The following is a 57671-nucleotide window of genomic DNA, read 5'->3' as shown; positions in this document are numbered from 1 at the left end:
CCACGACCCGGTCACCGCCACCCGGCCGCTCACCCGCCCCGACACCCGCTCCTGCACCGTCGAGGTGATGCACGACCAGCAGTTCCGCAACGGGTACGGCAACCCGCCCGACACCCCGTACACCACCACCCTCACCCCGCCCGCCGACTGCGCCGGGCCCTGGTCGGCGGTGGTCCTGGACCTCCACGGGCAGGTCGCCGGGCGGCAGTTCGACCGCATCTTCAGCGCCCGCGTCGGCGGCGTCCAGGTGCTGCTCTCCTCCACCCCCGAGCCGTCCAAGGACGGCATCGAATGGAAGCTCGAACGCGATCTCACCCGCTACGCCCCGCTGTTCGCCGCCGGCCCGCAGCCGTTCTCCCTCGACCTCGCCAACGTCACCGACGCCACCTACACCGGCGTCTTCACCATCAGCGCCAGTGTCACCTTCTACACCGCGAACGACCACTGGCCCGCCGCCCGCGCCGCCGACCGCCTGCTCACCACCGGGCCGTTCGCGCTCACCCAGGCCGCCCCCGCCGCCACCCGCGAGCTCACCTTCCCGCAGAACCTCGAACGCCTCACCGCCGAGGTCTACACCCGGGGCGGCGGCGCCTGCGAGGAGTTCGCCTACGCCTCCGCGCCCGACGCCTTCGTCAGCGCCAACCCCGGCCTCGGCTCCTGCGGCAAGGGCCCGTTCCGCGAACTGCGGCTCACCGTCGACGGGCGGACGGCCGGCGCGGTCTGGCCCTACCCCGTCATCTACACCGGCGGGTGGGATCCGCTGCTCTGGCGGCCCGTCCCCGGCGTCTTCGCCTTCGACCTGCCCGCCTACCGGCTCGACCTCACCCCCTACGTCGGACTGCTGCTCGACGGCCGCCCGCACACCGTCGGCATCGCGGTGAACGCCACCGAGGCGCAGAACAACGACACCTGGACCGGCCAGGTCAACCTCTTCGCCGACGTCGACCACGGCACCGCCCGCACCACCGGGCAGCTCACCGACCACCGGGTCGCCCCCGAGGCCGCCGTCGACACCCGGCTCACCGACCACGGCGGCGGCAGCGGCGACTGGACCGTCACCGCAGGCCGGCACGACCTCGCCCGCGGCTGGGTCCAGACCTCGCACGGCCGGATCACCACCGAGGTCCGCGACGACCTCGCCTTCCGCTCCACCCAGCAGCTGCGCGACAGCGGCAACGACGTGACCCTGCACAACCGCACCGACCTCACCCGCACCACCGCCACCTGGGGCGGCGGCCCGCACCGCACCACCACCGTGCGCGAGGGCGAACCGCTGGACGTCACCTACCGCGTCACCCACGACGCCGCCGGCAACACCGACCAGCGGACCGCCATGGACCTCGGCTACCACCGCGAGGCCACCACGGCCACCGGCGGCCACGTCACCGAGCGTTCGACCGTCGACCACACCCTGCGCCCCACCGCCCGCCGCCACGACGGCGACTCCACCGTCCGCACCGGCACCAGCACCGAGGACTACCGCAGCACCGGGCCCGACGGGCCGTACCACCGCACGCTCTCCTTCGTCGACGGCTGGCCGAAGCCGTAACACCGCCCCGAATCTCCCGACTTGCGAAATCCATCCGATTTCGGGCGGTTGACCCCTGGTGCACACGGCGTGGGAAGCGCATGATGGGAGGTGGACCTGCGAGGCAGCTGAAGGAGTTCGACCGCAGGAGGCAGTGGTGACAGATCGAGACGGATCAGGGTCTGCCACTGGCACTACCTCGGTCGACGATCGAACTGCCGGCCGGAGGACACGATGTCCGGAGGCCACCCCCGCCTCGTAGGTTCCCCGCGTCCACGGAGCGCCCCCTCGGCTCCGTGGACGCGTCCGTCGCGGCAGGGCCCGTCACTGCGGCGCCCGTGACCGCGGGGCCCATCGCCGCGGCACCCGTCACTGCGGCACCGGGTAGCCCGCCTCCCAGGCGTGAACGGCGATGCCGACCCGGCTCTCCCCGTCCGCCGCCGAGGCGGCCCGGCGGGAAGTTCACGTCACGGCCCCGGCGCGGTTCACCGACGCGCGGTGAGGCTGGCGGCCATGAACGCTTCCAGTGGACATCTCCCCGTCAGCCGGCGCGGGATCCTGGCCGGTGCCACCGGTCTCGGTCTCGGCGCCGTCTCCCTCTCCGGCATCGCGGCCACGCCCGCCGCCGCCTCTCCGCTGCTGCTGGAGCGGCCGGACCGCTCCGGCGCCCCGCGCGTCGCCGGGCTGCACCTCCAGTTCGGCTCGGACGCCTCGCGCGAGGTCGTGGTCTCCTGGCACACCACCGCCTCGGTCGGCAACCCCCGTGTCCGGTACGGCACTTCGCACGGCGGCTTGGGCCGCAGCGTGCAGGCCGACACCAGCACCTACCGGGACGCCAAGTCCGGCACCGAAGTCCAGATCCACCACGCCCGGCTGAGCGGCCTGCACCCCGACACGGACTACGTGTACGCCGCCGTCCACGACGGTGCCACCCCGGAGCTCGGCACCGTCCGCACCGCCCCGCGCGGCCGGGCCGCCTTCACCTTCACCAGCTTCGGCGACCAGGGCACCCCCACCCTCGGCAAGAAGACCGCGAACGGCTACGCCAACGACAACCTGGGCAGCCCCGCCGCCGGCGACACCACCGCCGGAGTCGAGCGGATCGCCCCGCTGTTCCACCTCGTCAACGGGGACCTCTGCTACGCCAACCTCGCCACCGACCGGGTCCGCACCTGGTCCGACTGGTTCGAGAACAACACCCGCTCGGCCCGCCACCGCCCCTGGATGCCCGCCGCCGGCAACCACGAGAACGAGCGCGGCAACGGCCCGACCGGCTACGGCGCCTACCAGGCCTACTTCGACCTCCCCCCGTCCGGCTCCGACGACGAACTGCACGGCCTCTGGTACGCGTTCACCGCCGGCGCGGTCCGCGTCATCAGCCTCAACAACGACGACGTCGCCTACCAGGACGCCGGCGACTCCTACGTCCACGGCTACTCCGGAGGCGCCCAGCAGCGCTGGCTGGAGCGGGAGTTGGCCGCCGCCAACGCGAACCCCGAGATCGACTGGATCGTGGTCTGCATGCACCAGGTCGTCATCTCCACCGCCGACAAGTTCAACGGCGCCGACCTCGGCATCCGCGAGACCTGGGTGCCGCTGTTCGACAAGTACGGCGTCGACCTGGTGGTCTGCGGCCACGAGCACCACTACGAGCGCTCGCACCCGATCCGCGGCCAGCAGCAGACCGACACCCGCACCCCCATCCCGGTCGCCACCGACACCGCCACCATCGACACCACCCGGGGCACCGTCCACCTGGTGATCGGCGGCGGCGGCACCTCCGCCCCCTCCAACCACCTCTTCTTCGAGCCCGCCAAGGCCCGCGTCATCACCGGCGTCGGAGCCGTCGACCCGGCCACCGGCAAGCGGCCCCCGCAGTACGTGATCGAGGACGCCCCCTGGTCCGCCTTCCGGGACGCCGAAAACCCGTACGGCTTCGCCGCCTTCGAGGTCGACCCGGGCGAGCGCGGCGGCCGGACCACCATCGACGTCACGTACTACTCCGTCAGCGGCCCGTACGGAGACCTCGTCCCCGTCGACCGCTTCACCCTCACCCGCCCGCGCGGCGCCCGCGGCGGCGGCCGGGGACGCTGACCCCGGGCGCCCGGGGCGGTGGCGCCGGCCCGGACCGGCGCCACCGCCCCGGCAGCGCGCTCACCCCCCGACAGGCGCGGTACCGTTCCTCCGCGCGCCCGAACGCACCGAGCGCACCGAACGCCTGAACCCCCGAACGCCCTGGAGGCCCGCCCGATGCCCGTCGACCGCCCCGCCGACGGCACCGGGAACGCCGACCGCCCCGACTACGGCCGACTCGCCGCCGTCGGCCCGTACTTCGCGCTCGACACCCCCGCCACGCCCGGCGCGGGGCCGCCCCCGGGCTTCCGGCCGCTGCCCGAGCTGTACGGCGCCGGGCCGGACGCGCCGCTGGCCCGGCGGATCCGGGTGGTGGCGCAGCGGCTCGGCACCGCCGAGCCCCGGGTCGCCGCGTCGATCCTGCATCTCGGACTGGCCGCCCGTTTCTGGTCGGTGGGCCTCGGGGCGGCCGTCCTGCTGGGTACGGTCCCGACACTGGAGCACGCCTGGGTACGGATCCCGGATCAGGGGCCGCTCGACCTCTGGGCACCGCCGGAGCCCCCGCTCCCCGCTCCGTTCCCCACTTCGCTCCCGCTCGCCGACCAGCTGTACGAGGCCGTCCTGGTGGGCCAGTTGGAGCCGCTGGCGGCGGCGGTGCGGTCCGCCGTCCCGCTCTCCGCCCGGCTGCTGTCGGGCAACGCCGCCTCCGCCCTGGCCGGTACGCTGCGGGTCCTGGACGCCCACGCACCGGTCCCCGCAAGGGCGTTGGTGGCGGAGCTGCTCGCGCGCCCGCCGCTGGCCGGTACCGGGACGCTGCGGACCGGCCCGCGCGGCGCCGCCTTCCGGCGGACCAGCTGCTGCCTGTACTACCGGGTGGGGCCGGGCGCCGGGGTCTGCGGCGACTGCTGCTTCACCCGGCCGCCCGCGCCAAGACGGGGCTGATACATCCAGGAGTGGAGGTCATGTCCGGACCACCTCCCGGTTCGCCGCCGCCGACGGCACCGCCGCCCGCCCCACCACCGGGCCTCCGGGCCTCCGGTCACCCGTCATCCGTCCCCCGTTCGTCCGCCAGCTGGAGGTGCCCCCGTACCAGGTGGTGCACGCAGGCGACGGTGTGCACCTCGGCGGCGGCCCGGGCCCCGGCCGCGTCGCCGGCCAGGACGGCGACCAGGATCTCCCGGTGCTGCTCGGCGAACCGTTCCTGGTCGGGGCCGTGCGGTGCGGGCAGCCAGAGCAGCGGCCCGAGTTCGGCCTGGAGCCGGACGGCGAGCCGGGTGAGGCGCACGGACTGGGCGGCGACGGCGAGTTCGATGTGGAAGCGGGCGTCGGCGCGGCGCTGTTCGGCGGGCCCGGCGGCGTCGCGCAGGTCGTGCACCAGCCGGGTGAGCCGGGGTGCGAGGTCGACGGGGGCGCGTTCGGCGGCGAGCCGGGCGGCGGTGCCGGAGACGGCCAGTTCCTCGTCGCCGAGGTCACGCAGGTCGACGGTGGCGAGGTCGCGCAACCGGGCGAGTTGGAGGCGTTCGGGGCCCTCGCCGGGCGTGCGGACGAAGCTGCCGCCGTTGCGGCCGCGCCGGGTCTCGATCAGGTCGGCCTCGCGGAGCAGGGCGAGCGCCTCGCGGACGGTGCCGTTGGCGACGCCGAGCTGGTCGGCGAGGTCGTTCTCGCTGGGCAGTTGATCCCCGTCGGCGACCAGGCCGAGAGCGATCGCCTCGGTGATCCGGCGGGCCACGGCATCGGCGCGGCCGAGGTCGGTCAGCGGCGCGAGGACGGCGCTGAGCAGCGGGGTCGCGCTCCCGATCGTCGCCACGCCGACCCTCTCCTCGATCACCGTCGGACTGGGTGCTTCCGGCAGGGTACCTCCCGGTCGGGCACGCACCCTTGCCGCTAGAAACCCGATCTCGTATGTTTTCCCGCGATCCCGGTCCGAGCACCACCCCCGGTAAGCCCTCACGCGTCACGCCACGTTCCCAGGAGCAGGAGCAGGTCATGACCGATGCCAGCGCACGTGCCACCTCCCCGACCGGCCCCCTCCCCCCTCAGGGCCCCGACCTCGGCGCCGATGCCGACGCCGCACGGCTGGCCGCCCTCGGCTACGCCTCCGAGTTCAAACGCGACATGAGCCTCTGGGCGAACTTCTCCCTCGGCTTCACCTACCTCTCCCCGGTCGTCGGCGTGTACACACTCTTCGCCTCCTCCCTCGCGACCGCCGGCCCGCCGATGGTGTGGAGCTTCCTGATCGCCGGGGTCGGCCAGTTGCTGGTGGCACTGGTGTTCAGCGAGGTGGTCGCCCAGTTCCCGGTGGCGGGCGGGGTGTACCCGTGGTCGCGCCGGCTCTGGGGCCGCACCTGGGGCTGGCTGACCGGCTGGGTGTACCTGCTGGCGCTGATGTCCACCATCGCGGCGGTCTCCTACGGCGCCGGCCCGTACGTGGCCGCGCTGCTGGGCGTCGAACCGAGCACCGCGACGACCGTCTGGTGCGCGCTCGGCCTGCTGCTGCTCGCCACCGTGATCAACCTGGGCGGCACCAAGGTGCTGTCGGCGGCGGCCGTGTTCGGCTTCGCCGCCGAGCTGCTGGGCGCCCTGGCGGTCGGCGCCTGGCTGCTGCTGACCCACCGCTACCACGGGCTCGGTGTGGTCTTCGACCGCTTCGGCGCGGGCGGCGGCGGCTCGTACACCGACGCCTTCCTGGCCGCCGGGCTGATCGCGGTCTTCCTCTTCTTCGGCTTCGAGGCGTGCGGCGACGTCGCCGAGGAGGTGCCGAACCCCGGTCGACAGATCCCCAAGTCGATGCGGCGCACCCTCTACGTCGGCGGCGCGGCGGCGATCGGCGTCAGCCTGGCGCTGGTGATGTCGATCCAGGACATCGGCGCGGTGGTCTCCGGCGACGACAAGGACCCGGTGGCCTCGGTGCTGCACGACGCGTTCGGCGCCACCGGCGCCCGGGTGGTGATCGGCGTGGTGCTGATCTCCTTCCTGTCCTGCGTGCTGAGCCTCCAGGCGGCGGCGAGCCGGCTGGCGTACTCCTTCGCCCGGGACCGGATGATCGCGGGCAGCCGGCTGCTCGCCACCGTCTCGGACCGCCTGCGGGTACCGCCGTACGCGCTGCTGCTCGCTGCGGCAGTGCCGGGCGTGATCATCGTCGGCGCCTCGGCGCTCTCCGAGGGCGCCCTGACGAAGATCATCTCCTTCTCCAGCATCGGCATCTACCTGGCCTTCCAGATGGTGGTGCTGGCCGCTCTGCGCGCCCGGCTGCGCGGCTGGCGCCCGAGCGGGGACTTCCGGCTCGGCCGCTGGGGCCTGGCGGTGAACATCGGCGCGCTGGTGTACGGGCTCGCCGCGATCGTCAACATCTGCTGGGGCCGCACCCCGGACGCCGCCTGGTACGACGACTACCTCGTGCTGCTCTCGGCCGTGGCGGTGCTCGCGGCCGGCGGGCTCTACCTGCTGCTGGCCCGCCCGCACCTGCGCGGCGACGCCCCGTCCGGCGACGCGACGGCCCCCGCCGGGGACGCCCGATGACCCTCACCCCTGGAGGAATCCCCGTCGCCGCCCTCGACCGCCTCCCGGACGACGGGCACCCCGAAGGCGCGTCATGAGCCCGGAGCCATGAGCCCGGAGTCACGGAACCCGGAGTCACAGAGCTTGAGTCACGGAACCGGAGCCGCGAAACCGGCCCGCGTCCGGCTTGTCCAGAGCCGGGCGCGGGCCGCCGGTCCCCACCCGGTGCCGATGCCCTCAGCGGCGGGTGAAGCACTCGCGTGCGGTGCGGTCAGACCGCGACCGCCTCCGCCATCTCCCCCTCGGCCTCCACCGGGCTCTCCACCGCCCGGCGCCCGCGCCCCTCGTAGAGCGCGGCGGCCACCAGCGCGGCCCCGCCCAGCAGCAGCCAGACCACCAGGGTCACGACGTGCCCGCCGAGGCCCGCGCCGCCGTCGAAGTACAGGATGCTGCGCGCGCCCTCCAGGAAGCCGGCGCCGGTCCAGAAGCCGTGCAGCGCGCCGAAGAAGCCGTTCTGCAGCTCGGGCCGGAAGACGCCGCCGGAGCTGGTGAAGTTCAGCATCACGAACAGCACCATCATGGCCAGGGTGGTCCACCTCTTCAGGAAGCTGTGCAGGCCGATGCCGATCAGGACGACGCCCGCCGAGTAGAGCCACCCGAGCGCCCACACCGCGGCCAGGTCGTGGTCGACCACGTGGAAGACCGGTCCGGCGGTGACGATCCCGATCACGCTCACCACCAGCGACACCGCCACGCCGACCAGCGCCCGGATCCGCATGCTCAGCCCGGCGCCGGCCGCGCCGATCACGGCGACGCTGGCGTAGGAGCCGATGCTCAGCGCGACCAGCAGGAAGAACAGGCCCTGGCCGGTCGGGTCGCCCTCGGCCGGGGTGGTGAGGTCGGTGACGTGCAACGGCACGCCCTGCCGGTCGGTGACGTTGGTGAACACCGCCGTGGCGGCCACCGCCGAGGTGTCCGAGTTCCCCTTGGCGACGAGCAGTTCGGGGCTCCTGGCATCCGGGAGGAAGGCCCCCACCAGGTCGCGGTCGCGCAGCTGCTGCTCGGCGATCGCCCGGTCGGGCAGGGTGCGGACGTCGACCGCCGCCCCGGCCTTGGCCTGGATCGCCTGCGCCAGGCCCTGCGCCTGCGGGGTGGTGCCGACCACGGCGACCTTCAGGTGGTGCGGCTCGGGCTGGTGGAAGGCGCCCTGGTAGGCGAGCGCCATGCCGAGGCACATCAGCAGCGGGGTGATCAGGTGGAGGGCGAGGTGCTTGAGCGAGTGCCCCAGGGCGGGCGCTGCGGCAGGGGTCTGGGGTGTGCTCATGGCGTTCGTACCGTCCTCCGGTGGCGTCTAGTCAAGACAGGTGGCAAATGCAACCATGAGAGGTGCTGAATGCACCCACATCGGGTGGTAAATGCAACTATCTTGGATGTAGCTTACAACTATCTGACGCCGATCGAAAGCCGGCCGCCCCAGCAGGGGACACGGCCGAGCGCTCAGGACAGCTCGAACACGCCGTACGAGAAGCCGTCCGCCCGCAGTTCCCCGTCCGCCACCCGCACGCCCCGCACCTCCAGCGGGCGCACCCCGTCGTGCTCCAGCCGCACCGTCCCCGGCTCCCGGCGCGGGTTCACCGCCACCAGGTACCGTCCGGCCCGGGTGTACACCAGCGGGTACCCGGCGTGCCGGACCTCCACCCCGCCGGAAGCGCCCAGCCCCGGATGCGCCCGGCGCAGCGCGATCAACCGCCGGACGGTGTGCAGCAGCGAGGTCGGGTCGGCCCGCTGGGAGAGCACGTCCGGGCGCCGCGGGTCCGGGTCGACGGGCAGGTAGAGGCGCTCGGGCGGCGCGCTGGAGAAACCCGCCGTCGGCCCGGGCTCCCACTGCATCGGGGTCCGCGAGCCGGCCCGGTTGTACCGCGGGCCGAGCACGCTGCCCTCGACGTCGGGCAGTCCGGGCAGGTAGCGCATGCCGATCTCGTCGCCGTAGTAGACGGCCGGCAGGGTGGGCCAGGTGAGCAGGAACGCGAAGGCGGCGGCCAGTTGCCCGTCGGTGCGCGGGCCGGTGGCCAGCCGGGAGAAGTCGTGGTTGGCGGTGGGCAGGGCGATGTGGCCGACGCCCCCGGTCGCTTCGGCGGCGGCGCGCCAGGCGTCCAGGAACACCTGCGGGGTGCCGCGCCCCTCGGCCTCGAAGTAGCACGGGCCCTGCTGCCAGAACTCCTCGACCGTGCCGGCGCCGTTGTTCCACAGCGAGCGCAACGCCAGGCCGTGGTCGGCACCGCCGAACTGCAGGAAGAAGTCCGCGTGGAAGCCCGCCGCGACGGCGGCCGCCGGATCGCCCCACTCGGCGAACAGCGCGGCCCGCGGGTGGGCGCGGTCCAGCCAGTCCCGCAACCCGGTCCACAGCTTGGCGGTCTCCACCAGGCCCGGGTCGTCCTTGACCAGCGAGGAGGCCATGTCGACCCGGAAGCCGGCCAGGCCGAGGCCGAGCCAGTGCGCCATGATGTCGCGCAGGGCCGCCCGGTTGGCGCGCGGGCCCTCGGCGTCCACCGGCTGGCGCCACGGCTCCTCGGAACTCGGGCGCGCGTAGCCGAAGTTGAGCGCGGGCTGGCAGTCGAAGAAGTTCGGCCGGTACCAGCCGGGTCGGCTACCGGGCGAGGCGACGAAGCCGTCCACCCGCTGGTCGGACCAGATGTACCGGTGGTCGGACGGGTCCTCGGCGGCGGCCAGGAACCAGGGGTGGCGGTCGGAGGTGTGGCCGGCGACCAGGTCGAGCAGGATCCGGATGCCCTTGCGGCGGGCGGCCTCGACCAGCGTGACCAGGTCCTCGGTGGCGCCGTAGCGCGGGGCCGGGGCGAGGTAGTCGGCGACGTCGTAACCGGCGTCGCGGAACGGGGAGGCGAAGCAGGGGTTGAGCCAGACGGTGTCGACGCCGAGCCAGGCGAGGTGGTCGAGGTGCGCGGCGATGCCGGCGAAGTCGCCGATGCCGTCGCCGTCGGAGTCCGCGAAGCTCTGCGGGTAGATCTGGTACAGGACGGCGTCGGCCAGCCAGTCGGGGCCGGGGCGGGGCGGGGTCATGGGGTGGGTCCTCCTGCCGGATCCGGGGGCCGGGGCCAGGGCTGGGGCCGGGGCCGGGGCTGGGGAGCACGATTCTCGCCCATCCCCGGCCGTGCCGACAGCCCGCCGACGGCCGTCCCGACAACTCGCCGGCCGACCGCCCCGGCACCCCGCCGCCCGTCGGCCCCTCAGGCCCGCGCCACCGCGCACGCCGCGGTGAACGCCCGGGCCCGCCGGGTGATCTCCGCCCAGTCCCCCGCCGCGACCGCGTCCGGCGGCACCACGTCCGTGCCCGCGCAGACCGCGAGCGCGCCGTGCGCCAGGAAGTCGGCGGCGTTGCCCGCGTTCACCCCGCCGGAGGCCACCAGCGGGACGTCCGGGTACGGGCCGCGCAGGTCCTTGAAGTAGCCGGGGCCGAACGCCCGGGCCGGGAAGATCTTCACGGCGGCGGCCCCGAGGTCCACCGCCCGGGCCACCTCGGTCGGGGTGAGCGCCCCGAGCACCACCGGTACCCCGGCGGCCCGGGCGGCCTGCGCGACCTCGGGCCGGCAGCCGGGGGTGACCAGGAAGGACGCCCCGCTCGCGACCCCGCGCTCGGCCTGCTCGGCGGTCAGCACGGTGCCCACGCCGACCCGCCAGCCCGCGTCCGCGGCACGCCGCAGGTGCGTCGTCACCTCCGGTGTGGTGTAGGTGAATTCGGTCCAGTTGATGCCGCCGTCGGCGAGCGCGGCGCACAGCGCGGCCGCGTCCGGGATGCGGGGCGCGCGGACCACGGCGATCACCGGGTCGTCCCGCAGGTCGGCGAGGGGGTTCACGGAGGGGGGATTCACAGGGATCTGGTTCCTCGGTCGGTGCGGCGCAGGGCGCGCCCGGGCCGGGCGCCCGTGGTGCGGCCCTGCCGGACGACGGCGGTGCCGTTGACGTACACGTGCTGGACGCCCTCGGCGGGCAGCCGGGGGTCCTCGAAGGTGGCGGCGTCCCGGACCTTCTCGGGGTCGAGGAGCACCAGGTCGGCGTGGTGGCCGGGGGCGATCAGGCCGCGCCGGTGCAGCCCGAGCCGGGCGGCGGGCCGACCGGTCATCCGGGCGATCGCCTCCTCCAGTGTCAGCACGCCCAACTCCCGGCTGTAGTGGGCGAGGTAGCGGGGGAAGGTGCCCCAGGCACGCGGGTGCGGCCGGGCGCCGACCAGCAGTCCGTCGCTGCCGACGGTGTGCGCCGGGTGGCGCATGATCGCCCGGACGTTCTCCTCGTGCCCGACGTGCTGGAGGATCGTGGTGGCCAGTTCGTCGCGGCGCAGCAGGTCGAGGAAGACCTCCGTGCCGCTGCGGCCCCGCTCGGCGGCGAGTTCGGCGACGGTCCGGCCGACCGCCCGCGCCAGCTCGGCCGTCCGGACGCCGGAGATCTGGATCGTCGCCCAGTCGGTGACGACGCCATGGCAGCCGTCGCTGCCCTTCTCCTCCACCTCGTACCGGATCCGCTCGCGGGCGGCCGGGTCGGCGAGCCGGGTGAGTGTCGCCGCCGGACCGCCCTCGGTGGCCCAACTGGGCAACAGGGCGGCCAGGGTGGTGGATCCCGGCAGGTAGGGGTAGCTGTCCAGGGTGAGGTCGACGCCGTCGGCGAGCGCCTGGTCGACCAGTTCCAGCAGTTCGCCGGCCCGGCCCCGGTTGACGCCGAAGTTCATCGTGGCGTGGGTCAGGTGCAGCGCGCAGCCGGTCCGCCGGGCGATCTCCACCATTTCCGCGTAGCCCTCCAACGCACCCTCACCATAAGAGCGTTGGTGCGGGGCGTGGAAGCCGCCGTAGGCCGCTACCACGGTGCACAGCTCGACCAGCTCGGAGGTGTCCGCGTACATCCCGGGGGTGTAGCTGAGGCCGCTGGACATGCCGACCGCGCCGTCCAGCAGGCCCTGCGCCAACTCCTGGCGCATCCGGTCGAGTTCGGCCGGGGTGGGCGGCCGGTTGGCCCAGCCCATGGCGAGCATCCGCAGCGAGCCGTGCGGGACGAGGTAGCAGGCGTTGACGGCGACGCCGGTGCGGTCGATCCGGTCCAGGTAGCCCGCGACGCCGCGCCAGTCCCAGTCGAAGTCCTCCGGATCGCCGTTCCAGCCGGCCAGTTGGCGACGCAGCGCGGGCAGGGTGGTGTCGTCCACCGGGGCGTAGGACAGGCCGTCCTGGCCGAGGACCTCGCAGGTGACGCCCTGGGTGACCTTGGCCGGGTGCTCGGGTTCGAGCAGCAGGGCGAGGTCGGAGTGGGCGTGCATGTCGATGAAGCCGGGGGCGAGGACCAGCCCGTCGGCGTCCACCACCGTCGGCGCGTCGAGGCCGTGGCCGATCCCGGTGATCAGCCCGTCGGCGATCCGCACGTCCGCCCGGTAGCGGTCCGCGCCGGTGCCGTCGACGACGGTGGCGCCCCGGAAGACGGTGTCGGGCGCTCTGCCGCCCGCCATCAGAAGAACGTCCTGACCAGCCCGGTGACCTTCGGCTCGGCCGCGTCGGCGGAGTCCAGCACCGGGATCGCGGTCCACTTGTCGAAGGCCGTGCACGGGTGGGAGACGCCGAGCCGCAGCACCGCGCCAATCGGGGCGAGGTCGCCCGCGTCGCGCAGGAAGGCGTGCTGGTCGTTGAGTGCGGTGATCCGGGCCGCGGTGCCGGTCAACTCTGCGCCGCCGCGCACGCGTTGCGGCTCGGGCAGGCCCTCGTCGAAGGGCAGGTCGCGCTTGCCGGCGTCCAGCAGGGCCAGTTGCGGCTCGGGCCGGGACACCACCCGGGCCCAGCCGTGCAGCGCGCTGCGGAACGGCGTGTCGCCGGCGCCCCGGACCAGTGGCGAGATGCCCCGGTAGAAGCCGTCGTCGTGGGCGATGTACGCGCCCGAGCGCAGGACCACGAGGGCGTCCGGCAGGCCTGCCAGTTCCTCGACGACCAGGTCGAAGTAGGCGCTGCCGCCGGCCGTCACGATCGGCCGGGCGTCGTCCGGGTAGGCGCGGGCGAGCCGGCCGTGCAGGTCGGCGAGCGCCTTGAGGTAGTCACGGACGGTGGCCAGCCCGTCGGCGGTGGCGTCGTGGGCGAGCGCACCCTCGTAGCCGCCGACGCCCGCGAGGCGCAGGGTGGGGGCGCGCAGCACGGCGGCGGCGATCTCGACGGCCGCGTCCACGCCGCGGGCGCCGGTGCGCCCGCCGGGGCCGCCGAGTTCGACCAGGACCTCGACGGGCCGCTGGGCCCCGGCGGCGCGCAGCGCCTCGTCCATCAGCCGGACGCTCTCGGTGGAGTCCACCCAGGAGACGAAGGCGAACGCCGGGTCGGCGGCCAGTTCGGCGGCGAGCCAGGCCAGTCCGGCCGGGTCGAGCAGGGTGTTGGCGAGCAGGATCCGCTCGACTCCGAAGGCCCGGGCGACGCGCACCTGCGGCAGGTTGGCGAGGGTGATGCCGTGGCTGCCGGTGGCGAGCTGCGCCTGCCACAGGGCGGGCGCCATGGTGGTCTTGCCGTGCGGCACGAGCGCGACCCCGGCCTTGGCGCACCAGTCGGCCATGGTGCGGAGGTTGTGGTCGAGCGCGGCACCGTCCAGGGTGAGCAGCGGGGTGCCGAGCCCGGTGAGGGTGGGTCCGGTGGCCAGCCAGTCGCGGACGGAGTGCCCCCAAGCCTCCGGCGGGGCGGCCTTGAACCGCCAGTCGAGCGTCTCGTCGGCGAGGGCCGCCACCGCGCCGTCGTCGATGCCCGGCCCGGTGCCGATGCTTGCGAAGGTCTGCTCCACCGTCTTCCTCCATCTGCCGTGTTGCAACATGTGCAATGAGGGTTGCACATGTTGGCATGACGGTTCTAGCATCGGCGCCGGATCACGGTCAACGGAACGGCCGCCGCAGACGGAGGAGCCCAGCAGATGCCGCGACAGGACACCCCGGGCCCGGCCCGCCCCGGTCCTTCCCCGACGGCCGTGTGCGTGGGCGAGTCCATGGCGGTGCTGCTGCCGGACCGGCCGGGCCCGCTGGAGGCGGTGGAGAACTTCCGGTTGTCGGTCGGCGGCGCGGAGTCCAACGTGGCCGGCGCGCTGGCCGCGCTCGGCGTCCCGACCGCCTGGATCAGCCGGGTCGGCGACGACGGCTTCGGCCGCCGGCTGCTCGCCGAGGTCGCCGCCCGCGGCGTGGACGTCTCGGCGGTCGCCGTCGACCCGCACCGCCCCACCGGCCTGTACCTCAAGGAGGTCGGCGGCGCCACCGGCCACCACCACGACCTCGGCCCCGGCCGCAGCCGGCTGCACTACCACCGGCGCGGCTCCGCGGCCGCCGCGCTCTCCCCCGCCCTGCTGGCCGACCCGGCGGCCGTCCGGCTGCTGTCCGGCGCCCGCCTGCTGCACCTGTCCGGCATCACCGCCGCGCTCTCCGACGACTGCCTGGCGCTGCTGCGCGCCCTGCTCGCCGACCGCCGCCCGGAGCGGACCGTCAGCTTCGACCTCAACTGGCGCCCCGCGCTCTGGCACGACCGCGACCCGGCCGTCCTGCCGCCGCTGCTGGACGCCGCCGACCTGCTGCTGATCGGCGCCGACGAGGCCGAGGCCGCGTTCGGCACCGGGGAACCGGCCGCGCTGCGCCGCCGCTTCGCCTCCCCCGCCACCGTGGTGGTCAAGGACGCCGCCCGGCTGGTCACCGCCCTGGAGCGGGACGGCACGGCGGTGAGCGAACCGGCCCTGGCCGTCGAGGTGGTCGAGGCCACCGGCGCGGGCGACGCCTTCGCCGCCGGCTACCTGGCCGGCACCGTCCGCGGCCTGGACCAGCGCCGCCGGCTGCGACTCGGCCACCTGAGCGCCGCCTGCGCGCTGACCGCCCACGGCGACCAGGCCGAACTGCCGCCCGCCGCCGTGGTGGCCGCGCTGCTCGACGCCTCGCCCGCCGACTGGGCCGCCACCCGGGTCTCGGTGGAGGGCATCACCGGCCCGGCCGTCCCCGCGGACCGGTCCCGCGACACCCGGCGGGCCCGGGCACAATGAGCACGAACCCGAGCCCGAACGACCCCGGCGGAGCACGATGAGCCAGACCGTCACCCGCGCCCTGCGCCTGCTCGCCGAACTCGGCGAGGGCGAGCGCTCCCTCGACCAGCTGGCCGAGGTGCTCGGCGTCCACAAGACGACCGTGCTCCGACTGCTCCAGAGCCTGGAGGAGGAACGGTTCGTCTACCGTGACGCCGCCTACCGCTACCACCTGGGCGCCGGCCTGTTCGCCCTCTCCGGCCTCGCCCTGGAACAGCGCGGCGTCCGCCGGATCGCCGCCCCGCACCTGGCCGAGCTGAACGCCACCACCGGCCAGACCGTGCATCTGGCCGCGTACGAGGGCGGCGAGGTCGTCTACATCGACAAGTTCGACTCCCGGCACCCGGTCAGGATGTACTCCCGGATCGGCCTGCGCGCCGCCCTGCACAGCGCCGCCGTCTCCAAGGTGCTGCTGGCCGACCTGCCGCTGCCCGAACGCCGCCGGGTGGCCGCCGGGATCGACTTCACCCCGCACACCCCCCGCACCCTCAGCACGCCCGAGGCGCTGCTCGCCGAGCTGGAGAAGGTCGCCGTCCAGGGCTGGGCGCAGGACCACGCCGAGCACGAGGCGTTCATCAACTGCGTGGCCGCACCGATCCGGGACGCCAGCGGCCGGGTCGTCGCCGCCGCGTCCATCTCGGTGCCGGACGTCGTCCTGCCCTACGAGCAGGTGCTGGACCTCCTCCCGCAGCTGCTCGCCACCACCCGCGCCATCTCGGCCGACTGCGGCCGCCCGGACCACAACTGATCAACCGTCAGACCGTAAGGAACCCCATGAACGAGCAGCACCCGACCAGCGGCAAGACCGAGGTCCGCACCGACGGCGCCCCCGCCCCCGCCTGGATGTTCTCCCAGGGCGTCCGCAAGGGCCCGATCCTCCAGGTCTCCGGCCAGGGCCCGCAGGACCCGGCGACCGGCGAGTACCTGTACCACGGCGACGTGAAGGCGCAGACCCGGCGCACGCTGGAGAACGTCAAGGCGATCGTCGAGGCCGGCGGGGCCACCATCGAGGACGTGGTGATGTTCCGGGTCTACCTCACCAAGCGGGCGGACTTCCCGCTGATGAACGAGGTGTACGCCGAGTTCATCGACGAGAACATCAAGCCCGGCGGCGTGAAGCCCTGCCGCACCACGATCTTCGTCGAGCTGCCGCAGGAGCCGATGCTGGTCGAGATCGACGCCCAGGCCGTCGTCGCCTGAGACACCGTCGAGCGGCCTGACCACCGCAAGGGCCCGGACGCGCACCAGGCGTCCGGGCCCTCCGCCGCCCCCTCGCTCACCGCCCCGCGGGCACGCCCTGCTCGGCCGGGGCGCCCGAGCGCGCCACGACCCGCCCCTCGCCCGCCGCGCCGCGCCGGTCCAGCGCCGCCGCGAACACCGTCACACCGAGGGCGACCGCGGTGAGCAGCCCGCCCACCCAGTTCGGCGCGTCGTAGCCGAGGCCGCCGGAGATGACCAGCCCGCCGAGCCAGGCGGCCAGCGCGTTGCCCAGGTTGAACGCGGCGATGTTGGCGGCCGAGGCCAGCGTCGGCGCGCCCGCCGCCTGGTCCATGACCCGCTTCTGCAGCGGCGCGACGGTCGCGAAGCCGAACAGCCCGATCAGCGGGATGAGGACGATCGCGGCCGGCTTGCTGTGCGCGGCGAAGGTGAAGGCGAACAGCAGCACCGCGAGCACCGCGAGGATCACGGTGAGGCTGCGCATCAGCGCGCGGTCGGCGAACCAGCCGCCCAGCAGGTTGCCGACGAACAGGCCGACGCCGAACAGGAAGAGCAGCCAGGTGACGCTGCTCGGGGCGAAGCCGGCCAGTTCGGTCATCATCGGCGTGATGTAGGTGAACATCGCGAAGATGCCGCCCCAGCCGAGCACGGTCATGGCGAGCGCGAGCCAGAGCCGCAGGGTCCGGAAGGCGGCCAGTTCGGGGCCGAGCCGGGCGGCGCCCGCCCTCGGCTGGACGGGCACCAGCGCCGCGATCCCGGCGAGGCCGAGCAGGCCGAGCCCGGCGACGACGTAGAACGTGGAGCGCCAGCCGAAGTGCTGGCCGAGCAGGGTGCCCATCGGGACGCCCAGCACGTTGGCGGCGGTGAGGCCGGTGAACATCAGGGCGATGGCGCCGGCCCGCTTGTGCGGGGCGACCAGGTCGGCGGCGACGACCGAGCCGATGCCGAAGAACGCGCCGTGCGCGAAGGCGCTGACGATCCGCCCGATCATCAGCAGCCCGAAGGCGGGGGCGACGGCCGCGATCAGGTTGCCCACCACGAACAGGCCCATCAGCGTCAGCAGCATGCCCTTGCGGGGGGCCCGGGTGCCGAGGATGGTGAGCAGCGGGCCGCCGACCACGACGCCGAGCGCGTAGCCGGAGATCAGCAGACCGGCAGTGGGGATGGAGACCGAGAAGTCGCCGGCGACCTCGGGCAGCAGGCCCATGATCACGAACTCGGTGGTGCCGATACCGAAGGCGCTGATCGCCAGCGCCAGGAGCGCGAGGGGCATGAGGGACCGCTTTCCAGAGAGAACCGTTGCGCATGCAACTACCAGCGTCGACAATACGAGACACCCGCAGGTACTTGCAAGCGCCATCTATCCCTGACGACAGCGATCCCGGCCACGCCACTTGCCACACCCCCGAGCGGAGATTAGGTTAGGCTCACCTAACTAACTGGAGGTCCGTCATGAGCCTGCCCGCCGGCGACGCCGAGGTGCCCGAACCCACCACCGCCGAGCGCGTCCAGAGCCTGCTCAGCGCGACCTCCTCGCTCACCGTCCGCGCCTGCGGCGAACACCACGACCTCGACACCCCGGTCTCCGTCCACGGCTCCCGGCTGCGCCTGCGCGCCCCGCTGGGCGACCCGCTCGCCACCGCCGCCGCCCGCGCCACCGACGGACTCGCCGTCGTCCTGGACGTCACCGACATCTCCCCCGTCGCCGTCCGCGACCGGATCCGCGCCCGCCTCACCCTGGCCGGCCGACTACACCTGGCCCACCTCGCCGACGACGGCCTCAGCGTCCACCTGCGCGTGGACGTCGCCCACGCCGTCCTCGCCACCCCGTACGGCACCGGCGCGCTCACCGCCGGCGACCTCGCCCTCGCCGCGCCCGACCCGCTGGCCCGCTACGAGGCCGCCATGCTCACCCACCTCGCCGACGACCACGCCGACGCCCTCGCCGTCCTCACCCGGCTGCTCGACCCGGACCTGCTCGCCCAGCACCCGGAGGTCCGCCCGCTCGCCCTGGACCGCCACGGCCTGGTCCTGCGCCTGGACCACCCGCACGGCCACCGCGACGTCCGCCTGGTCTTCCCCGAACCGGCCGCCGACACCGAGGACTTCGGGCAGCGGATGCACGAGCTGCTGACCGCCGCCCAGCACGGGCTGCCCGCCCACCGGCTCTGAACCGGCCCACCAGCCCACATATCTGACACATCGTCAATTCGCCTTGGGGGCACCCACCAAGGCCCGGAAACGACAGCGGCCGGCCCGGCTCGCGAGAGAAGTCTCGCGAGCCGGGCCGGCCTGGGCGTGTCCCGCGCCCATGTCCACTGCTGCGGCGATCACCCGGTCGAGCGGTCACCCGACATGACCATCCCGGGCGGTCGATTCGCCCCGTAGCAGCGGTGGTTCCTCATCCGGCACATCCGGCAGATCCGGTACATCCGGTACATCCGGTACGGGTCAGAGCGCGACGCCGTGGGCCCGCAGGTAGGCGACCGGGTTGATGTCCGAGCCGTACTCCGAGCCGTTGCGGATCTCGAAGTGCAGGTGCGGGCCGGTCACGTTGCCGGTCGCGCCGGAGAGGCCGATCTGCTGTCCGGCCTTGACGGCCTGACCGATCTTCACACCGATCGAGGAGAGGTGCGCGTACTCGGCGTAGTGGCCGTCGGCGAGCTTGATCTCGACCTCGTTGCCGTAGGCGCCGCCGTTGCCGGCCTTCACCACGACGCCGTTGCCGACGGCGCGCAGCGGGGTGCCGGTGGAGGCGACGAAGTCCTGGCCGGTGTGGTGGCCGGAGGCCCACATCGAGCCGGCCACGCCGTAGGCGGTGCCCAGCTTCGGGCTGGCCAGCGGGGCGACGAAGGCGGAGGCGGCGGCGACCGGGACGGTGCTGACCGTGGCGGACGGCGCGGCGGTCTGCAGCTGGGTCTGGAGCTGGGCGGACGGCTTGGCCGCCTCGGTCCGGACCTCCAGCTGGGCCTGCGGCTTGGCGGCGGTGGTGGCCGGCGCGGCGTCCTGGGCGGACGGCTGGGCGGGCTTCGCCGGGGCAGCGGGCTTGGCCGGGGCGGCCTGGCCGGCGATCACGAGCCGCTGACCGGGGAAGATCAGGTCCGGGTTGCCGCCGACGACCTCGCGGTTGTGGTCGTACAGCGCCTGCCAGCCGCCGTCGACGTGCTGGGCGTCGGCGATCCGGGACAGGGTGTCACCGCTGACGACGCGGTAGCTCTCCTGCGACGAGGCCTGGGCCTGGTCGGCGGGAGCGGCGGCCGGGGCGGCGGTGACCGCGGCGGCCGGCGCGGGGTGGGCCTGGGCGCTCATCGCGGTGACGAGCGGCAGGGCGAAGGAGACACCGGTGACGGCGGTGGCGATCCCGATGCGGGCGGCGCGGGGCAGGGCGATACGACGAGCCTGTGCAGGCATGGAATTTTCCTCTCCGACGCCTGCGAGGTGAGCTGTCGGGTTCGGGCTGGAGTTGCCCGGCCGCACATGCGGCTTCACCCCTAGCCGGCCCTGGATCCGGGTACGCGAAAGCGTGCCGTTTCCGGTCCGGCGACTTACCTGTGGGTCCCCCGCTCCTGCCGTACAGAGTTCGGTGCGAGCCACCGGGCAGCGGCAGGATTCGGCGTTCCACCCGGTGGATCCGTCCGGACTGGCCGGGCGGTCGCTGAACTAAAACCCATCCGTTCGGGTGAAGCAATGTCGATCACTTGAACCGCCGACAACCCCCCGAGCTGCGGTGACCCTCCGAATGATCGGCCGCACCGTACGTGCACAATCCATTCACCCGGCGCCACTGATCCACGACGCTGCGCCGATTCCGCCACCGCTGCGCACCCGCCCGCTCACGCACCGCGCACCCACCGACACGCCACCCGGTGACCCTTGTCACGTACGCCCCACGGGCGCAGGATCGGCCCGTGGCCACCTCCGAAGCAGGAACACTGCGCCTGGGCACCTCGCGGGGACGCTGGGTCCTCCTCGCGACGGTGCTCGGCTCCAGCATGGCGATGCTCGACGGCACCGTGGTGAACGTCGCGCTGCCCCGCATCGGCACCGATCTCGGCGCCTCCCTCGCGTCCCTGCAGTGGACGCTCAACGCCTACCTGCTCACCCTGGCCGGACTGATCCTGCTCGGCGGCGCGCTCGGCGACCGGTACGGCCGGCGCCGGGTCTTCCTGATCGGCGTGCTCTGGTTCGCCGCCGCCTCCGCGGCCTGCGCCGCCGCCCCCACCATCCACGTGCTGATCGCCGCCCGCGCCGTCCAGGGCATCGGCGGGGCGCTGCTCACCCCCGGTTCGCTCGCCATGCTGCAAGCCGTCTTCCACCCGGACGACCGCTCGGCGGCGGTCGGCCTGTGGTCGGGCCTCGGCGGGGTGTCGGCCGCGGTCGGCCCCTTCCTCGGCGGCTGGCTGGTGGACGGCCCCGGCTGGCGGTGGATCTTCCTGCTGAACCTTCCGCTCGCGGCCGCCGTGGTCGCGGTCACCTCCCGGTTCGTCCCCGAGAGCCGGAACGAGAGCGCCGTCGGCCGCTTCGACGTCCCCGGCGCGCTGCTCGCCGCGCTCGCCCTCGGCGCGATCACCTACGCGCTGACCGCCGCCGGGGAGGGCCTGTCCCCCGCGGTCTGGCTCACCGGCGCGATCGGCCTGCTGCTCGGCGCGGCCTTCATCGCGGTCGAGCGCCGCGCCGCCGAGCCGATGCTGCCGCTCGGCCTCTTCTCCTCCCGGCTGTTCACCGCCGTCAACCTGGTCACCCTCTGCGTCTACGCGGCGTTCAGCGGGGTGTTCTTCCTGCTGGTGGTGCAGTTGCAGATCGTCTCCGGCTTCTCCCCGCTGGTCTCCGGCCTCGCCCTGGTCCCGATCACCGTGCTGATGCTGACCCTGTCGGCACGCGCCGGGCGGCTGGGCAAGCGGATCGGCCCCCGGATCCCGCTCACCGTCGGTCCGCTGCTGTGCGCCGCCGGGGTGCTGCTGATGCTGCGCACCGGCCCCGGCTCCTCCTACTGGGCGGACGTGCTGCCCGCCGTCACGGTGCTGGGCTGCGGGATGACCCTGCTGGTCGCGCCGCTGACGGCGACGGTGCTGGCCGCCGTCGAGGTCCGGCACGCGGGCATCGCCAGCGGCGTCAACAACGCCGCCGCCCGCGCGGCCGGGCTGCTCGCGGTCGCCGCGCTGCCCTCGCTCGCCGGGCTGAGCGGCGACGCCTACCGGGTGCCGTCCGCGGTGGACTCCGCCTTCCGCACCGCGATGCTGATCTGCGCCGGGCTGCTGGTCACCGGCGGGCTGACGGCCTTCGCCACCGTCCGCGGCAACGTGCTCGCGCCGGTGGACCGCCCGGTGGCCGAGCCGGACTGCGAGTGGGCCTGCGGCACCACCCCGCCGCTCGACCCGGGCCACGTCCACACGGACGAGGGCCCCGCCACCGGATCGGCGGCAGGGCCCTCAGCTGGCTGACGAATCGTCAGAGGATGTCACCGGGCGCGTACTTGGCGGCCTCCGGGTAGGCGGCGGCGACGGCATCCACCTGGCGGACCACCTCGGCGACCTGAGCACCGGCCGCACCGGTGAAGGAGAGCCGGTCGGCCAGCAGCGCGTCCAGCCCGGCCCGGTCCAGCGGGATCCGCTCGTCGGCGGCCAGCCGGTCCAGCAGCTCGTTCTCGCGGGCGCCCGCACGCATCGCCAGCGCGGAGGCGACGGCGTGCTCCTTGATGACCTCGTGCCCGGTCTCCCGGCCGACGCCCGCGCGCACCGCGCCCATCAGCACCTTGGTGGTGGCGAGGAACGGCAGGTAGCGGTCCAGCTCGGCCTCGATCACGGCGGGGAAGGCGCCGAACTCGTCGAGGACGGTCAGGAAGGTCTCCAGCAGGCCGTCGAAGGCGAAGAAGGCGTCCGGCAGCGCGACCCGGCGCACCACCGAGCAGGAGACGTCACCCTCGTTCCACTGGTCGCCGGCCAGCTCGCCGGTCATCGAGGCGTAGCCGCGCAGGATGACGGCCAGGCCGTTGACGCGCTCGCAGGAGCGGGTGTTCATCTTGTGCGGCATCGCCGAGGAGCCGACCTGGCCCTCCTTGAAGCCCTCCGTGACCAGCTCGTGGCCGGCCATCAGACGGATGGTCTTGGCCAGGCTGGACGGCGCGGCGGCCAGCTGGACGAGGGCGGTGAGCACCTCGAAGTCCAGCGAGCGCGGGTAGACCTGGCCGACGCTGATCAGCACGTTCTCGAAGCCGAGGTGCCCGGCGACCCGGCGCTCCAGCTCGGCGAGCTTGTCGGTGTCGCCACCGAGCAGGTCCAGCATGTCCTGGGCGGTGCCGACCGGGCCCTTGATCCCGCGCAGCGGGTAGCGGGCGATCAGCTCCTCCAGGCGACGGAAGGCGACCAGCAGCTCGTCGGTGATCGACGCGAAGCGCTTGCCCAGGGTGGTGGCCTGCGCGGCCACGTTGTGCGAGCGGCCGGCCATGACCAGCTCGGAGTGCTGGGCGGCCAGGCGGGCCAGCCGGACCAGCACGGCCACCGTGCGGTCGCGCACGTGCTCCAGCGACTGGCGGATCTGCAGCTGCTCGACGTTCTCGGTCAGATCCCGGGAGGTCATGCCCTTGTGGATCTGCTCGTGGCCGGCGAGTTCGCTGAACTCCTCGATCCGGGCCTTCACGTCGTGGCGGGTGACCCGCTCACGGGCGGCGATGGAGCCGAGGTCGACCTGGTCGATCACCCGCTCGTAGTCGGCGACGGCGTTCGCCGGTACCTCGACACCGAGGTCCTGCTGGGCCTTCAGGACGGCGAGCCACAGGTGGCGCTCAAGGACCACCTTGTGCTCGGGGGACCACAGCTGGGCCAGGGTCGCCGAGGCGTACCGGGAGGCCAGGACATTGGGGATCTGGGGCTTCGCGCTCACGCTTCGCAAGCCTAACAGCCGAGGTCAGCCGGAACGTCGGCGCATCGGGCGGCTCCGGCCCGGGCCGGAGCGGACGGCTCCGACCGGGCCCGCCCGACGGTTCCCGCCGGGCGCGGGGCGGCCCGCTGCCGGGCGGCCTACTGGGCGGCGCCGGACCGGCCGGCCAGCACCGGCAGGACCTGCGCGCAGATCGAGTGCAGCGCGATCCGCTGCTCGTCGGTCATCGCCTCGAACGCCTGGTGGGTTCGGGCCATCTCGCCGCGGATGCGGTTCAGGATCTCCCGGCCCTCGTCCGTGATCACGACGATCTTCACCCGGCGGTCGCCGGCGGCGGCCTCCCGGTGGGCCAGGCGCAGCGACTCCAGCCGGTCCACGATCCCGGTGACGTTGGACGCGTCGCAGCCCAGCCGTCCGGCCAGCGCCCGCATCGGCACCGGCTCCTGCACCGCGCCGAGCGCCTTGGCCTGCGAGGAGGAGAGCCCGTGCCGGGCCGCGGCCGCCGCGAAGTCCTGGAAATACGCGGCGCCGACGGCGGCCAACGCTTCCATCAACTCGGCGTTGGTCGGTACGGTCGTCGTCGCTGTCGAACCCATGGGGTCAGCGTACGGCCAAGTGCTTCAGCAACTCAAGCTTTGACCACGGCAACCGTCGACGGCTTGACCGGAACTGCGGCACCGGCCGGTCGACAGAGCCTAGAGCACCAGCTGATCGAACAGGTGCCGCAGCTCCGGATCCGGGTCCGCGGTCAGCCCGGTGTGCACCGGCCCCGGCTGGACGATCGCGCTGCGCGGAGCGGTCAGCCAGCGGAACCGCTGCCCCGGGCTGTCCCCCGCCGCCGGGCCGGCCTGCGGGCCCCCGGCGCACACCGCCTCGATCCCGTGCAGCGCCCGCCGCACCCCGTTCACGTCCGCCACCGGGTCGAGCGCCAGCAGCCGGGCCTGGTCCAGGTGCGTGCGCGCGGCCAGGTACCCGTTCTGGCGGCAGTACAGCAGCACCCCGACGTTGACGCACTCGCCGCGTTCCACCCGCGGCACCGCGCGGATCACGGCGTACTCGTAGTCGTGCAGCTCGACGGTGGCCGGCAGCGCGGGCGTCCTCGGCTCGGTCATGCGGGCACCTCCGGCAGCCAGTCGCGCGGACCGGCCAGTCGGCCGGTCAGCTGGGCGCGGTACGCGGCGCGCACCGCCTCGGGCGAGTCGAAGCCGGGCTCGTCCAGCAGCCAGACCTCCGGGATCCTCGCCACCGCGCCCTCGATCGCGGCCTCCGCGAGCGGTGCGAGCGCCTTGTCGGCGGCCGTCAGGTCCGGCCGGGCCCGCAGCAGCGCGTGGTCGGAGGCGTCGTACGGGCGGCGCACCCAGGCGGCGGCGCCCGCCCAGTGGTGGTGGAAGATCAGGCTCGCGCCGTGGTCGATCAGCCGCAGCCCGCCGGTCGCCACCAGCAGGTTGGGGTTGCGCCAGGAGCGGTCGACGTTGCCGATCAGCGCGTCGAACCAGAGCACCTGGCCGGCCAGCTCCGGATCCACCTCGAAGCAGAGCGGGTCGAAGTTGAGCGCGCCGCTGACGAAGGCCATCCCGAGGTTGGTCCCGCCACTGGCCCGCATCTGGTCCTGGACCTGCTGGTCCGGCTCGCTGCGGGCCAGCACCGGATCCAGGTCGACCGTCACCAGCTCCGGCACCGGCAGCCCGAGCCGCCGGCCCAACTCCCCGGCCAGCACCTCCGCCACCAACGCCTTCCGGCCCTGCGCCGCGCCGACCCATTTCAGCGCGTACAGCCGCCGGTCGTCGGCCTCGACCAGGCCCGGCATCGAGCCGCCTTCTCGCAGTGGCGTCACATAACGGACCGCCGTCACCTCGGGGAGCACGCCCGACAGCCTATCGGTGCCGACCCGTCACCTCCTCCCCTCCGTACGCCCCGTCCCGCCCCTCCACCATCCGCCCCACCCCGGTGGCAGCCCCCGCTGCTCCGTGCGAGTGTGGCGGACAGCAATGGGGACCTTCGCGGTTACGACCTGCACGGCAAAGGGATGAGCGATGGAACGACCTCGGATCCTGATCGTGGGCGGCGGCTTCGCCGGCCTGGAGTGCGCCCGCCGACTCGAACGCAAGCTCGCGCCGTCGGAGGCCGAGATCTCGCTGGTCACACCGTTCAGCTACCAGCTCTACCTGCCCCTGCTGCCGCACGTCGCGGCCGGCGTGCTGACCCCGCAGTCGGTCGCGGTCTCCCTGCGCCGCACGCTGCGCCGCACCCACATCGTTCCGGGCGGCGCGATCGGCGTGGACCCGGCCTCCAAGGTGTGCGTGGTCCGCAAGATCACCGACGAGGTGGTGGCACAGAAGTACGACTACCTGGTCCTCGCCCCCGGCAGCGTCACCCGCACCTTCGACATCCCCGGCCTGACCGACTACGCCCGCGGGATGAAGACGCTCGCCGAGGCGGCCTACGTCCGCGACCACGTGATCGCCCAACTCGACCTCGCCTCGGCCACCCTGGACCAGCGGGAGCGCGAGTCCCGGCTCCAGTTCGTGGTCGTCGGCGGCGGCTACGCGGGCACCGAGACGGCCGCCTGCCTGCAACGCCTGACCACCGCCGCGTCCCACCGCTACCCGCGCCTGGACGCCCGGCAGATCAAGTGGCACCTGATCGACATCGCCCCGAAGCTGATGCCGGAGCTGGGCGACGCGCTGGGCCTGGCCGCTCTGGAGGTGCTCCGCGGCCGCGGGATCGAGGTGTCGCTGGGCGTCTCGGTGGCCGAAGTCGGCGCCGAGTCGGTCAAGTTCACCGACGGCCGAGTACTGCCCTGTCGCACGCTGATCTGGACCGCCGGGGTGGCCGCGAGCCCGCTGATCGGCACGCTGGACGCGGAGACGGTCCGCGGCCGGCTCGCGGTGACGGCGGAGATGCGAGTGCCGCAGTTCGAGAGCGTGTTCGCGCTGGGCGACGCGGCCGCCGTGCCGGACCTCGCCAAGGGCGACGGCGCGGTCTGCCCGCCGACCGCCCAGCACTCCGCCCGGCAGGGCCGCGTGGTGGCCGGCAACGTGATCGCCGCGCTCCGCAACCAGCCTCTGGAGCCCTACTACCACAAGGACTTGGGCCTGGTGGTCGACCTGGGCGGCAAGGACGCGGTGTCCAAGCCGCTCGGCGTGGAGCTGCACGGGGTGCCGGCCCAGCTGGTGGCCCGCGGCTACCACCTGATGGCGATGCGCACCAACGCGGCCAAGTTCCGGGTGGGCGCCAACTGGCTGCTCAACGCGACCGCCGGGGACGACTTCGTCCGGACCGGCTTCCTCGCCCGCCAGCCCGCCCGGATGCGCGATTTCGAGTACACCGACTCCTACTTGACGAAGGATCAGGTCAGGGCGCACGCCCAGGCGCTGCTCGCCAAGGGCTGAGCCGCCCGGCGCCCGCCTCCGGAACCGATCCGGAAACGGGCACCGGGCATCGCGTCACGACAGCCCAGCGTCACGGCGTCACGGCGTCACGACATCACGACGTCACGACATCACGACATCACGACGTCACGACATCACGACGTCACGACAGCCGAGCGCCGGAACAGCCCGGCGTCACAACGTCCCGGCGTCACAACGTCCCGGTGTCACGACGTCACCGCGCCGCCAGGTACATCCCACCCGCGTCCTGCCCCGCCGTGTTGCGGCACGCGTAGTCGCCGCTGCTCTGCCCCCACAGCAGGGTCAGGCAGCGCCCGAGCGCCTGCTGCCCGTAGTAGTTGGGGTGCATCGACTCCTGCAGCACGCCCTGCGTGGAGTTGAGGCCGCCGTCCAGGAAGCGCGCCCATTCGCTGGTGGTCGCGGACGGTCCGGCGGTGGCGGTCGGCTGCCGGGTGGCCGTCGAGCAGACCTCGCGGCCCTGCAGCATGTCGGAGAGGTCGAGGAACTGGGCGCCCTTGGACGCCGCGACCCCGGCCAGCGACTTGGAGATCTGCGGCACCATCGAGTCGCGCGCCCAGTCGGCGTCACCGTCCCAGAACGGGCAGCCGCCGGTGTTCGAGCGGGTCCAGCCGCTCTCCGGGTAGCGCATCTCGGCGCTGCGCGGGATCGGCGAGGGGTAGGACTGCAGGACGAGGCGGTAGTCCCCCTGCGCGTAGCCGGCCCCGGCCATCACCGCGCGGATCTCGTCGATCGCCTTGCCGACGCCGGCCATCGCCGTGGGCATCTTCGAGTCGATCGAGGACTGCGCGGAGTCGTGGCAGTAGGAGTACCAGATGAGGTAGTCCTGGACGCAGTTGGAGATGATGCCGCTGAAGCCGAGGTCGTTGCCGCCGATCGACAGCGTGATCAGCTTGACGTTGTTCTGCCGTGCCACGGTGGCGAGTTGGTCGGCCTGCGGGGCCTCGCCCTTGAGCGTCTGGCCACCGTTGGCGGCGCGGAAGATGTTCGCGGTGACGGCGCCGGAGCAGGCCAGGTTGATCTCGTTCTGCGCTCCGGTGGAGGCGCTGAGCACCTCGGCGACGTCGGAGCGGTCGCAGCCGCTCGCGGCCGTGGGGCCGTAGATCCGGGAGGCGTCGGCGGAACTGCCGTTCCAGGCGCGGTCGGTACCGGCCCGGCTGCCGCTGGTGCCGGCCGCGTTGCCCATCCAGCGGCCGGCCTCGCCGGAGATGTAGCTGTCGCCGAGCGTGACGCTGGCGGTGGGGCCGCCCGGTGCGGCGAAGGGTACGGAGGGGGCCGCGGCGGCCGACGCGGCGGTGGCGAGGCCGCCGGCCATCAGACCGCCGGCGGCCAGCGGGAGGGCGAGGGCCGCGGTGAGCAGCCGTCGGCGGAGTCGAGGGGCGCTGCGGGTGATGCTCGAACTGTTTTCGGGCACGGCGGAACTCCTGCGGCTCGGTCTCCCCGTGCGGTGGGGACGGGGAGACGCCTAGGTGAGGGTGGGCCGCCGGCCGGTGGCGCGATGAACATGACATGCCCGCACTGGTTACCGCTAGGTATCTGCACCAGGTTTCCCGCTTTGTTACCGCCGGGTTCAAACCAGCGGAGCACCGGGTTCAGACCGGCGGAGCGCACGGGTCGAACCGGACCGGCGCGGCCCGCTTCACACCAGCCGCGAACCGGCCCCGCCCGCCCCCAGCACGGCCGCCAGGTCCTCGGCCAGCCGCTGCGCGTCCGCCGGTTCCAACTGGGCCACGGTGAGCCGCAGCCCGGGCGGGGACTGGACGCGGTAGCGCGCGCCGGGCGCCGCGACCCAGCCGCGCTGCACCAGCGCCACCAGCGCTGAGGTCTCGTCCGGCACCGGCACCCAGACGTTCAGCCCGCTCTCGCCGTGCGCCTCGATGCCGCGCTCGGCGAGCTCGCCGAGCAGCGCGTCCCGGCGGGCCCGGTAGACGCCGGCCACCCGGGCGACCGGCACCGCGTCGGTGCGCCACAGTTCGGCGACGGCCCGCTGGAGCAGGTGGCTGACCCAGCCGGCGCCCAGGCGCAGCCGCCCGGTGACCCGCCCGATGGTGTCCTGGTCGCCGACGGCCACCGAGAGCCGCAGGTCCGGGCCGTACGCCTTGGCCGCCGAGCGCACCACGGCCCAGTGCCGCGCGCCGGCGCCCACCAACGAGTGGTACGGCTGGTCGACCATGCCGTGCCCGTGGTCGTCCTCGATCAGCAGCACGCCGGGGTGCTCGGCCAGGACGGCCCGCAGCTCCTCGGCCCGGCGGGCGGTGAGCGCGGCGCCGGTCGGGTTCTGCGCCCGACTGGTGACCACCACCGCGCGGGCGCCCTCGGCCAGCGCGGCGGCGAGCGAGTCGGGCAGCGGGCCCTCGTCGTCCAGCCGGACGGGCGCGGGCAGCAGGCCGAGCGCGGGCAGCAGGTCGAGCAGGCTGCCCCAGCCCGGGTCCTCGACGGCGACGGCGTCGCCGGGGCGCAGCCGGATGGCGAGGATCCGCTCGATGGTGTCGAGCGAGCCGGAGGCGACGGCGATCGGGCCGCCGGGCAGGCCGTCGGCCTCGAAGGAGGCGCGGGCGAGCGCGAGCAGCCCGGGGTCGATGGCCGGGTGCCCGTACAGGACGGGCTCGGCGTGGGCGGCCCCGGCGGCGGCCGCGAGGACCGGGGCGAGGTCGGGCAGCAGCGCCGGGTCAGGGTTGCCGCCGGACAGGTCGCGGGCGTGCGGGGGGACGGGGACGCGGATCTGGTCGCGCGGGGTGAGCGCGGGCCTGGGGAGGATCCGGCTGCCCTTGCGGCCGGCGGTCTCGATCACCCCGCGGTCGCGGAGCAGCCGGTAGGCGGCGGCGACGGTGTTGGGGTTGACGCCGAGTTCGGCGGCGAGGTCGCGCAGCGGGGGCAGCGCGGTTCCGGGGGCGAGGCGCCCGGTGCTCACGCCCTGTTCGATGTGGGACGCGATTTCGCTGGCGCGTCGCCCTTTCAGCGGATAGTCTCCTAGCACAAAGTAAATTATGCACTAGTACATAGAGGTTGTCATGTCGGCCCCTTCCGAAGGCTCCGCCAGCTACTCCCGCACCCCCCGCACCACCCCCACCCGCTACAAGGACCGCGCCACCTGGGAGCAGGAGGCGATCCACGACATCCTCGACCACGCGTACATCTGCCACCTCGGCTTCGTCGCCGACGGCGCCCCCGTCGTCCTGCCGACCATCTACGCCCGCGTCGGCGGCCGGCTGTACGTCCACGGCTCGACCGGCAGCCGTCCGCTGCGCAACGCCTCCGCCGACCAGGGCCTGCCGGTCTGCCTCACCGTCACCCTGGTCGACGCGCTGGTGCTGACCAAGTCCGCGTTCAACCACTCGGTCAACTTCCGCTCGGTCATCGCGCACGGCACCGCCCACCAGGTCACCGACCCCGAGGAGCTGGACGTCGCGCTGGCCGCGCTGGTCGACCACGCGATCCCCGGCCGCTCCGCCGACGTCCGCCCGGCCAACGCCAAGGAACTCGCCGCCACCGCCGTCCTCCGGCTCGACCTGGACGAGGTCTCGGCCAAGACCCGCGCGGACGGCGCCGACGACGACCCGGAGGACCTCGACCTGCCCCACTGGTCCGGCCTGATCCCGGTCACCACCGTGCACGGCACCCCCGAGCCGGCCGCCTCCACCACCGTCCCGCTGCCCGCGCACCTGCGCGGCTACCCCCGCTGACGGAGGGCCCGCCGATGCTGATCAGATCCTGGGACCGCGGCGACGAACAGGAGTGGCGCGCCTGGCTGGCCGAGGGCCGCGACTTCGGCCTGCTCGCCGCCAACGGCGGACCGGGCGAGGGCCCGGTGCTCGTCCCGACGCACTTCCTGCTGGACGCCGGGCGCGGCGAGATCCTGCTCCACCTCGCCGCGCCCAACCCGCTGCTGGCCGCCGTCCGGGCCGACCCGCAGGTCACCCTCGCGGTCACCGACGGCTACGCCTTCGCGCCCGGCCACTGGCGCGGCGAGCCGGGCACGCCCACCAGCTACTACGCCTCCGTCCACTTCCACTGCACCGCCGAGCTCGTCGAGTCCGCGGCGGGCAAGGCGGAGATCCTCAACCGCCAGCTGGCGCACTTCCAGCCGGAGACGCCGGACACCCGGGTGGTGCCCGGTGAGGGCGAGTTCTCCCGGCTGCTCCCCGGCCTGCGCGGGCTCCGCCTGACGGTCCGCGAGGTGCGGGCCAAGTTCAAGTACGACGACAAGAAGCCGGCCGACGCCCAGCACGCGATCGCCGACCGGCTGGCCGAGCGCGAGGCCGACCGCGCGAACACCCCGCACCCCCGGCGCGACCAGGACGCCGCCGCCCGCACCCAACTGCTGCGCCGGCACCAGCGGCGCGTCAGCTGACCGGGACGCACCGAGTGACCGGGGGGCGCGTCAACTGGCCCAGCAGGCGCACCGGCTGACCGTGGGGCGCGTCCGACCGTTCACGCTCCCGGCGCGAACGGCCCATCACACCGCGGGTGACTGACCCCGGATCACCCGATCGGCCTCCAATTCGAGCAGGGCGGCCCCGCCGCTGCTCGAATGTGAGACGAGTCCTGCCCACTCGGCCGTCAGAGCGGGCCCGTCCACCTCGGGGAGCGCGCTTGTCCACACTCAACAGCCATCGGGCGGGCGAGGCCCACCTCGGGCACGTCATCTTCATCTCCGCCGCCGCCGCGATGGGCGGGTTCCTGTTCGGCTACGACAGCGCGGTGATCAACGGTGCGGTGACGGGCATCCAGAAGCACTTCGCCGTGGGCAACGGCGAAACGGCCTTCGTGGTGGCCATCGCGCTGCTCGGCTCGGCGGCCGGCGCGGTGGCCGCCGGCCGGCTCGCCGACCACCTCGGCCGGGTCCGCACCATGCTGCTGGCCGCCACCCTGTTCGCGATCAGCGGCATCGGCTCGATGTTCCCCCCGAGCATCCAGGTGCTGGCCACCTGGCGCGTGGTCGGCGGCATCGCGATCGGCATCGCCTCGGTGATCGCGCCCACCTACATCGCCGAGGTCGCGCCGACCGCCTACCGGGGCCGGCTCGCCTCCTTCCAGCAGATGGCGATCGTGCTCGGCATCACCGTCTCCCAGCTCGCCAACTGGGCGATCAACCAGGCCGCCGGCGGCGAGTCCACCGGCCACCTGGCCGGCATCCAGGCCTGGCAGTGGATGCTCGGCGTGGAGACCATCCCGGCCCTGGTGTACGGGCTGATGGCGCTCGCCATCCCGGAGTCGCCGCGCTACCTGATCGCCGACCACCGGGAGGATCAGGCCCGCAGGGTGCTGCGCGAGGTGGAGGGCGAGGACGTCGACCTGGACGCCCGGGTCGCGGAGATCCGCGCGGTGCTGGAGTCCTCGCACAAGCCCCGGCTCAAGGACCTGCTCGGCGGGCGGTTCGGCCTGCTGCCGATCGTCTGGGTCGGCATCGGGGCCTCGGTGTTCCAGCAGTTCGTCGGCATCAACGTGATCTTCTACTACTCCTCGTTCCTCTGGCAGTCGGTCGGCATCAACGAGTCCAACTCACTGCTGATCAGCCTCTCCACCTCGATCATCAACGTGATCGGCACGGTGATCGCGATGGCGCTGGTGGACCGGATCGGCCGCAAGCCGCTCGCCCTGGCCGGCTCGATCGGCATGGCGCTCGCGCTGGGCACCGCCGCCTGGGCGTTCTCGTACCGGCACGGCACGGGTGACACCGCCACCCTCGACAACACCCACGCCACCGTCGCCCTGGTCGCGGCGCACGTCTTCGTGCTCTGCTTCGCCTTCTCCTGGGGCGTGGTGGTATGGGTCCTGCTCGGCGAGATGTTCCCCAACCGGATCCGCGCGCTCGCGCTGTCCGTCGCCGCCTCGGCCCAGTGGATCGCCAACTGGGCGATCACCGTCAGCTTCCCCGACCTCGCCGACTGGAACCTGTCGGCGACGTACGTCATCTACGCGGCCTTCGCGCTGCTCTCCATCCCGTTCGTGGCCTTCTGCATCAAGGAGACCAAGGGCCGCGCCCTGGAGGAGATGGGCTGAGCCCGCCCCCGTCGAGTCCCCGCCGCATCCGGCCCGACCCACCGCGAGGAACCCATGCCTGACCAGGGCGGCTCCCGGCAGAACGTCGCCTTCCCGAGCAACGGCCGCACCGCGCACGGGTACCTGGCCCGCCCGCCCCAGGGCGTCGGGCCGGGCCTGGTGGTGGTGCAGGAGTGGTGGGGCCTCACCACGCACGTCGCGACTATGGCCGACCGGTTCGCCGCCGAGGGCTTCACCGTGCTGGCCCCCGACCTGTTCGGCGGCGCCACCACCCACGACCGCACCGAGGCGGCCCGGCTCACCCGCGAACTCCCGGTCGAGCGGGCCGTCGAGGACCTCTCCGGGGCCGTCGACCACCTGCTCGCCCTGGAGGGCGTGGTCGGCGACGCGGTCGGCGTGGTCGGCTTCTGCATGGGCGGCGGCTTCGCCCTGCTGCTGGCCGCCCGGGAGGGCGACCGGGTCGCCGCGGTGGTGCCCTTCTACGGCCTCCCGCCCGACCCGGACTTCGACTACCGGGGCCTGACCGCCCACGTCCTGGGGCACTACGGCGAACTGGACGGCTCGATCCCGATGGCCGCCGTCGACGAGGCCGCGATCCGGATCGGCGAGGCCACCGACGTCCGCCCCGAGATCCACTTCTACCCGGCCGGCCACGCCTTCATGAACGACGAGAACCCGCTCGGCACCTACGACCCGCTCCAGGCCACGACCGCCTGGCGCCGCACCCTCAGCTTCCTCTGGGGCCACCTGGGCTGAGCCCGTCCCAGCCGTGAAAACCCGTTGGACAGCCGTACGAGCCGCGGCCATAGTCTCCAGGTGCCGACCCGACCTCCGCGCCCCCGCCGCCTCGCCTGGGCGAGCCGCAACTTCCGCATCCAGACCGCCGCCACCGTGGTCAGCGGCCTCGGCAACGCCGGTGCCCCCATCGCCACGGCCTTCGCCGTGCTCGGCCACGGCGGCACCACGTCCGAGGTCGGCTACGTCACCGCCGCCCGGCTGCTGCCCACCGTCCTGCTCCTGGTGGTCGGCGGTGCCCTCGCCGACCGGATGCCCCGGCACCACCTCATGGTCGCCGCCAACCTGTTCAGCGGCCTGTCCCAGGTCGTCCTGGCGGCACTGGTGCTGGCCGGGGACATCCGGCTCTGGCAGCTGATGCTGCTCTCCGCCGCCGGCGGCGCCGGGTACGCGCTCTACTCCCCCGCCTCCGGCGGCATGATGCTGCAGGCCGTCGCCCCGGAGCACGCCGCCCGGGCCTTCTCGGTGTTCCGGATGGGCCAGAACGCCTCCCAGATCGGCGGCGCCGCGCTCGGCGGCGCGCTCACCGCCGCCGTCGGCCCCGGCTGGGTGCTCGCCCTGGACGGCGCCTGCTTCCTGGTCGCCGCCTCGCTCCGGTTCTTCCTGGAGGCCGAGCAGGCGCCCGCCCCGCAGGGCCACAGCATGCTGCGCGATCTGCGGGAGGGCTGGCGGGAGTTCGCCTCCCGTCGCTGGCTCTGGGTGGTCGTGGCGCAGTTCTCCGTCCTGGTTGCCTGCATCGGCGCGGTCGAGTCGGTGTACGGGCCGACGGTCGCCAAGGAGCGCCTCGGCGGGGCGTCCGACTGGGGCCTGGCGATGGCCGCCTACGGCGTCGGGCTGGTGGTGACCGGCGTGCTGATGGCCCGCTGGCGGCCCCGCCGGATCCTGCTGGTCGGCAACTGGGGGGTGTTCCTGTTCGGCGTGCCCGCCCTGGCGCTGGCGGCGGAGGCGCCGCTGCCGCTGCTCGCCCTCGCGATGTTCCTGTCCGGGGTCGGCGTCACCGTCTTCGGCGTCAACTGGATGGTCGCGCTCCAGCAGGAGATCCCCGAGGAGATGTTCTCCCGGGTCGCCGCGTACGACGAGCTCGGCTCCTTCTCGCTGTCCCCGGTCGGCATCGCGCTGGCCGGCCCGGCGGCCACGGTGCTCGGCCTCTCGGGCGCGCTGTGGGCCTGCGCCGTCGTCTGCCTGGTGCTCAGCGCGGTCGTGCTGCTGGAGCCTCAGGTCCGCCGGCTGGCCCGCAGGAGCACCGTCGACGCACCGGTGGCCGCCGCCGAGCCGGTGGCCGCGCCGTGAGCGCCCCGTGCGCCCCGCGTGCGCCCGGCCGTACGCAACCACTGGTACGCCAGGTTCGTCCGACCAGGTAAGTCACACCACCGTCTCTGGGGGGCCACTGGTGCCGAAGCCGCTGCTGTTCCTGGACGTCGACGGGGTGCTCAACCCGGTCTGCCCGCACCCGGACGCCGGGTTCGACACCCACGCCCTGCTCGGCTACTCGGTGCTCCTCTCCGCCCGGCACGGCTCCTGGCTGCGCGAGCTGGCCGGCACCTACGAACTCGTGTGGGCCACCACCTGGGAGGAGCACGCCAATGCGCACATCGCCCCGGCGATCGGCCTGCCCGCCCTCCCGCTGGTCCGCTTCACCGGCGACGTCCCGCAGCCCGGTGACCCGCGCGTCCCGCTGATGGAACTGCTCTCGGCCCGCAAGTGGGCCCCGCTGCTGCGCTACGCCGCAGGCCGCCCGTTCGCCTGGGTGGACGACGTCATCCCGCCGCGGCTGGTCCGCAACTCCCTCTGGCGCCGCGACCGCCTGCTGCTGCCGATCGACCCGGGCCCGGGCCTGGAGCGCCGGCACGTCGACCGCCTGCTCGCCCGGCCGCCGCGCACCCCGGCCGGCCGCCTCCCGCTCAGGGGGTCGGCAGCCAGCTGACGTGCCCGGCGAGCAGCGCGTACCCGACGAAGGCCACCGTGTCGATCAACGCGTGCGCCGCGACCAGCGGCATCACCCGCCCCCAGCGCCGGTAGAGCAGGCAGAACACCGCCCCCATCACCATGTTGCCGACCAGCCCGCCGACCCCCTGGTACAGGTGGTACGAGCCGCGCAGCACCGAACTCGCCACCACCGCCGCCGGCCACGACCAGCCCAGCTGCCCGAGCCGGCGCAGCAGGTAGCCGAGGACGACGACCTCCTCCAGGGCGGCGTTCTGCCACGCGGAGAGCACCAGCACCGGGATCCGCCACCACACGTCCGGCAGCCCGGACGGCGCCACCGTCAGGTTGTAGCCGGCCGCCTGCGAGGCCAGGTACAGCACCAGCCCGGAGCCGCCGATCGCGGCCGCCACGGCGGCGCCCCGGCCGAGGTCGCGCAGCTTCTGCCCGAGGTCGAAGCCGAGCACCCGCAGCGCGGCACCCTCGCGCACCAGCAGGTACCCGACCAGCACCACCGGCATCAGCCCGCGCCCGATGTAGTACAGCTGCCACACCAGGTCCAGCCAGGGCCGGCCGGGCGCCCGCGAGCCGTTCAACGTGGCGACCTGCTGGCCGAGTTGGATCGGTTCGGTGAGCGAGGCCGCGAAGCTGATCAGCGCGCTGACGCCACTGGCCCCGAGGGAGAGGCCGAGGACGATCAGCAGTTCCACGCCGAGCAGCCGGCGCGTGGGCTTCGCGGTCTCCGGTGCGGTCGGGAGGGTGGTCACGGGGGGCTCCAGCGGGGCGGGCGTCGCTCCGGCCGTCGGCCGACCGCCGGAGCGATCATCCTGACACAGCGGTCCGGCTACCCGACCGGCCAGGTGTGCACCGGCTCGCCGGTGCGCATGTGCTCGATGTAGCGCCTGGTCATCGCGGCGAGCGCGGCCGGGCGGTCCATCCCGTACTGCTCGCGCAGCCGGTGGAAGGTCGCGCTCTGCCAGGCCGCGCCGTTGGTGCGGCGCAGGCAGCGCTGCTCGATGATCCCCAGGTAGCGGTCCCGGTCGGCGGGCTCCACGCCCCACTCGTCCAGGCCCTGGTGGGCCATCGGCAGCAGTTCGTTGAGCACCAGGTCGACGGCGGACACCGTGGTCAGCCCGCCGCCGCGGCCCGCCCGGCCCGCCCGCGGCCACTGGAACACCGCGTCGATGCCGTAGCGGGCGCCCTGCCGGAAGTTCTCGTCGGCCCGCTCGAACGGCAGCCGGGTCCAGACCGGCCGGGGCTGCTCGGCGAGCACCCGGACCAGCCCGTAGTAGAAGGCGGCGTTCGCGAGCGTGTCGGCCACCGTCGGCCCGGCCGGCAGCGCCCGGTTCTCCACCCGCAGGTGCGCGGTCCCGCCCGCGATGTCGTACACCGGCCGGTTCCAGCGGTAGATCGTGCCGTTGTGGAGCCGCATCTCGGCGAGCCGGGGCGCACCGCCGGAGGCGAGCACCTTCAGCGGGTCCTCGTCGTCGCAGATCGGCAGCAGGGCGGGGAAGTACCGCAGGTTCTCCTCGAACAGGTCGTACGCCGAGTCCACCCAGCGCTCGCCGAACCAGGTGATCGGCCGGACGCCCTGCGCCTTGAGCTCCGCCGTACGGGTGTCGCAGGCCTGCTGGAACAGCACCGGACGGGTCTCCCGCCACAGCTCCCGCCCGAACAGGAACGGCGAGTTGGCGCCGAGCGCGAGCTGCGCCCCGCAGATCGCCTGGGCCGCGTTCCACACCGAGGAGAAGCGTTCCGGGGTCACCTGAAGGTGCAGTTGCAGGGAGGTCGCGGCGGCCTCGGCCACCATGGTGATGGTCTCCAGTTGGAGGTGTTCGACGCCCTCGATGTCCAGCGCGATGTCCTCGCCGCGGGCGGCCAGGATCTGGTCGCTGAGCAGGCTGTAGCGCGGGTTGTGGGAGATCGCGTCCAGGCCGGTGTGACCGTGCTCCAGGGTCGGCAGGATCCCCACCATGACGATCCGGGCACCGGCCTCGGCGGCCCGCCGGTCGGCGTAGCGCAGCCCGGTTTCGAGCTCCTCGCGCAGGTCCTCGAAGACGTGCCCGCACAGCCGGTGCGGCACGATGTTCACCTCGACGTTGAACTGGCCCAGTTCGGTCTGGAAGTCGCTGGAGCCGATCGCGCTCAGCACCTGCGCGTTGCGCAGTGCCGGCAGGCCGTCCTCGTCGGCCAGGTTGAGCTCGATCTCCAGGCCCATGACCGCCCGCGGCCGGTCGAACCGGTCCTCGCGCAGCATCCGCCCCAGCGCGTCGAGGCAGGCCTGGAGCTTGCGCCGGTACAGCTGCCGGTCCGCCAGATCAGCACGAGTCGCCACGACCTTCTCGCCCACGGTCCCCTCCTCCTGAGACACCGGCCGACCCGACCGTGCAAGCATCATGCCCACCTCGAAGATCGATACCCGAATGCTTGTACTGGCTTGCAATGCAAGGAAACTGACGGATATTCAGCAGATCTGCCGACTTGCCCGGCGCCACCGCCTGTGATAAACAGGTCACCCTGCGCACCTGTTCGATAGAATTCGCACTGCGCTCCGGCCGGCCCGCTCCGCCTCGGAACCCTCGTCGACGGCGGCGACCGCGCCGGCACCGCGATCATGCACAACCGGACACGGCCAGGTCCCGTCACCGATGACACGCCGCGCCACGCCGGTATGCCGCACTCGCACGCCGATCTCGCACGGAGAGGCGGACCCCGCCATGACTCTGCAGACCCCCCAGCCCCCGCCGAGCGCCCTGCGCGCCGTCCTGGCCGCACTCGACTCGGAGACCGCGCTGCGCCAACCCGCCGCCGCAGCACTGCGCCATCCGATCGGCCCGCTGCTCCCCGCGCACCCGCTCGCCGTCCACGTCCTGGACGGGCCGCGCCCGGAGCTGCGCGCCGCCCGCCGGACGGGCTGGCGCTTCCTGATCAAGGACGGCGCCGAGGTCGCCGCCGCCGCGGAGGTCGTCCAGGCCGTCGAGGGCCACACCTTCTCGCACTTCACCGCCGGCCCCTACCTCGACTCGACGGTCCGGGCGCTGCGCCAGGCCTGGCAGCTCGCCCAGGGCTCCCGGTCCCGCCAGCAGCCCCGGCTGCTGACCTTCCCCGGGCAGTACGCGACGGCACTGTGGCTGCACGGCCCCGACGCCGACCCGGCCGCCGACCAGCTGATCCCACTGGCCCCGGCCCCGCTCGGCGTCACCGCGCACCGCGCCTACCCGGCCGGCGAGCTGCTGCCGCTGCTCGCCCGGGCGCCGCTCGCCAAGCCACTGCTGCTCGGCTCCTCCTGAGCCGACCCCACGCCGCCGGGCCGCCGGGCCACCACCCGGGGGCCCGGCGGCGTGCGCGTCGCCCTCGCCCGCCCGAACCACCCGGACGGGCCATCCGCCCTGACCTCCTCGGGCCATGCCACAGCTGACCCATCGGTGCGCCGTTTCCCGCCGGACCCACCTGAACGGGTGATCTCTACCCGGGAGTTGTGGCGCATGTCACGAAATCCCTGCGCGCGCGTCCACAGATGCCGACACTGGGAACCAGCGTGGAAGGACCACCTGTCCTACCCACTTGAGCGCCGGTCCACACCTGGTCGGCGCGCGGACAGGATCCGGCTACCGCGGCGGCTCCCGACGGCTCCGCCGGCGGCCGCACCACGGGGGAGGATCGCAGAGCGAAGCGAGGGTACGTATGTGCCAGCACCGTCCTGAGTGCCCGTCGGCCGAGTCCGAGGACCGCGAGGCGGCCGTCACGGTGGCCTGCCACCCGGAGCAGGGCTGGAGCCTGCTCTGCAACGGCGTCGTGCTGTTCGAGGACACCGGAGAGCTGCTGCCCGACGGCCGGGTGATCGCGCCGCGCCGCCCCGTCGCCCGCGCGGCCTGACCGCAACGGCGGGGGCAGCCGCCGAACGACGACAACGGGCAGGGCCCCGACGGTACGTGCCGTCGGGGCCCTGCCGTACGTCCGGTCCGGATCAGACGCCGTACTCCTCCAGCGGCGGGCAGGAGCAGACCAGGTTGCGGTCGCCGTACGCGCCGTCGATCCGGCTGACCGGCGGCCAGTACTTGTCCGCCGGGTTCACGCCCGCCGGGAAGACCGCCTCCTGCCGCGAGTAGCCGTGCGCCCAGTCGCCGGCCAGCTCGGCGGCGGTGTGCGGGGCGTTGCGCAGCGGGTTGTCCGCGGCCGCCCACTCGCCCGAGCCGACCTTGTCGATCTCGGCCCGGATCTCGATCATCGCGTCGCAGAACCGGTCGATCTCGTGCAGGTCCTCGGACTCGGTCGGCTCGATCATCAGCGTGCCGGCCACCGGGAAGGACATCGTCGGCGCGTGGAAGCCGTAGTCGATCAGGCGCTTGGCGATGTCGTCCACCGTCACGCCCGTCTCCTTGGTCAGCGGGCGCAGGTCGATGATGCACTCGTGCGCGACCAGCCCGCCGGGGCCGGTGTAGAGCACCGGGAAGTGCGGTGCCAGCCGCTTGGCGATGTAGTTGGCGTTCAGCACCGCGACCTGGGTCGCGCGCTTGAGGCCCTCGCCGCCCATCAGCCGGACGTACGCCCAGGAGATCGGCAGGATGGCCGCCGAGCCCCACGGCGCCGCCGAGATCGGGCCGACCCCGGTGGCCGGACCGGCCTCCGGCTGCAGCGGGTGGTTCGGCAGGTACGGCGCCAGGTGGGCGCGCACCGCGACCGGGCCGACGCCCGGGCCGCCGCCGCCGTGCGGGATGCAGAAGGTCTTGTGCAGGTTCAGGTGCGAGACGTCCGCGCCGAACTTGCCCGGCTTGGCGAGGCCGACCAGGGCGTTCAGGTTGGCGCCGTCCACGTACACCTGGCCGCCGGCCTCGTGCACCAGGGCGCAGATGTCGGTGATCTGGGTCTCGTACACGCCGTGGGTGGAGGGGTAGGTGACCATCAGCACGGAGAGGCTGTCCCGGTGCTGCTCGATCTTGGCCTTCAGGTCCTCGACGTCCACGTCACCGTCGACCAGGGTCTTCACCACGACCACGCGCATGCCGGCCATCACCGCGGAGGCCGCGTTGGTGCCGTGCGCGGAGGACGGGATCAGGCAGACGTCGCGCTGGGTGTCGCCGTTGGCGTGGTGGTAGGCGCGGACGGCCAGCAGGCCGGCCAGCTCGCCCTGCGAGCCCGCGTTCGGCTGGATCGAGACGGCGTCGTAGCCGGTCACCTCGACCAGCTGGCGCTCCAGCTCGCGGATCAGGCTGAGGTAGCCCTGGGCCTGCTCGATCGGCGCGAAGGGGTGCAGCTGGCCGAACTCCGGCCAGGTGACGGCCTCCATCTCGGTGGTCGCGTTGAGCTTCATGGTGCAGGAGCCCAGCGGGATCATGCCGCGGTCCAGTGCGTAGTCCCGGTCCGACAGGCGGCGCAGGTAGCGCAGCATGGCGGTCTCCGAGCGGTGGCTGTGGAAGACCGGGTGGGTCAGGTACTCGTCCTGGCGCAGCAGCGCGGCCGGCAGCGCGTCGGCGCCCTCGGCGACCTCGACCGCGGGGACGCCGAACGCGGCCCAGACGGCGGCGAGGTGCTCGCGGGTGGTGGTCTCGTCGGTGGAGACCGAGATCCGGTCCGCGCCGTCCTGGTGGACGTTGACGCCGTTGGCGCGGGCGGCGGCCGCGATCTCGGCGGCACGGCCCGGGACGACGGCGGTGACGGTGTCGAAGAACTCGCCGTGCAGCAGCTCGACGCCGCCGGCCCGCAGGCCCTCGGCGAGGGCGGCGGCGTAGCGGTGGGTGCGGCGGGCGATGTCGGCCAGGCCGTCCGGACCGTGGTAGACGGCGTACATCGAGGCCATGACGGCGAGCAGCACCTGGGCGGTGCAGATGTTGCTGGTGGCCTTCTCGCGGCGGATGTGCTGCTCGCGGGTCTGCAGCGCCAGGCGGTAGGCGCGGTTGCCGTCGGCGTCGACCGAGACGCCGACCAGGCGGCCGGGCAGCGAGCGGGCGTACTCGGCGCGCACCGACAGGTAGCCGGCGTGCGGGCCGCCGAAGCCCATCGGCACGCCGAAGCGCTGCGAGGTGCCGCAGGCGATGTCGGCGCCGAGCGAGCCCGGCGAGGCGAGCAGGGTCAGCGCCAGCAGGTCGGCGGCGACCGCGACGATCGCTCCGAGGCCGTGCGCCTGCTCGATGACCGGGGTGAGGTCGCGGACCACACCGGTGGCGCCCGGGTACTGGAGCAGCACGCCGAAGACGCCGCGCTCGGCGATCTCGGCCGGGATGCCCTCGGACAGGTCGGCGACGACGACCTCGACACCGGTCGGCACCGCGCGGGTGTTGATCACCGCGGTGGTCTGCGGCAGGGTCTCGGCGTCGACCAGGAACACGCCGCCCTTGACCTTGGTGACGCGGCGGGCGAGCGCCATCGCCTCGGCGGCCGCGGTGCCCTCGTCGAGCAGCGAGGAGCCGGAGGTCGGCAGGCCGGTCAGGTCGGAGACCAGGGTCTGGAAGTTGAGCAGCGCCTCCAGGCGGCCCTGGGAGATCTCCGGCTGGTACGGCGTGTAGGCGGTGTACCAGGCCGGGTTCTCCATGACGTTGCGCAGGATCACCGGCGGGGTGAAGGTGCCGTAGTAGCCCAGGCCGATCATCGGCTGGAGCACCTGGTTGCGGCTCGCCAGCTCGCGCAGTTCGGCGAGCACCTGCGCCTCGCTGCGGCCGCCGGGCAGGTCCAGGCCGGTGATGGAGCGGATCGCCTCGGGAACGGCGGTGGCGGCGAGTTCGTCCAGCGAGCCGTAGCCGATGGACGCCAGCATCTTCTGCTGCGCGGCGTCGTCGGGGCCGATGTGGCGGTTCTCGAAGGGGCTGGCCAGCTCAAGCTCGGTGAGGGTCGAGGCGCCGGTGGGGCGTCCCGCGTTCGGCTGGGCGTTCATGGTGGTCGAGGCCTCCTGGTCACGGACCGGCGGGGGTGCGCACGCCGACCGGCCGGAGCCGCTGCGGACAGCGGCTCGACCCGGGCGGGCGAACCCGACAGGCCTCCCCCTCTGTCATCGGGACCTGAGAGCTTCACCCGCACGGCGCGCTGTGGGCACGCCGCCGGCTTGCACCGTCGGTGAGGGTGGTGCCCGTCGGCTCCCTGCCGACGGTCCTGCCCTGCTTTCCAGAGTGACCTACCCCACACGGTACGGATGCCTGAGAGATTCCGGGGAGGAGTTGCTCCTTCGGCGCCCCGACCAGCGCTTTCCGTGGCCGGGGACTCTCCCGAGCGGGCTCGGCGGTCGCCGCCCAGGGTACCAGCGGCAGGCCCCCTGATCACGGTCGCGTCGGGTCGCTCGGGGTCTACGCGCGTCCCCCGGACGGTCCAGCCCGGAGCCCGTCCGGCGCACCCCGGTCGCGCCCGTCCGATTCATGGCCTTTGGTGTGAAGTGGCAGGCGGAACGGGTGCTCCGGCCACGGTCCTGCGGGAGTTCCGCAGGCGCAGCGCACTGGAGGAAAGAGTGCAAACCGATATCGATCCCCGGGACCTCATCGGCCACAAGGCGGTCGACCGCAACGGAGACAAGATCGGCACGGTCGACGAGGTCTACCTGGACGACGCCACCGGCCAGCCGGAATGGGCAGCCGTCCGGACCGGCATCTTCGGCCGGGACGCCTTCGTCCCGCTCACCACCAGCGAGTTCTCCGGCGACGAGCTCCGGGTGCCGTACGACAAGTCGCTGGTGAAGGAGTCGCCGGACTTCGGCGTCGGCCAGCACCTGTCGCCCGCCCAGGAGCTCCAGCTCTACCGCTACTACGGCCTGGACACCCCGGCGAACGGCCGCCCGGTCGGTCGGGACGGCGACCGGCCCGTCAGTCGTGAGGGTGACCGGCCGGCCGGCCGCGAGAGTGACCGCCCGGTGGGCCGGGACGGCGGCCGACCCGCGCGCCCCGACCTCGACTTCGGCACCACCTCGGCGGCCGAGCCCGTGAAGCCCATCGCCTTCCACTCCCTCGACCCCGCCCCGACCACCACCCCTGCCGACCCCACCGGCACCGCGACGGAGGTCAACGTGCGGACCCTCAACACCCCCGCACCCGCGGCCGCCCCCACGACGACCGAGCCCAAGCCGCAGCCCGCCCCGATCGTGACGACCACCGCGACCACGAACTCGGCCGTGGCCCCGCCGGCCTCGGAGCGCTCGACCGGTCCGGCCCCGTCGTCCCCCAACGGCCCGGTGGAGATCACCTGCCGCGAGGAGCGCCTGGACATCACCACGGACTGGCACATCGTGGGCACCGCGAAGCTGCGCAAGTACGTGACCAGCGAGCAGGTCGAGCGCCGCGTCCCGGTGGTCCGCGAGCGCGTCCGGGTGGAGCGGATGCCGGTGAGCGAGGCCGAGCGCGCCTCGCTCACCGAGAAGGAGATCGCCGAGGCGGTGGAGGAGGTCACCCTGCGCGAGGAGCGCCCGGTGGTCCGCAAGTACCTCACCCCGATCGAGCGGGTCCGCCTGGTGGTGGAGCGCTACACCGCCGAGGAGGTGATCCGGGACGAGCTGCGCCGCGAGCACGTCGAGATCCACGACAACACCGCCGCCGCTCCGGCGACCCCGGTGGCCACGCCGGCGGCCGAGGCCCCCCGCCCGGCCGTGCTGCGCCCGTTCGCCTGACCCCTCGCCCCAGGGCCCCGGACCCGTCGGTCCGGGGCCCTCGGCATGCCCCCGTCCCGGTCGCCGCCCGGCCGGAATCCTTCGATTTTGCCAAAGCGTCACCAATGGATATTTGACACTCTGAAGTATCTCCCGGCATGGTTACTTCAGTTCATTCACTATGTACGGGAGGAAGCAACCGTGAGTGAGGCACCACAGCCCACCACCGCGGCCGAGAAGCAGAGCAGCGCCCGGGTCCTGCCGGCCCTCATCCTGGCGATGCTGTCGTTCAGCGTGGTGCAGACCGCGGTCGTCCCGATCCTGCCCTCGCTGGCCAAGGAACTGAGCGTCTCCGCGTCCAGCGTCACCTGGCTCATGACCGCCAACCTGCTCTCCGCCGCCGTGCTGACTCCCCTGCTGGGCCGCTTCGGCGACCTCCGGGGCCGTAAGCCGATGCTGCTGATCTCGCTGGCCGGTCTGGTCGCCGGCTCGGCGCTGGCGGTCAGCACCCACTCCTTCACCTGGCTGGTCGTCGCCCGCGTCCTTCAGGGCGCCGGCGGTGGCGTGCTCCCGCTGGCGATCAGCATCGTCCGCGACGAGCTGCCCAAGCAGAAGGTGACCGGCGGCGTCGCCGCCATCAGCGCCTCGATGGGTGTCGGCTCCGGCCTCGGCCTGGTCGCGACCGGTCTCCTGCTGGAGCACTGGAGCTACAAGTCGATCTTCTGGATGGGCCTGGTCTTCGGCCTGATCGCGGTCGCCCTGGTCGCGTTCCGCGTCCCGTCCGACCCGGTCACCGACAAGGAGGGCGGCGCCGACCCGCTCGGCGCCCTCACCCTGGCCGGCTGGCTCTCCGCCCTGCTCGTCGCGGTCAGCCAGGGCAACCACTGGGGCTGGACCTCGACCAAGACCCTCGGCCTGTTCGCCGTGGCCGCCGTCGTCGCCCTGATCTGGGGAGTCATCGAGACCAAGGTCGCGCACCCCCTGGTGGACATGAAGATGATGTCCCGTCCGGCCGTCGCCTTCACCAACCTGGCCGGCCTGCTGATCGGCTTCGGCATGTACGGCTCGTTCATGGTGATCAGCAACTTCGCCCAGACCCCGGAGAAGCTCACCCACTACGGCTTCACCGCGACCGTCCTGCACGCCGGTCTGCTGCTGCTGCCGTCCGCGATCGGCTCGATGGTGGCGGCTCCGGTCGGCGCGATGCTGATCGCCCGCCGCGGCCCGCGCCTGCCGCTGGTCCTCGGTGGCGTCCTGGGTGCCGTCGCGATGGCCTACCTGGCCGTGCGGCACAGCCACGAGGGCGACATCTACACCTCCTCGGCGATCTTCGGCCTGGGCATCGGCCTGGCGTTCTCCGCGATGCCGGCCTACATCAACGGCGCCGTCCCGGTGGAGCAGAGCGGCATCGCCAACGGCATGAACGCCGTGCTGCGCACCGTCGGTGGCGCGATCGGCACCGCCGTGATGGCCGCCATCCTGACCGGCGACACCATGAAGCTGCCGCCGCAGATCCCGCTGCTGCTGCCCACGCTGGACGCCTACAAGCACGCGTTCTGGGCCGCGGCCGTCGTCTGCGCCGTCGCCGGCGTCGTCCCGTTCCTGATCCGCGGCGTCAAGCCGGCCGCCACCGTCGTCGCCTCGGGCGGCACGGCCGAGCGGAACTCCAGCCCCGAGCTGGCCAAGACCGACGCCTGACCAGGCGTCCGGCCGCCGCGCTCAGGGACAGGGCGCGGCGGCCCGGCCTTCGGACGGTCGCGAGGGCATCACGACCGCACGAAGTCCGGCACGGTATGCGGCCCCGACCGGTACTCCCCCCCACCGGTCGGGGCCGCTTCGCGTTTCACACCCCCGGCGCCCCCGGCGCCCCCGGCGCCCCCGTCTCCCCCGGCGTCTCCCTCTCCCCGGGCGCCCCCGTCTCCTCCGGCTCCTCGGCCCCCCACAGCGGCAGCGGCCGGGCCGGTTCCAGCGCCGGATCGTCCACCGCGAAGGTCCGGATGCGCCCCGGCCCGCTCCACGGCGTCTCGAACCGCACGGTGACCCGCCCGACACCGCTGCCCTGCACCCACCCGGGCCCCAGCTCGGTATGGCGGACGTCCTGCCCGGGCATCCAGCGGCGCGGCGCGACCGCCTCCGGTTCCTCCTCGGCCGTCTCGACCTCCGACTCCGCGTGCTCGGCCGCCTCCTCCCGCAGGGCCTGCGCGAACAAGTCCTCCTGGGTGTAGTCGGCCAGCTGGGCGACCCCCACCCCGAGCAGCCGCACCCCGCCGGTGATGTCCACCTGGGAGGCCAGCCGACGCGCCGTCTCGATGACCACCGCCTCGTCGTCGGTGGGCCCGCGCAGCGTCTCCGAACGGGTCAGCGTCGAGAAGTCGAACCGCCGGACCTTGAGCACCACCGTCCGCCCCGAGCGCCCGGCCGCGCGCAGCCGCCGCACGCACCGGGCGGCCAGCACCTCCACCTCGCGCAGCACCCGCTCCCGGTCGGCGAGGTCCACCTCGAAGGTGTCCTCCACCGAGACCGACTTGGCGTCCTGGTCGGCCACCACCGGCCGGTCGTCCAGCCCTATCGACATCTGGTGCACACCCGCGCCGTGCGCCCGCCCGAGCAGCTGCACCAGTTCGCCCTCCCCCGCCTCGGCGAGGTCCGCCACGGTGTTCAGTCCGGCCCGCCGCAGCACCTGTTCGGTGGCCGGCCCGATCCCGGGCAGTGCCCGGACCGGCATCGGGCCGAGCACGGCCCGCTCCTGCCCGGGTTCGATCAGCACCAGCCCGTCCGGTTTGGCCTGCTCGGAGGCGATCTTCGCCATCAACTTGGATCCGGCCGCCCCGACCGACCCGGTCAGCCCGGTGCGCCGCTGGATGTCCGCCCGCAGGTCCTCCGCCAGGGCGAGCACCAGCCGCTCCCCGGTCTCGTGGTCGGACTCCGCCAGCACCGGACCGTAGGGGCCTGCCTCCAGGTCGACGAAGGCCTCGTCCAGGCTGAGCGGCTGCACCAGCGGCGACAGCTCGCGCAGCAGACCCATCACGAGCTCGCTGACCTGCCGGTAGGCCTCGAACCGGCCGCTCAGAAAGGCCGCGTTGGGGCAGAGCCGGCGCGCCTGCGCCATCGGCATCGCCGAGTGCACCCCGAACCTCCGCGCCTCGTACGAGGCGGTGGAGACCACCCCGCGGCCGCCGAGCCCGCCGACGACCACCGGTTTGCCGCGCAGGCTCGGCTTGGCCGCCTGCTCCACCGCCGCGAAGAAGGCGTCCATGTCGAGGTGGATGATGCTCGGCAGTGATCGCACCCGCCGATCATCCCGCAGGGGTCCGACAATGCGTACGAACCCGGGCAGGCCCTAGCGCTGCGCGGCGTCCGCCAGAGCCTTCGGGATGCCGTCCTCCCGGGGGCCGAGGAACAGCGGGTCCGGCCGCAGCCAGGCGTTGACCGCCGCCTTGCCCGCCCCGGGGATCTCCCGCAGCCCGCCGTACAACCAGGTGCCGTCGTGCGGTTCCGGCACCCCGACCGCGTACGCGTCGATGCCCGCCGCCTCGCACAGGGCCAGCGCCCGGCGGACGTGGAAGTCCTGGCTGACCAGCACCGCCCGCTCCACCCCGAAGACCCGCCGGGCCCGGGTGCAGGAGTTCCAGGTGTCGAAGCCCGCGTAGTCGCCCACCACCCGGACCGCCGGCACCCCGTGCTCGATCAGGTACGTCCGCATCGCGTCCGGCTCGTCGTAGCTGTCCCGGCCGTTGTCGCCGGTCACCAGGATCGCCTGTACCTTCCCCGCCCGGTACAGGTCCAGCGCCGCGCTCAGCCGGTGCTCCAGGTACGGCGACGGCTTGCCCTGGTCCAGCCCGGCGCCGAAGACCACCGCGACCGGCGCGGACGGCACGCCGGCCACCGTGCCGACCCGGTCCCCGGCCGAGCACCACAGCCACGCGCTCGGCGCCAGCGCCAGCGAGCAGAGCACCGTCGCCGTCTGGAAGGCCCTGCGCTGCACGGACCGCCGCCGGAACCGGACCTTCAGCAGCCCGCCCCGACGCCGCAGCAGACCCGCTATCCCGGTGCCGAACCCCACGTGTCCTCCCTCGATCGCCCCACCAGGCGCAACGACGAGGCCGCGGGCCCTGACGGTTCCCCGTCCGGGCCCGCGGCCTCGTCAGTTCTGCGTTCAGACCGCCCGGTTGCGCCGCTGGGCCAGCTCGTCGGACGGATCGTGGCCGACCAGCGTCTCGCCGGTGTCGGTGCGCTCCGCGTGCAGCCGCCCGAGCGTCAGCTCCAGCTCCCGCCAGACCGCTCCGACCGCGATGCCGAACACCCCCTGACCGCCCTTCAGCAGGTCCACCACCTGCTGCGGCGTGGTGCACTCGTACACCGTCGCGCCGTCGCACATCAGCGTCATCCCGGCCAGGTCGCCCTGCTCGGCCGCCTGCAGATGGGCGACCGCCACCCGGATGTTCTGCAGCGAGACGCCCGCGTCGAGCAGCCGCTTCACGATCTTCAGCAGCAGGATGTCGCGGAAGCTGTAGAGCCGCTGGCTGGTGGCCGGGTACGCCGAACGGACGCTGGGCTCCAGCAGTCCGGTCCGGGCCCAGTAGTCCAGCTGGCGGTACGTGATGCCGGCCGCCGCGCAGGCCGTCGGACCGCGGTAGCCGATCAGTTCGGACGTCGGGGCCAGCCGCTCGATGGCGGGCTGACCGGGCTGCACGGCCGGGAACCTGCCCACCCGGGGCAGGTCCGTCACGGTGCGAGCGGTGCGCGGCAGGTGCACGGCACACAGGCCTCCCACGGCCGTGTCATCGCCGGTGCTGCTCATGCCTGCCTCCGTCCACTGGTGCTGCGGGCAACCCGAACTGCGGGCATCGGTCACCCGGACAGCCACTCCTGACGGTAGGCAGTCCCCTATGACCCGTCAACGATCGCCACGCCGGGCCAGCCAAACCACATCACTCAGGAGAGTGGTTTTTCGTGCCCCTAGTGTGGGTAGGTCGACGGTTTTTGGCAAAACGGCAAGCCAAACAACGGCCTGACCTGTAGGGAAATCCGGTCCGCGCTACTGCGGACCGCTGCCCCCGAAGTCCTCGGGCGACACCTGGTCGAGGAACTCGCGGAACTTCTCGACCTCGTCCTCCTGCTCGTCCGGGATCGCGATGCCCGCCTCGGCGAGCACCTCCTCGCTCCCGTAGATCGGCGTGCCGGTGCGCAGGGCCAGCGCTATCGCGTCGGACGGCCGGGCGCTCACCTCGACCCCGCCGGTGAAGACCAGCTCGGCGTAGAAGACGCCCTCCCGCAGGTCGGTGATCCGGACCTCGGTGAGCTGCTGCCCGAGCGCCTCCAGGACGTCCTTGAACAGGTCGTGCGTCAGCGGGCGGACCGGCGTCATGCCCTGCTGGGCGAAGGCGATCGCGGTCGCCTCGCCGGGACCGATCCAGATCGGCAGGTACCGATCGCCCCCGACCTCCCGCAGCAGCACGATCGGCTGGTTGGAAGGCATCTCCACTCGGACACCCACGACGTCGAGCTCATTCACACAGGCAACCCTATGGCTCAGGCCCCGGATATGAAAGCGCAGGGCCGACGCCGCTGGTCAGCGCGGTGCACCCCGGCCGCCCGGGGTCTGGACGGCCACCCCGCAGGAGCCCCGCGGGAATCCCACGGGGACGCTATCCGCGGCTGCGCAGACCGGCCTGGACCATCGCCGCGTGCAGCCGCACGGACAGTGTCGCCAGCTCCCGCGCGGTGGCCTCGGCATGGGCCCTGGTCTGCGGGTTCCGGTGCCGGCGCAGTGGCGCCACCACCTGTTCCACCAGCGCGATCTCCCGATCCGCCGCGGCCTTCATCGCCCGCAGGTGCCGCGGTTCCAGCCCGTACCGGCCGAGTTCCGCGACCAGCCGGGCCACCTGCAGCGCCTCGCCGTCGTACCCGCCGTCCGGACCGGGCGCGACCAGACCGTAGGACTCCCATTCGGACAGCTCGCGCTCACCGGACTCGGCGGCCGCCAGCAGCTCGGCACGCCCCAGCCGGACTCCGGACGGGACGTCGGCCGAGGCCCCCAGCTCCCGGTCCGCCTCCTCCACCGGCCCGGGTCGGTCGGCGGAGGGCGGCAGCGCGGGCGGTGCCTCACCTCGCTCGATGGCGTCCAGGTGCTCGCGGATCACCCGCAGCGGCAGGTAGTGGTCACGCTGCATCCGCAGGACGTAGGCCAGCCGCTCGACGTCGGCCGGGCTGAACTTGCGGTACCCCGAGGGCGTGCGCTGCGGCTCGACCAGCCCCTCCGCCTCCAGGAACCTGATCTTGGAGATGGTGACCTCGGGGAAGTCGTCGCGCAGGAAGGTCAACACCGCGCCGATGCTCAGCAGCTCGTCACCGCCGCGCCGCCGCCCACCCGGCCGGTCCGGGCGGACCGGCTGCCTGGGGCCCGCGACCACCCCGCGCGCGCCGCGGTCCGCGTGCGGACCGGACGATGCGGGGGTGGCCGCCCCGAGAGAAGATGAAGGGGTATTCGCACTCACTCGGGCTCCTACCGACGTTGGGTTCAGTACCCCCGGTTGTGGCCGGCGAAGAACACCAGCCGGTACTTCCCGATCTGCACCTCGTCACCATTGTTCAGCGACACCTCGTCGATCCGCTCGCGGTTGACGTAGGTGCCGTTGAGGCTGCCGACGTCCGCGACGCTGAACCCGGCCTGCGTCCGACGGAACTCCACGTGACGCCGCGAGACCGTGACGTCGTCCAGGAAGATGTCGCCCTGCGGGTGACGGCCGGCCGTGGTGACGTCCGAGTCCAGCAGGAAGCGGCTGCCCGAGTTCGGACCGCGCTGGACGATCAGCAGGGCCGAGCCCGGCGGCAGCGCGTCGATAGCCGACAGCACCTCGGCCGACAGGGCCGGCGTCGCGCCGGTGCCGGTCGTGGTGTTGGGGTCGTACGACTCCAGGCCGGAGATGGAGATGGTCGACGTGGTCTCCGCCGCCCCCTCCGGAAGCAGGCCACCGCGCAGGGCCGTACCGCAGTTGGAGCAGAACCGGGCCGATGCCGGGTTCTGGTTGCCGCACCTGGGGCACGGAGTGGGGCCAGCCATGTTCACAGCCTCCTGGCGCGGCACACCCGACGGGTTGTGCCCGGCGTACGGATCGGGGGCAAACCCTCCACCAGAGGTTGAGGGTCCTGACTGGAAACCTATGCGCGGGTCGCCGGAAGGGTCAACCGACGCGCCGTAGCCCACCGGATTCCCTGCGTACTGGGCGGCGGCGCCGTCCCGGAACAGCCGCTGCTCGGCGTACGGCGCCCCCTCGGGAGCGGGGCGCATGCCCGGCACGGCGGCCTCGTCCTCGGGCCGGCGGTGCCGCGCGGTCGGCGCCTCGACGGAGGCCGCGCCACGGCCCTTGTTACGACCGAACAACTTCGAGAAGAAACTCACGGGCGAATCCCCTTGCGTGTGACAGACCCGCCCGCGGGGCAGGGTGAGAACCTCGGACAGACTGCGGGCCCGGTTGCGGATCGGGCCTGCTGGAGTGGTACTCCGACGGTTGGTACTGCTGTTGGTGCTCCGGTGCGTGCTGGTACGACCCAGTCTCGCCCACGCGACGGCGGCGCCCCGCACCGGGTGCCGCCCGCAGGTGACGGGCCGTTCGTCGGGCGCCCCGTCACTTCGAAGCCGGCTTGGCGTACTGCGGCGTCTTCAGATCCACGAGGGCGTCCACGACCACCTTCTGCTGCTGGGTGATCGTCGCCCGCGCCTGGTGACTCTCCAGAGTACGGACGACACCCCCCGGGATGTTCAGCGCGGGTGTCAGATCCTGCGGGTTCCCCACGACGGTGAACCGATAGGGCTGCGAGACCTTCTTCCCGTCGATCTGCACCCCGCCGCCCGACACGTCGGTGAAGTAGGTGTTGACCACCACGCGCACATCGTTGATCTGAATCGCCTCCGCCCCTGCCGCTCGAAGTTCTTGCAGGGTGTCCAGCAGCATATCTGCCTTCACCTGCCCTTGGGGGTCATCGACCGTGAGTACGATGCCCGGACCAGTGGCTTTGACGGTACCGGCGAGCACGCCGAGCTCCGTCGCCTTCTTCCTGGTCTGCTCCTGGGCCTCCTTGGCCTGGTTGGAACTGTTCTCCAACTTGGCCAGGGACTGCTCCAACTCCGCCTTCTCCTGCTGAAGACGCTGCTGACGGCTGTCCAGTTCGTCGAGGATGCGCACCAGGTCCTCCTGGCGGGCCCCGCGGAGCTGGCTGTGGTGGTCGTTGGTCGACCGCACCTGGATCGCCAGCCCCAGGCCGAGCGAGAACAGCAGCAGCGCCACCACCAGCTGCCCGCGCGACATCCGCGGCGGCCACAGGGCTGCCTTGAGGCGCCGCCGTCCCGCACCGCGGTCCAGGGCGGCCGGCTCCACCACGGGCTCGGGCTCAGGCTCGGGCGCCGCGGCCTTCGCGAGCCGCACCGCGGGCGTGGGCGCCGCCTCCGCATCAAGCTCAGGCTTAGCGTCAGACTTCGCCGCAGCCTGTTCCTCGGGCTCCCCCACCGCCGCCACGGGCCCCTCGGCCTTCCCCGGCTCCGCGGCCGGTTCGGCGCGTTGGACCTCCCCGGCCCCGTCCACCGGCTCGACCGGACCCGCCTCGGCCGCCGACTCCGGCCCCGGCGCCTCGGCAGCCCGCTCCGACGCCTTCCCGCCGCCGTCCGCGTGCTCCTCCGCCGCCCCGCGGCCCGGCTCAGGCGCGGAAGACATGGCGCCGAATCGCGGCCGCGTTGGAGAAGATGCGGATGCCGAGGACGACGACCACACCCGTGGACAGCTGCGAGCCGACGCCCAGCTGGTCACCGAGGAAGACGATCAGTGCCGCGACCACCACGTTCGACAGGAACGAGACGATGAACACCTTGTCGTTGAAGATCCCGTCCAGCATCGCCCGGACGCCGCCGAACACGGCATCCAGCGCCGCCACCACCGCGATCGGCAGGTACGGCACGACGGCGTCCGGCACCTCGGGCTGGACGAAGAGTCCGACGACCACCCCGATCACGAGACCCAGTACGGCAATCACGGTCTAGCTGCTCCTGTCCCTGCGGACGACGACCCGGTCGGGGCCGTCGTGGACGAGTGGGCTGTCGTGGTCTTCGCGGACCCGCTCGGCGTACGCCGACCGGTGCTGCCCGCAGACGGTGAAACGGACGCGCTCGGGCTCCCGGAGGTTCCGGCGGTGGGTGACGGCGTCGGGGTGACCGAAGCCGCCGACGGGGACGCCGGGGGCGAGGGCTCGGGCGTGACCGGCTGGGCGGTCCGCAGCGTCACGCCCACCGCGGCCGGCAGCGTCAGGCTCTTCTGCGCGGACATGGTCGACTTGATGCCGTACTTCTCCTGGAGCAGCCGCAGGTACTGCCCGGCCATGTCGTTCTCGAAGGCGGTCAGCAGCTTCGGCCCATCCCCGATCGCCTGGATGTTGTACGGCGGGACGAGCGGTCGGTTGTCCACCAGCACCGCCTCTCCCGCGGCCCGGATCGCCGAGAGCGCGGTGAGCCGCTGACCGTTGATCGCCACGGCTTCCGCACCGGATCCCCACAGCCCGTTCACCACCAGCTGGAGGTCGCGGTCCCGCAGCCGGCCGCTGTTGGAGAAGCCCTGCCCGGCCCGCGGGTCGACGTTTCCCCCGCCGCCGGTCCCCGCCGCGTCCTCCAGGACCAGCTTGACGCCCGGCCCCGCGACCTCGCCCAGGCCCACCGCGCCGGTCAGACCTCCCTGGTCGCCGTCGCCCGTGGCGAGCGCCTGCTGCTGCGTGCTCTCGACCTTGCGCCGCAGGTCCTGGACCTGCTGCTGGAGGTGGTCGGCCGAGCCGTTGGTGTCGTTGATCCGGTGGATCAGCGCGTCCCGTTCCTTGGCCAGCGTCGGCTCCGCCTTGTGCGCGTTCACCGCGCCGACCGTCACCACGACCCCGACCAACGCCAGCCCGGCGGCCAGCGTGAGCAGGCCTCGGGCCGTCCTGGGTATCCGGCTGTCGTGGTCTCCGCCCCGCGCCGCGGCCGCCTCGGCGTAGCCCTCGTCGAGGCTGTGGTCCATGACGTTGGTCAGCAGGGACATCGAGGCGTCCGGGCGGTTGTACCGTCCGTTCGGGGCACTCGGCGTCGGCGTCGCTGGCATGCGGACCATCGTCCCACGTCGGCGAAGGGGCCCGCGCACACCCCTTGAGCTGCACACACGACACAAAGTGACGGATCATTGCGAACAGTGTGAAAACGGACAGCGGGGCGCGCGGACCATGCCGCGCGCCCCGACCGTCAGGACCGTCGGACGATCAGGCCGGTGTCGTCACCTCCCGGCCCCGTCGACCACCGCCGCCCACTCGTCCAGCAGCGCCTCCGTGGCCTCGTCGTCCGGACCCTCCGCCCACAGGTGGGTGGTCGCCTCGGCCGGGTCCGGCAGCACCAGCGTCCAGCGCCCGTCCGCCTCGACGACCCGGACGCCGTCGGTGGTGTCCAGCCGCCGGCTGCCGGCCGCCTCGACCACCGAGCGCATCACCATCCCCTTGGCCGCCCACGGCGTCGCCAGGTCCCGGCGACGGATGTGCGCCTGCGGGATGCGCGCGTCGATCTGGCTCAGCGTGAGCTGGGTCCGTGCCACCAGGCCGACCAACCGCACGAAGGCCGCGGCCCCGTCCAGCACTCCGCTGAACTCCGGCACCACGAAACCGCCGCGCCCGTCCCCACCGAACACCGTGCCCTCGGTGGCGGCCGCCTTCGCCAGGTCGTCCGGCGTCGTCGTGGTCCAGATGACCTGGGTGCCGTGGTAGGCGGCGACCTGCTCGGCGATCCGGGTCGTGGTCACCGGCAGCGCCACCTGCCCGCTGCGCCGTTCTGCCGCGACCAGGTCCAGCAGCACCAGCAACGCCCGGTCGTCGTCGATCACCCGGCCCAGTTCGTCGACGAACGCGACCCGCTCGCCGACCGGGTCGAAGCGGACGCCGAAGGCCGCCCGGGAGGAGGCCACCAGCTCACCGAGCCTGGCCAGCCCGGCCCGCCGCTCCTCCGCGTCCTCCGTCGGCCGTGCCTCGTCCAGCCCGCTGGAGACGGTGAGCGCCTCCACTCCGAGCCGTCCGAGGATGCTCGGCAGAACCAGGCCGGCGCTGCCGTGCGCGGTGTCCACGACCACCTTCAGTCCGGCCTCCCGGACCCCGGTGGTGTCGACGGCCCGCAGCAGGTTGCCCGCGTAGGAGTCGAAGACGCTGGACGGGAAGGTCAGGTCCCCGATCTCACCGGGGAAGGCCCGCCGGTACTCCTGGCGCGCGTACACGCGGTCCAGCTTGCGCTGGCCGGCCTGCGAGAGATCGGCCCCACGCTCGTCGAAGAAGAGGATGTCCAGAGAGTCGGGCACCCCCGGCGTGGTCCGCAGGAAGATCCCGCCCGCACTCCCCCGCGCGGTGTGCTGCCGGGCCACCGGCATCGGCACGTTCTCCAGGTCGCGGACGTCTATGGCCGACGTCTGGAGCGCCGAAATCATCGCCCGTTTGAGCGCACGCGCACCACGCGAGTGGTCACGCGCAATGGTGACGGTCGCCCCCTTCTTCAGGGTCGTGGCGTACGCGCCGGCCAACCGCACGGCCAGTTCCGGGGTGATCTCGACGTTCAGGATCCCCGACACACCCCGCACGCCGAACAGGTGCTCCTGGCCGCGGGACTCCCAGATCACCGACGTGTTGACAACGGCGCCGGCCTCGATGGTCTTGAACGGATAGACCCGGACGTTCGCACCGATGATCGACTCCTCGCCGATCAGGCACTCGTCCCCGATCACCGCGCCGTCCTCGATCCGGGCGGCCCGCATCACGTCGGTGTTCTTTCCGACCACGCAGCCGCGCAGATTGCTCTGCGGCCCGATGTAGACGTTGTCGTGCACGACCGCCTTGTGGAGGAAGGCCCCGCGCTTGACCACCACGTTGCTGCCGAGCACGGTGTGCTCGCGGATCTCGACGCCGGCCTCGACCTTGGCGTAGTCCCCGATGTACAGCGGCCCACGCAGCACGGCCTCCGGGTCCACCTCCGCGCCCTCGGCCACCCAGACGCCCGGCGAGATCTCGAACCCGTCGAGCTCGACGTCGACCTTGCCCTCCAGGACGTCCGCCTGGGCCTTGCCGTAGCTCTCGTGGGTGCCCACGTCCTCCCAGTAGCCCTCGGCGACGTAGCCGTAGACCCGCTTGCCCTCCTTCAACAATTGCGGGAAGACGTCACTCGACCAGTCGACGGACTCACCTGCCGCGACGTAGTCGAAGACCGCTGGTTCCATCACGTAGATACCGGTGTTAACAGTGTCCGAGAAGACCTGCCCCCAGGTCGGCTTCTCCAGGAAGCGCTCGACCCGTCCGTCGTCGTCCGTGATCGTGATACCGAACTCGAGGGGATTCGGCACCCTGGTGAGACAGACGGTGACCAGCGCGTTCTTGCTGCGGTGAAAGTCGATCAATTCCGAGAGGTCGAAGTCGGTCAGTGCGTCACCGGAGATCACCAGAAAGGAGTCGTCCTTCAACGCGTCCTCGGCGTTCTTGACACTCCCCGCGGTGCCTAGCGGCGTCTCCTCGTGGGCATAGGTCAGATGCATGCCCAGGTCCTCGCCGTCACCGAAGTAGTTCTTGACCAGTGAGGCCAGGAACTGGACGGTGACGACGGTGTCGGAGAGGCCGTGCCGCTTCAGCAGCCGAAGCACGTGCTCCATGATCGGCCTGTTGGCGACCGGTAGCAGCGGCTTCGGCATGCTGGAGGTCATCGGGCGGAGTCGGGTTCCTTCGCCCCCTGCCATGACAACGGCTTTCATTACGGGTGCGTCCTCCTTTGCGGTGGTGGACCTACAGAGGTCCATCAAACCGTTCCAGAGGGATCCCTACCCGGAAGGTATCGTCCGACGCACCGATACGGCGTGGGACTTCTCTCAGATCACGTCTCAGACTGCGGACGCGGAGCCCGTCGAGCCCGCACGGGTGATCCGCCGGGCCTGAACCGCGTAAAGAATACCGGCCCACCAGTACAATGTGGTCCCCCACCAGATGAAGGCCCAGCTCACCACCTCGGCCGGCCGCGCGATCCAGCTGTCCACGCTGCCGAGCAGGAGAAGCGGAAACGCGTACATCAGATTGAAGGTCGCGGCCTTCCCCAGAAAACTCACCTGAAGCGGCCCGTAACCGTGCCGGTTCAAAATGGGCAGCAGCGCGCCGATAAACACTTCCCGGGCCAGCAGAATCGCCGTCACCCACCACGGAAGAATCTCACGCCAGGTCAAACCGACCAACGTGGACAGCACGTAGAGCCGGTCGGCCAGCGGATCGAGCAGCTGCCCCACCCGGCTGACCTGCCCCCATCGCCGCGCGAGTTTCCCGTCGAGGTAGTCGCTGACACCGCTCAGCATCAGGATCAGCAGCGCCCAACCATCGTTGTTGGGGCCGTCGAAAACCGGCCAGAGAATCAGCCAGAGAAAAAGCGGAACACCGACCAGCCGGCCCATGCTGAGCAGGTTGGGGATGGTGAGGACGCGATCGGTCTGGACCCGCGTCTCCTGGACCTCCACCCGGGGGCCTCCTGTCCCGTGTGACGACAATTCACGTTGACCCTACAACAGAAAAGCCCCCGCCAGGTTCACCCGGCGGGGGCTTCTCTCGAATGATTGTTCGGCGGCGTCCTACTCTCCCACAGGGTCCCCCCTGCAGTACCATCGGCGCTGTAAGGCTTAGCTTCCGGGTTCGGAATGTAACC

The 57671-nt window shown here is 73.1% G+C and carries 48 protein-coding genes, 1 rRNA gene, 1 pseudogene and 2 riboswitches (1 of these 52 running past the window's edge); of the genes and pseudogenes, 21 read left to right on the top strand and 29 right to left on the bottom strand.

Going from position 1 to position 57671, the window contains the following annotated elements:
• The 3 genes from AB0O19_RS19225 to AB0O19_RS19215 all read left to right on the top strand — a co-directional run.
• On the top strand, window positions 1–1549 hold the 3' portion of the coding sequence (locus AB0O19_RS19225; protein ID WP_363620878.1) for a peptide-N4-asparagine amidase. The gene continues 116 nt to the left of window position 1, outside the view; the window shows 1549 of its 1665 coding nt (coding positions 117–1665); its start codon lies beyond the left edge, outside the window; the stop codon is at window positions 1547–1549.
• 492 nt (window positions 1550–2041) lie between these two features.
• The gene (locus AB0O19_RS19220) at window positions 2042–3622 is read left to right on the top strand and encodes a metallophosphoesterase family protein (RefSeq protein ID WP_363620876.1); all 1581 of its coding nucleotides are present in this window, start codon (window positions 2042–2044) and stop codon (window positions 3620–3622) included.
• A gap of 156 nt (window positions 3623–3778) precedes the next feature.
• Complete coding sequence (locus AB0O19_RS19215) at window positions 3779–4543, top strand: (2Fe-2S)-binding protein (protein WP_363620874.1); 765 nt, start codon at window positions 3779–3781, stop codon at window positions 4541–4543.
• A 97-nt stretch (window positions 4544–4640) separates the two neighbouring features.
• Here AB0O19_RS19215 and AB0O19_RS19210 read toward each other — a convergent pair whose 3' ends face one another.
• Window positions 4641–5408: an FCD domain-containing protein gene (locus tag AB0O19_RS19210; protein ID WP_363620872.1), complete on the bottom strand. Its 768-nt coding sequence runs from the start codon at window positions 5406–5408 to the stop codon at window positions 4641–4643.
• Window positions 5409–5587: 179 nt separating this feature from the next.
• Between AB0O19_RS19210 and AB0O19_RS19205 the strand changes: the two genes are divergently transcribed.
• Entirely contained in the window at window positions 5588–7120 is a 1533-nt protein-coding gene (locus tag AB0O19_RS19205; protein WP_363620870.1) for an amino acid permease, read from the top strand.
• 250 nt (window positions 7121–7370) lie between these two features.
• On the opposite strand, the gene AB0O19_RS19200 is transcribed toward AB0O19_RS19205, so the two are convergent.
• From AB0O19_RS19200 to AB0O19_RS19180, 5 genes are all read right to left on the bottom strand, one after another.
• The gene (locus AB0O19_RS19200; protein ID WP_363620868.1) at window positions 7371–8423 is read right to left on the bottom strand and encodes a hypothetical protein; all 1053 of its coding nucleotides are present in this window, start codon (window positions 8421–8423) and stop codon (window positions 7371–7373) included.
• 173 nt (window positions 8424–8596) lie between these two features.
• Window positions 8597–10177: an alpha-amylase family glycosyl hydrolase gene (locus AB0O19_RS19195; protein ID WP_363620866.1), complete on the bottom strand. Its 1581-nt coding sequence runs from the start codon at window positions 10175–10177 to the stop codon at window positions 8597–8599.
• A 167-nt stretch (window positions 10178–10344) separates the two neighbouring features.
• Window positions 10345–10986 (bottom strand): bifunctional 4-hydroxy-2-oxoglutarate aldolase/2-dehydro-3-deoxy-phosphogluconate aldolase, encoded by a 642-nt coding sequence (locus AB0O19_RS19190; RefSeq protein ID WP_208869124.1) that lies wholly within the window; start codon window positions 10984–10986, stop codon window positions 10345–10347.
• A complete protein-coding gene (locus AB0O19_RS19185) occupies window positions 10983–12602 on the bottom strand; it encodes a D-aminoacylase (protein WP_363620864.1) in 1620 nt (539 codons plus the stop codon). The genes AB0O19_RS19190 and AB0O19_RS19185 overlap by 4 nt, the downstream gene beginning before the upstream one ends.
• Entirely contained in the window at window positions 12602–13903 is a 1302-nt protein-coding gene (locus AB0O19_RS19180) for an alanine racemase (protein WP_363620862.1), read from the bottom strand. Before AB0O19_RS19180 ends, AB0O19_RS19185 begins: the two co-directional genes overlap by 1 nt.
• A 126-nt stretch (window positions 13904–14029) precedes the next feature.
• Between AB0O19_RS19180 and AB0O19_RS19175 the strand changes: the two genes are divergently transcribed.
• From AB0O19_RS19175 to AB0O19_RS19165, 3 genes are read left to right on the top strand one after another with little or no spacing between them, the layout of a single operon-like run.
• The gene (locus AB0O19_RS19175) at window positions 14030–15133 is read left to right on the top strand and encodes a sugar kinase (protein WP_363585284.1); all 1104 of its coding nucleotides are present in this window, start codon (window positions 14030–14032) and stop codon (window positions 15131–15133) included.
• Window positions 15134–15170: 37 nt separating this feature from the next.
• The gene (locus tag AB0O19_RS19170) at window positions 15171–15920 is read left to right on the top strand and encodes an IclR family transcriptional regulator (RefSeq protein ID WP_063350228.1); all 750 of its coding nucleotides are present in this window, start codon (window positions 15171–15173) and stop codon (window positions 15918–15920) included.
• A 26-nt stretch (window positions 15921–15946) separates the two neighbouring features.
• Complete coding sequence (locus tag AB0O19_RS19165) at window positions 15947–16372, top strand: RidA family protein (RefSeq protein WP_363585285.1); 426 nt, start codon at window positions 15947–15949, stop codon at window positions 16370–16372.
• A gap of 76 nt (window positions 16373–16448) precedes the next feature.
• Here the strand turns inward: AB0O19_RS19165 and AB0O19_RS19160 are convergent, their stop codons facing one another.
• On the bottom strand, window positions 16449–17663 hold the full coding sequence (locus tag AB0O19_RS19160; protein ID WP_363620860.1) for an MFS transporter: 1215 nt from the start codon (window positions 17661–17663) through the stop codon (window positions 16449–16451).
• Between the two features lie 179 nt (window positions 17664–17842).
• On the opposite strand from AB0O19_RS19160, the gene AB0O19_RS19155 reads away from it, so the two are divergent.
• The gene (locus AB0O19_RS19155) at window positions 17843–18562 is read left to right on the top strand and encodes a DUF2470 domain-containing protein (RefSeq protein ID WP_363620858.1); all 720 of its coding nucleotides are present in this window, start codon (window positions 17843–17845) and stop codon (window positions 18560–18562) included.
• Window positions 18563–18841: 279 nt separating this feature from the next.
• Here the strand turns inward: AB0O19_RS19155 and AB0O19_RS19150 are convergent, their stop codons facing one another.
• Window positions 18842–19801 (bottom strand): LysM peptidoglycan-binding domain-containing M23 family metallopeptidase, encoded by a 960-nt coding sequence (locus AB0O19_RS19150; RefSeq protein WP_363620856.1) that lies wholly within the window; start codon window positions 19799–19801, stop codon window positions 18842–18844.
• A 2-nt stretch (window positions 19802–19803) separates the two neighbouring features.
• Window positions 19804–19986, bottom strand: a riboswitch (cyclic di-AMP (ydaO/yuaA leader).
• A 312-nt stretch (window positions 19987–20298) separates the two neighbouring features.
• Here AB0O19_RS19150 and AB0O19_RS19145 point away from each other — a divergent pair.
• Window positions 20299–21831, top strand: coding sequence for an MFS transporter (locus AB0O19_RS19145; RefSeq protein WP_363620854.1), 1533 nt, complete (start codon window positions 20299–20301; stop codon window positions 21829–21831).
• Between the two features lie 7 nt (window positions 21832–21838).
• Here the strand turns inward: AB0O19_RS19145 and purB are convergent, their stop codons facing one another.
• From purB to AB0O19_RS19125, 4 genes are all read right to left on the bottom strand, one after another.
• Window positions 21839–23269 carry an adenylosuccinate lyase gene (purB, locus tag AB0O19_RS19140; RefSeq protein ID WP_363620852.1) on the bottom strand — a complete coding sequence of 477 codons (1431 nt, stop codon included), beginning with the start codon at window positions 23267–23269 and terminating at the stop codon, window positions 21839–21841.
• Window positions 23270–23406: 137 nt separating this feature from the next.
• Window positions 23407–23862: a MarR family transcriptional regulator gene (locus AB0O19_RS19135; RefSeq protein WP_363585291.1), complete on the bottom strand. Its 456-nt coding sequence runs from the start codon at window positions 23860–23862 to the stop codon at window positions 23407–23409.
• Window positions 23863–23961: 99 nt separating this feature from the next.
• Entirely contained in the window at window positions 23962–24378 is a 417-nt protein-coding gene (locus tag AB0O19_RS19130; RefSeq protein WP_363620850.1) for a DUF3037 domain-containing protein, read from the bottom strand.
• Window positions 24375–25130, bottom strand: a complete 756-nt coding sequence (locus tag AB0O19_RS19125) for a HipA family kinase (RefSeq protein ID WP_079136059.1) — start codon at window positions 25128–25130, stop codon at window positions 24375–24377. The genes AB0O19_RS19130 and AB0O19_RS19125 overlap by 4 nt, the downstream gene beginning before the upstream one ends.
• Before the next feature lie 169 nt (window positions 25131–25299).
• Between AB0O19_RS19125 and AB0O19_RS19120 the strand changes: the two genes are divergently transcribed.
• A complete protein-coding gene (locus tag AB0O19_RS19120) occupies window positions 25300–26658 on the top strand; it encodes an NAD(P)/FAD-dependent oxidoreductase (protein ID WP_363585293.1) in 1359 nt (452 codons plus the stop codon).
• Window positions 26659–26872: 214 nt separating this feature from the next.
• On the opposite strand, the gene AB0O19_RS19115 is transcribed toward AB0O19_RS19120, so the two are convergent.
• Window positions 26873–28090, bottom strand: a complete 1218-nt coding sequence (locus tag AB0O19_RS19115; protein WP_363620849.1) for a GDSL-type esterase/lipase family protein — start codon at window positions 28088–28090, stop codon at window positions 26873–26875.
• 225 nt (window positions 28091–28315) lie between these two features.
• Entirely contained in the window at window positions 28316–29653 is a 1338-nt protein-coding gene (locus AB0O19_RS19110; RefSeq protein ID WP_363620847.1) for an aminotransferase class I/II-fold pyridoxal phosphate-dependent enzyme, read from the bottom strand.
• 34 nt (window positions 29654–29687) lie between these two features.
• Between AB0O19_RS19110 and AB0O19_RS19105 the strand changes: the two genes are divergently transcribed.
• From AB0O19_RS19105 to AB0O19_RS19080, 6 genes are all read left to right on the top strand, one after another.
• Window positions 29688–30359, top strand: coding sequence for a pyridoxamine 5'-phosphate oxidase family protein (locus AB0O19_RS19105; RefSeq protein ID WP_363585296.1), 672 nt, complete (start codon window positions 29688–29690; stop codon window positions 30357–30359).
• 14 nt (window positions 30360–30373) lie between these two features.
• The gene (locus tag AB0O19_RS19100) at window positions 30374–31027 is read left to right on the top strand and encodes an FMN-binding negative transcriptional regulator (protein ID WP_363620846.1); all 654 of its coding nucleotides are present in this window, start codon (window positions 30374–30376) and stop codon (window positions 31025–31027) included.
• Between the two features lie 242 nt (window positions 31028–31269).
• Window positions 31270–32679 carry a sugar porter family MFS transporter gene (locus AB0O19_RS19095; protein ID WP_363620844.1) on the top strand — a complete coding sequence of 470 codons (1410 nt, stop codon included), beginning with the start codon at window positions 31270–31272 and terminating at the stop codon, window positions 32677–32679.
• Window positions 32680–32733: 54 nt separating this feature from the next.
• On the top strand, window positions 32734–33435 hold the full coding sequence (locus AB0O19_RS19090) for an alpha/beta fold hydrolase (protein ID WP_363620842.1): 702 nt from the start codon (window positions 32734–32736) through the stop codon (window positions 33433–33435).
• A gap of 60 nt (window positions 33436–33495) precedes the next feature.
• Window positions 33496–34764: an MFS transporter gene (locus AB0O19_RS19085; protein ID WP_363620840.1), complete on the top strand. Its 1269-nt coding sequence runs from the start codon at window positions 33496–33498 to the stop codon at window positions 34762–34764.
• Window positions 34765–34864: 100 nt separating this feature from the next.
• Window positions 34865–35398, top strand: coding sequence for an HAD domain-containing protein (locus tag AB0O19_RS19080; protein ID WP_363620838.1), 534 nt, complete (start codon window positions 34865–34867; stop codon window positions 35396–35398).
• Here the strand turns inward: AB0O19_RS19080 and AB0O19_RS19075 are convergent.
• Both AB0O19_RS19075 and AB0O19_RS19070 read right to left on the bottom strand, forming a co-directional pair.
• Entirely contained in the window at window positions 35376–36164 is a 789-nt protein-coding gene (locus AB0O19_RS19075) for a CPBP family intramembrane glutamic endopeptidase (protein ID WP_363585301.1), read from the bottom strand. The two genes, AB0O19_RS19080 and AB0O19_RS19075, sit on opposite strands and share 23 nt — an antisense overlap.
• A 77-nt stretch (window positions 36165–36241) precedes the next feature.
• Window positions 36242–37747: a glutamate--cysteine ligase gene (locus tag AB0O19_RS19070; RefSeq protein ID WP_363585302.1), complete on the bottom strand. Its 1506-nt coding sequence runs from the start codon at window positions 37745–37747 to the stop codon at window positions 36242–36244.
• Window positions 37748–38114: 367 nt separating this feature from the next.
• Here AB0O19_RS19070 and AB0O19_RS19065 point away from each other — a divergent pair, with 367 nt between their 5' ends.
• On the top strand, window positions 38115–38687 hold the full coding sequence (locus AB0O19_RS19065) for a hypothetical protein (RefSeq protein ID WP_363620837.1): 573 nt from the start codon (window positions 38115–38117) through the stop codon (window positions 38685–38687).
• Window positions 38688–39081: 394 nt separating this feature from the next.
• Window positions 39082–39273: a DUF5999 family protein gene (locus AB0O19_RS19060; protein WP_363585304.1), complete on the top strand. Its 192-nt coding sequence runs from the start codon at window positions 39082–39084 to the stop codon at window positions 39271–39273.
• 91 nt (window positions 39274–39364) lie between these two features.
• Here the strand turns inward: AB0O19_RS19060 and gcvP are convergent, their stop codons facing one another.
• Window positions 39365–42265, bottom strand: a complete 2901-nt coding sequence (gcvP, locus tag AB0O19_RS19055) for an aminomethyl-transferring glycine dehydrogenase (protein ID WP_363585305.1) — start codon at window positions 42263–42265, stop codon at window positions 39365–39367.
• A gap of 237 nt (window positions 42266–42502) precedes the next feature.
• Window positions 42503–42606: riboswitch (glycine riboswitch) on the bottom strand.
• A 223-nt stretch (window positions 42607–42829) separates the two neighbouring features.
• Here gcvP and AB0O19_RS19050 point away from each other — a divergent pair.
• The 3 genes and pseudogenes from AB0O19_RS19050 to AB0O19_RS19040 form a co-directional block, all read left to right on the top strand.
• Window positions 42830–43138: pseudogene (locus AB0O19_RS19050) on the top strand (PRC-barrel domain-containing protein); the annotation flags it as partial.
• Window positions 43139–43228: 90 nt separating this feature from the next.
• Window positions 43229–43978: a YsnF/AvaK domain-containing protein gene (locus tag AB0O19_RS19045; protein ID WP_363621069.1), complete on the top strand. Its 750-nt coding sequence runs from the start codon at window positions 43229–43231 to the stop codon at window positions 43976–43978.
• 180 nt (window positions 43979–44158) lie between these two features.
• On the top strand, window positions 44159–45655 hold the full coding sequence (locus tag AB0O19_RS19040) for an MFS transporter (protein ID WP_363585306.1): 1497 nt from the start codon (window positions 44159–44161) through the stop codon (window positions 45653–45655).
• A gap of 145 nt (window positions 45656–45800) precedes the next feature.
• Here the strand turns inward: AB0O19_RS19040 and AB0O19_RS19035 are convergent, their stop codons facing one another.
• From AB0O19_RS19035 to rrf, 12 genes are all read right to left on the bottom strand, one after another.
• Window positions 45801–47246, bottom strand: a complete 1446-nt coding sequence (locus tag AB0O19_RS19035) for a DNA polymerase IV (RefSeq protein ID WP_363620835.1) — start codon at window positions 47244–47246, stop codon at window positions 45801–45803.
• 51 nt (window positions 47247–47297) lie between these two features.
• On the bottom strand, window positions 47298–47942 hold the full coding sequence (locus tag AB0O19_RS19030; RefSeq protein ID WP_363585317.1) for an ElyC/SanA/YdcF family protein: 645 nt from the start codon (window positions 47940–47942) through the stop codon (window positions 47298–47300).
• 171 nt (window positions 47943–48113) lie between these two features.
• Window positions 48114–48758: a MerR family transcriptional regulator gene (locus AB0O19_RS19025; protein ID WP_363585308.1), complete on the bottom strand. Its 645-nt coding sequence runs from the start codon at window positions 48756–48758 to the stop codon at window positions 48114–48116.
• A gap of 237 nt (window positions 48759–48995) precedes the next feature.
• The gene (locus AB0O19_RS19020) at window positions 48996–49472 is read right to left on the bottom strand and encodes a bifunctional nuclease family protein (protein ID WP_063350203.1); all 477 of its coding nucleotides are present in this window, start codon (window positions 49470–49472) and stop codon (window positions 48996–48998) included.
• Between the two features lie 133 nt (window positions 49473–49605).
• A complete protein-coding gene (locus AB0O19_RS19015) occupies window positions 49606–50298 on the bottom strand; it encodes a MerR family transcriptional regulator (RefSeq protein ID WP_363621067.1) in 693 nt (230 codons plus the stop codon).
• 179 nt (window positions 50299–50477) lie between these two features.
• Window positions 50478–51248: an FHA domain-containing protein gene (locus AB0O19_RS19010; RefSeq protein WP_363621065.1), complete on the bottom strand. Its 771-nt coding sequence runs from the start codon at window positions 51246–51248 to the stop codon at window positions 50478–50480.
• A gap of 337 nt (window positions 51249–51585) precedes the next feature.
• Window positions 51586–52668, bottom strand: coding sequence for a DUF881 domain-containing protein (locus AB0O19_RS19005; protein ID WP_363620833.1), 1083 nt, complete (start codon window positions 52666–52668; stop codon window positions 51586–51588).
• Entirely contained in the window at window positions 52652–52984 is a 333-nt protein-coding gene (locus AB0O19_RS19000; protein WP_030062488.1) for a small basic family protein, read from the bottom strand. The genes AB0O19_RS19005 and AB0O19_RS19000 overlap by 17 nt, the downstream gene beginning before the upstream one ends.
• Window positions 52981–54075 (bottom strand): DUF881 domain-containing protein, encoded by a 1095-nt coding sequence (locus AB0O19_RS18995; RefSeq protein WP_363620831.1) that lies wholly within the window; start codon window positions 54073–54075, stop codon window positions 52981–52983. The genes AB0O19_RS19000 and AB0O19_RS18995 overlap by 4 nt, the downstream gene beginning before the upstream one ends.
• Window positions 54076–54243: 168 nt before the next feature.
• A complete protein-coding gene (locus AB0O19_RS18990; protein ID WP_363620830.1) occupies window positions 54244–56739 on the bottom strand; it encodes a mannose-1-phosphate guanyltransferase in 2496 nt (831 codons plus the stop codon).
• A gap of 126 nt (window positions 56740–56865) precedes the next feature.
• Window positions 56866–57486, bottom strand: coding sequence for a CDP-diacylglycerol--glycerol-3-phosphate 3-phosphatidyltransferase (gene pgsA / locus AB0O19_RS18985; protein ID WP_063350199.1), 621 nt, complete (start codon window positions 57484–57486; stop codon window positions 56866–56868).
• Window positions 57487–57584: 98 nt separating this feature from the next.
• Window positions 57585–57671, bottom strand: a 5S ribosomal RNA gene (gene rrf / locus AB0O19_RS18980); the annotation flags it as partial.

The sequence above is a fragment of the Kitasatospora sp. NPDC091276 genome (assembly GCF_040684355.1).
Lineage (GTDB): Bacteria > Actinomycetota > Actinomycetes > Streptomycetales > Streptomycetaceae > Kitasatospora.
This window is presented reverse-complemented; position numbering and strand designations above follow the sequence as displayed.

What these genes read in the sequence shown, in the direction of transcription:
- AB0O19_RS19200 (WP_363620868.1), bottom strand. Translation starts at nt 8,423, where the DNA reads ATGAGCACACCCCAGACCCCTGCCGCAGCGCCCGCCCTGGGGCACTCG.
- AB0O19_RS19005 (WP_363620833.1), bottom strand. Translation starts at nt 52,668, where the DNA reads ATGTCTTCCGCGCCTGAGCCGGGCCGCGGGGCGGCGGAGGAGCACGCG.
- AB0O19_RS19010 (WP_363621065.1), bottom strand. Translation starts at nt 51,248, where the DNA reads ATGCGCCCCGCTCCCGAGGGGGCGCCGTACGCCGAGCAGCGGCTGTTC.
- AB0O19_RS19100 (WP_363620846.1), top strand. Translation starts at nt 30,374, where the DNA reads ATGCTGATCAGATCCTGGGACCGCGGCGACGAACAGGAGTGGCGCGCC.
- AB0O19_RS18990 (WP_363620830.1), bottom strand. Translation starts at nt 56,739, where the DNA reads ATGAAAGCCGTTGTCATGGCAGGGGGCGAAGGAACCCGACTCCGCCCG.
- AB0O19_RS18995 (WP_363620831.1), bottom strand. Translation starts at nt 54,075, where the DNA reads ATGCCAGCGACGCCGACGCCGAGTGCCCCGAACGGACGGTACAACCGC.
- AB0O19_RS19060 (WP_363585304.1), top strand. Translation starts at nt 39,082, where the DNA reads ATGTGCCAGCACCGTCCTGAGTGCCCGTCGGCCGAGTCCGAGGACCGC.
- AB0O19_RS19205 (WP_363620870.1), top strand. Translation starts at nt 5,588, where the DNA reads ATGACCGATGCCAGCGCACGTGCCACCTCCCCGACCGGCCCCCTCCCC.
- AB0O19_RS19175 (WP_363585284.1), top strand. Translation starts at nt 14,030, where the DNA reads ATGCCGCGACAGGACACCCCGGGCCCGGCCCGCCCCGGTCCTTCCCCG.
- AB0O19_RS19160 (WP_363620860.1), bottom strand. Translation starts at nt 17,663, where the DNA reads ATGCCCCTCGCGCTCCTGGCGCTGGCGATCAGCGCCTTCGGTATCGGC.
- AB0O19_RS19150 (WP_363620856.1), bottom strand. Translation starts at nt 19,801, where the DNA reads ATGCCTGCACAGGCTCGTCGTATCGCCCTGCCCCGCGCCGCCCGCATC.
- AB0O19_RS19130 (WP_363620850.1), bottom strand. Translation starts at nt 24,378, where the DNA reads ATGACCGAGCCGAGGACGCCCGCGCTGCCGGCCACCGTCGAGCTGCAC.
- AB0O19_RS19135 (WP_363585291.1), bottom strand. Translation starts at nt 23,862, where the DNA reads ATGGGTTCGACAGCGACGACGACCGTACCGACCAACGCCGAGTTGATG.
- gcvP (WP_363585305.1), bottom strand. Translation starts at nt 42,265, where the DNA reads ATGAACGCCCAGCCGAACGCGGGACGCCCCACCGGCGCCTCGACCCTC.
- AB0O19_RS19105 (WP_363585296.1), top strand. Translation starts at nt 29,688, where the DNA reads ATGTCGGCCCCTTCCGAAGGCTCCGCCAGCTACTCCCGCACCCCCCGC.
- AB0O19_RS19025 (WP_363585308.1), bottom strand. Translation starts at nt 48,758, where the DNA reads ATGAGCAGCACCGGCGATGACACGGCCGTGGGAGGCCTGTGTGCCGTG.
- AB0O19_RS19185 (WP_363620864.1), bottom strand. Translation starts at nt 12,602, where the DNA reads ATGGCGGGCGGCAGAGCGCCCGACACCGTCTTCCGGGGCGCCACCGTC.
- AB0O19_RS19170 (WP_063350228.1), top strand. Translation starts at nt 15,171, where the DNA reads ATGAGCCAGACCGTCACCCGCGCCCTGCGCCTGCTCGCCGAACTCGGC.
- AB0O19_RS19195 (WP_363620866.1), bottom strand. Translation starts at nt 10,177, where the DNA reads ATGACCCCGCCCCGCCCCGGCCCCGACTGGCTGGCCGACGCCGTCCTG.
- AB0O19_RS19090 (WP_363620842.1), top strand. Translation starts at nt 32,734, where the DNA reads ATGCCTGACCAGGGCGGCTCCCGGCAGAACGTCGCCTTCCCGAGCAAC.
- AB0O19_RS19215 (WP_363620874.1), top strand. Translation starts at nt 3,779, where the DNA reads ATGCCCGTCGACCGCCCCGCCGACGGCACCGGGAACGCCGACCGCCCC.
- AB0O19_RS19165 (WP_363585285.1), top strand. Translation starts at nt 15,947, where the DNA reads ATGAACGAGCAGCACCCGACCAGCGGCAAGACCGAGGTCCGCACCGAC.
- AB0O19_RS19220 (WP_363620876.1), top strand. Translation starts at nt 2,042, where the DNA reads ATGAACGCTTCCAGTGGACATCTCCCCGTCAGCCGGCGCGGGATCCTG.
- AB0O19_RS19155 (WP_363620858.1), top strand. Translation starts at nt 17,843, where the DNA reads ATGAGCCTGCCCGCCGGCGACGCCGAGGTGCCCGAACCCACCACCGCC.
- AB0O19_RS19065 (WP_363620837.1), top strand. Translation starts at nt 38,115, where the DNA reads ATGACTCTGCAGACCCCCCAGCCCCCGCCGAGCGCCCTGCGCGCCGTC.
- AB0O19_RS19120 (WP_363585293.1), top strand. Translation starts at nt 25,300, where the DNA reads ATGGAACGACCTCGGATCCTGATCGTGGGCGGCGGCTTCGCCGGCCTG.